The sequence below is a fragment of the Frondihabitans cladoniiphilus genome, assembly GCF_039544345.1.
GTDB classification, from domain to species: Bacteria; Actinomycetota; Actinomycetes; order Actinomycetales; family Microbacteriaceae; genus Frondihabitans; species Frondihabitans cladoniiphilus.
On record NZ_BAABLM010000005.1, the window covers coordinates 52,168 to 109,838 of the forward strand.

Genomic DNA, 57,671 nt, shown 5'->3' on the forward strand with positions numbered 1-57,671 from the left:
ATCTTCAGCACCACCATCTTCAGCAGCAAGACGAAAGGCGGGGCCTCTTGGCAAGCCAGGACTGGTTCGACAAAGACTTCTACGCCGTGCTCGGCGTCTCGAAAGACGTCACCCCTGCCGAACTCAAGAAGGTCTACCGCAAGCTCGCTCGCAAGTACCACCCCGACTCCAACCCGGGCGACGCGGCCTCCGAGGCGAAGTTCAAGGAGATCAGCGAGGCCAACTCGGTCCTCTCCGACCCGGCGCAGCGCAAGGAGTACGACCAGGTCCGCGCGATGGGCAACGGGGCCCGCTTCACTGCCGGCGCAGGCGGCCAGGGCGGCGGCGGCTTCGAGGACGTCTTCGGCGGCATGTTCAACCAGGGCGGCGGCGGCCGCCGCACCACGGGCTTCCAGTCCGGCGGCGGCTTCGAGGACATCTTCGGCGGCATGTTCGGCGGCGGCGGCTTCGGCCAGACCAACGGCGGCTTCCGCGGCAACGGCGGCCCGACCAAGGGGCGCGACATCGTCGCCTCCACGACCCTCGACTTCCAGACCGCCGTGGTCGGCGACACCATCACGCTGACGCAGTCCGAGGGCAAGCCGATCAAGGTCCGCATCCCCGCCGGCGTCCACGACGGCCAGAAGATCCGCCTCCGAGGTCGCGGCGAGCAGAGCATGGACGGCGGCGAGTCCGGCGACATCGTCCTGACCATCGCCGTGCGACCGCACCCGGTCTTCGAGCGCGACGGGCTGAACCTCCGTCTCGACGTGCCCGTCACGTTCGCCGAGGCCGCACTCGGCGCGACCATCGAGGTCCCCACGCTCGGTGGCGAGCCGGTCCGGCTCCGCGTCGCTCCCGGTACTCCGTCGGGCCGTGTCCTCCGCGTCAAAGGTCGCGGAGTCGCGACCAAGGAGGGCACCGGCGACCTGCTCGCGTCGGTTCAGATCGCCGTCCCGTCGCACCTGAGCGACAAGGCCCGCGAGGCCGTCGAGGCCCTCGCCGCGGCCCTGCCCGCCGAGAACCCGCGGGCCGACCTGCTCGACCGCGCCCGCCAGTAGCGGTAACTTCCCCTCACGAGCCGGTTAGGAGGCCGACATGGACGAATTCTCACCGATCTTCGCAATCGCGGTCGCTGCCGAGCTCGCGGGCATGCATCCCCAGACCCTGCGCCAGTACGACCGTCTCGAACTGGTCGTCCCCACCCGGACGGCCGGCAAGTCCCGCCGCTACTCGATGCGCGACGTCAATCAACTCCGCGAGATCGCTCGGCTGAGCGGCGAAGGCGTCTCCCTCGAGGGCATCCGGCGCATCCTCGAACTCGAGAACCACGTCACCGAGCTGTCGAGCCGGGTCCGCGAACTCGAGTCGGCGCTGGCCGACGAGCTGCTCAACCGCCCGGGCTCCCGCGTGTTCGCCGCCGGTTCGTCCGGGGGAGTGGTGCCGCTCCGCCACGGCACGCGTCCGCAGCGGCAGACGAGCATCGTGCTCTGGCGGCCGAGCAAGTAGACGGCGGCCAGAGGGCAGCGGGTCTCCCGCTCAGCGTCGGGCGCCGCTCCGGAGCAGACGGCACCTAGGCTTGCCTGATGGCTTCCGCTGCTGACCACCCGTCCGAACCCGGTTCCACCGACGGTGCCGTGGTGCCCGAACCGCGGCCCTCCGACGGCTTCGACTTCGCGCGGCTGCGCCGCCGCCCCGACCTCGAGGCTCCGAACCTGCTCGCGGTGGATGCGGCTGACCGCTTGATCCTCGACGAGGCCGCCCCCGCACTGGCCGAGGTGCTCTCGGGTGACCTCGTCGTGATCGGCGACCACTACGGCGCGCTGACGTTGGCCGCTGCATCCCTCTTCGATCTCAGCAAGATCCGAGTGCACCAGGATGCCCTGACCGGCGAGCAGGCGCTGGCGCAGAACGCCGTCGAACTCGACCTCGCGGGGCGCTTCACGTCCCATGCGCTCGAGCCGGCCCTCGTCTCCGGTGCCCGCGTGGTGCTGCTGCAGTTGCCGCGAAGCCTGGACGCGCTCGACGAGATCGCCGCCCTCATCGCCGAGCACGCGCATCCCGACGTCGTGGTCTTCGCCGGCGGGCGCCTCAAATACATGAGTCTCGGCATGAACGAGATCCTCGCCGACCACTTCGGCGCGGTCTACGCCGGGTTGTCGCGGCAGAAGTCGCGGGTCCTCACCGCCTCCGAGCCGCACGCCGCCGCCGCGCCTCGCGAGTTCCCGCAAAGCGAGCACCACGACGACTTCGACCTGACCGTCGTCGCCCACGGGGGTGCCTTCGCGGGCACGAAGGTAGACATCGGCACGCGGATGCTGCTCGGTCTCGTCGCAGAAGCCGTGCCTGGTGCATCCACCATCGTCGATCTCGGCTGCGGCACCGGCGTCATCGCCGCCGTCCTCGCCCGTTCGCGGCCCGAGGCCCGCGTCATCGCGTCCGACAGGTCGGCGGCCGCAGTGGCCTCGGCGACTGCGACGATGCAGGCCAACGGTCTCGCGGAGCGGGTCGAGGTCGTGCGGGACAATGCGCTGTCAACCGTGCCGGACGCCTCGGTCGACCTCGTGCTTCTCAACCCGCCGTTCCACGCCGACGCCGCGGTCGCGCCTGAGGTGGCCATCGCCCTGTTCGAGGCCGCCGCGCGCGTGCTGCGTCCGGGCGGCGAGCTGTGGTGCGTCTTCAACTCGCACCTGCACCACCGCGCCGTGCTCGAGCGCGTCGTCGGGCCGACCACTCAGGTCGCGCGGTCGCCGAAGTTCATCGTCACCTCGTCGGTCCGGGCCTGAGCCGGGGTCAGGCTCCCGCTTCTGCCTCGGTCTCAACTCCGTCGAGCCGCAGCGCCGACTCGATGTAGGCCAGCAGAGCCCGGCCGTAGGCGTTCTCGGCGTCACGGTCTTCGAAGCCGCGCTCATCACCGTCGATCGTGACGACGACATGGAAGTGCCCCTCGCCCCGCCTGGTCAGAGCCTTGAAAGAGCGGGCGAGGAGGATGCGCAGCTGATCTTCTCGAGGAAGCCAGAGCGAGTCGTCGGCCGACACCGAGTCGAGCGCCCACTCGGTCGTGCCGTTGAAGCCCAGTTCGGTGCCCGTCGGGTAGTGGTGCGCCTCGATCGTCATCTCGCTGATCGTGAAGACCTCGGGCTCGCCCTCGAACGTCGGCGACTCGATGATGAAGCGGTCGCCCGGCTCGGGGCGCCAGCGGAGGCCGGCGGCATGCAGTTGGCGGGCGAGAGCGACGTCGATCATTCGTCGATCTTGCCCCAGGCTCGCCCGCCGCGCGCACCGACTAGTCGTCGCGAGCCGTCGAACTCGTCCAGACGAACCCGGTGATGCGATCCACATATCGAATCGAACGGCGGTCATGCACTCATCGCCGCGCACGAAAGCGGGGCGCCTCTCGTGAAGACGCCCCGCTCGGGGTGGGGGATGCTCGGTCTCGAGCTATTTCGCTGTGACCGTGTTCTCGGTGCCCTGGTCGTCGACCGTGGGCGCCGCGCCCGTGTGGGTGAGGGCGTTCTTGTTGCCGGCGAAGAACGTGTTCGTGACGGCGCCGGCGGTGACCTTGTTGGAGTCGCCCTCGAAGTAGAGGTTGGTGACGTCGCCCAGGGTGATGGTCGCGTCGGCACCCACGATGCTGACGGTCTCGCAAGGGTCGGTGACGGTTGCGGCCTTCTTCGTGCCGATCTCGGAGGCGTCGAGCAGCATGAACCCGTCGACGCACGTGCCGGTGACGGCCTTGGGTGCCGAGGAGGCGGACTTGGAGGGCTTGGGCTTGGCGTCGTCGTCGCTGCTGTTGCTGCTGCAAGCGGCGAGGCCGGAGACGAGGGTCGCGCCGAGGAGGGCGGCGGCGAGGATCGGGGTCTTTTTCATGGTCGGTCTTTCGAATCGTGTTCTGGTTGTCGTTGGAGGGGGCGGTGGGATGCTGTGCGCACCCCACCGCCGGGTGGTGCTGGTGTCGCTAGGTGCTACTCGTGTCGGTGACTAGTCGGTCGCGCTGGCGGTCGTCCAGGTGAAGTCGGTGATCTCGTCGTCGCCGGCGGGCGCGACGGACTCCACGATCAGGACGTACCGGTGGTCGGTGCCCCAGCGGCGGTCGAACTTCCAGACGCCGTTCTTGTCGGCCTCGACGGTCTTGTAGACCGCCGACGTCTGGGCCGAGCGGACCGTGACGGTGGCGAACGGGGTCGTCGTGCCCTCGAAGTGGGCGGCCACGCCGTTCTCGTACATGTCGCCGACGGCGGGGCTCGTCATGACGAGCGGCTGGAATCGCGGCGCCAGGACGGTGAGCAGCTCTTCCGACGTGGTCTTGTCGGGGTTGGTCTGCGTCACCTTGATGTAGTAGTCGTTAGACGGTCCCCAGTTGCGGGCAGGCACCTGCCAGGCTCCGGTCTTGTCGTCGACGGTGGCGCTGCCCAGGTCGTTGTCCCAGGTGCCCTGCGGCCCGACGTCCGTGACCTTGATGGTCGCGCCCTTGGTGCCAGTGCCCTTCAGCACGTTCTGACCCGGACGGTAGGTCTCCTGGTCGGCGATGCTGGTCACGGCGACCGGAACGTTGGTGACGATGGGTGCCGAGGTGAAACGTTCTTCGGTCGTCGAGCCATCGGCACGGGTCTGGGTCACGACCACGTAGTAGGTGTTGGTCGGGCCCCAGTTGCGGGCCGGGAGGCTCCAGGCGCCGTCTTTAACGGTGGCGGTTCCCATTCCGACGTTCCAGTTGCCGTTCGGGCCGACGTTCTTCGCCGTGATGGTGGCGCCTTCGGTCGCGGTGCCGGACAGGGTGTTGGTTCCCGGGGTGTAGGTGCCGTCCTGCTGGCCGCTCGTGACGGCGATCGGCTGGTTGGTGATGGCCGGTGCCGAGGTGAAGCGCTCCTCCGTCGTCGAGCCATCGGCACGGGTCTGGGTCACGACCACGTAGTAGGTGTTGGTCGGGCCCCAGTTGCGGGCCGGGAGGCTCCAGGCGCCGTCTTTAACGGTGGCGGTTCCCATTCCGACGTTCCAGTTGCCGTTCGGGCCCACGTTCTTCGCGCTGATGGTCGCGCCTTCGGTCGCGGTGCCGGACAGGGTGTTGGTTCCGGGCGTGTAGGTGCCGGCCTGCTGACCGCTGTTCACCACGATCGGCTCGGGCGTCACGACCTCCTGCGATTCGAATCGGACCGTCGAGGAGCCGGTCGCGCTCGAGCTGATGAAACCTGCAGGCGGGGTGAACGTCGTGCTCACGGTCGCGCCGTCGGTCAGGGTGGCCTCGGCTTCGACCTCGAACCGGTTGTTGTCGCCGGGGTTCGTCACGTCGATGGCGTTGGCGGTCAGATTGGTCATCGTGTGAGTGACCGTCGCGACACCGCCGGTGGTGGTGGCCGTATAGGTGTGGCGCCAAGTGGCCGTCGCGTTGTCCTCGGGCAGGGTGCCGGGCTTGAGGCCCGTCGGCAGGGTCGTCGCCCAGCTGATGGAGCCGTTGCCGGGGATGGTGATCTTCGTCCTGTTCGCCGCGGGCTGCGGGTCGAAGTTCACGTGACCTTTCGTGCCGGGCTTGAACGTGGTGCCACCCACAGGGGTCACGGTGTGGTTGTGGACACCCAGGGTGGTGTTCTGGGTGGTGTCGACCTGCACGGTCGAGGTCCGGCTGACGTTCGAGCTGGCGAAGCCGGCCGGCGGGGTGAACGTGGTGGTCACGGCCGCACCGTCGGTGAGGTTCGCCTCGGCGACGACCTCGAAGCGGTTGGCGAAGTTCCGTTCGGTCACGTTCAGGCCGGCACCGGTCCGGGTGATGGTGTGAGTGACGGAGGTGACGCCGTTCTCGGTGGAGGAGGCCCAGGTGTGGTTGAAGCCGCCTCCGCTGGACGCGGCCGGCAGCGTGCCGGGACGGAGGCCGGACGGGAGGACCGTCGTGTAGGTGAGGGTCTCGCCGGTGGTCATCCAGACGCCGGTGGCGTCGGAGGAAGCATTGCTCTTCATGTCGACATGGCCGACGGTGCCGGGGCTGAAGACGGTGCCCTGGTCGGGCTTGACGCTGTGGTCGTGGATACCCAGCGTAGCGGTGAAGGTCTCCGCCGACTTGACCGTCGAGGAGCCGTTCGGGCTCGCGCTGGCATAGCCGGCGGGGAGCGTCACGGACGTGGAGACGCGGGCGTTGTCGGCAAGGCCTGCCTCGCCGACGACCTTGAACTCGTTGTCCCAGTTCGCGACACTGTTGTCCTCGCCGGACAGACGCGTCACGGTGTGGGTGACCGTCGTGGCTCCGGCGGTCGTGGTCTCGGACCAGACGTGACGCCAGTAGGTGTTGGACGAGCTCTTCGGCAGGTCGATCGGCTTGAGGCCGACGGGCAGGGTCGTCGTCCAGGTGATGCTCTCGTTGACGCGAAGCTTAACGGGGGTCGCGTTCGCGGTGGGCTGCGAGTCGAACTTGACCTTGCCGGTGCGGCCCGGGCGGTACTTCCCCTCCGCATCTGGCTCAGCGTAGTGGTTGTAGACGCCCATGGTCGTGCTCTGCGTGGTGTCGACGCGGACGTTCGAGGTGCTGGTCGAGCTCGAGCTCGAGTAACCGGCCGGCGGGGAGAAGGTCGCGGAGACCTGCGCGTTGTTGGCGAGGCCGGCCTTGGCAACCACGGGGAACTCTACGGCGTGGCGCGAGACCGCCGAGTCCGTGCTGCCGAGACGCGTCATGGTCAGGGTCACGGTGTTCTTGCCGCCGGCGGTGCCCCGGGAGTATTCGCGCTTCCACGAGGAGTCGGCGCGATCGGCGGGCAGGTTGTCGACTTCGAGGCCGGCGGGAAGGGTGACGGTCCAGCTGTACTTCTCGTTGGCCTTGAGGGGGAGAACGGTGGCGCCGGTGGTGGGCTGAGAGACGAACGACACTTTGCCGGTCGTGCCCGTGGCGAACGTCGAACCCTGGTCGGGCACGGAGGTCATGTTGTAGACGCCCTGCGTGGTTGACACCACGGGCGGCACGTAGTCTTCGAGGTACTCGGGGGCGGGCTTCAGCGTGCCGGTCCGAGTCCAATTCATGACCGTCGACCCGCCAGATGAAGGCGTGCCCCAGTGAGACATCCTGTAGCCCGACCATGCTGCGTTGGTGAGGTTTCCCTGTCCGTCCCATCCGAATAAGGCTTCCGTTAGGTTGCAGCGCTCGTTGGCGCGGAGGTACGGGCTCGTTGTCGGGCCGTCGGTACTGAAGTTGTCGACGCCAAGGCAGAGCCCATCAGCCGTCGGAATGGACCCCGTCGAGCCCTTCGCAGGCAGTGTGAGCGTTGCGGCCTCGCGAACGGCGTCGCTGAGCGTGCCGACTTTCTGAGCGGTCACGCTGGAATACCCACCAATGATGTAGTGGTAGCGACCATCGCCGAGGGGCGTGATCAGCTTGCCGCGCATAGTGGCGTTGGGGGTGGCGACCTTCGACGACTTGGCCTTGGGGTCCTTGGCGGAGGCGGCATTCGCCATCTCTCCGATACTGAGCGACGACGCGAGCGTCAGCGCGGCGAGGCCGAACGCGGCCCCGGTCTTTGCGATGTTCATGGGTAGGGTTCTGTGCTTTCTGGTCAGCCCGCGACACGCGGACGATCGAGTAGATACGTAAATATTAGCCGCAAAATATCAGTATCACAACCCGTATCCCCAATCGAGACGGACAGCCACGAATTCGCTGGCGCGGCGCCGCTTGCGGAGCTAAACTTGAGTCAGGACGGCTCAAGTTTTGAAAGGCACATCATGGCGAACATGCAGGGCGCACCCGCTTCCGACGAGAAGCAGAAGAGCGCCCTCGAGCAGTACGGCGTCGACCTCACGGCGATCGCGGCGAGCGGCAAGCTCGATCCGGTCATCGGGCGCGACACGGAGATCCGACGCGTCAGTCAGGTGCTCACGCGCCGCACGAAGAACAACCCGGTGCTCATCGGCGAGCCCGGTGTCGGCAAGACAGCCGTCATCGAGGGCCTCGCCCAGCGGATCGTTGCGGGCGATGTCGCCGACTCCCTCAAGGGCAAGCGCGTCATCTCCCTCGACATGGCGGCGCTCGTCGCCGGCGCGATGTATCGCGGGCAGTTCGAGGAGCGTCTCAAGGCCGTTCTGAAAGAGATCACCGAGTCCGACGGCCAGGTCATCACCTTCATCGACGAGCTGCACACGCTCATGGGCGCGGGAGGCGGCGAGGGGTCGGTCGCAGCGGCCAACATGCTCAAGCCGATGCTCGCCCGCGGCGAGCTCCGCCTCATCGGCGCGACCACCCTCGACGAGTACCGCCAGTTCATCGAGAAGGACGCCGCCCTTGAGCGTCGATTCCAGCAGGTCTACGTCGGCGAGCCGAGCGTCGAAGACACCATCGCCATCCTCCGCGGGCTCAAAGAGCGCTACGAGGCCCACCACGGGGTGACGATCGCCGACAGCGCACTCGTGGCCGCCGCATCCCTCTCCAATCGCTACATCTCGGGTCGGCAACTGCCCGACAAGGCGATCGACCTCGTCGACGAGGCCGGCTCCCGGCTCAAGATGGAGATCGACTCGTCGCCGGTCGAACTCGACGAGCTCTACCGCGGCCTCGCTCGTATGCAGGTCGAGGAGCTCGCTCTGCAGCGCGAGAAAGACCCGGCGTCGCAGGCTCGGTTGGAGAAGCTCCGCGAGGAGATGACCATCCGCCAACAGCAGTTCGCCGACCTCAATCGCCGGTGGCAGGCCGAGAAGGCGGCACTCCAGGGAGTCGGCGAGCTCAAGGGCCGACTGAACGAGGCCCGCATCGACCTCGACAAAGCCATGCGGGAAGGGCGTTATCAAGACGCGTCGAAGATCAACTACGAGACGATCCCCGACATCGAGAAGAGCCTCGCCGAAGCCGAGCGGATCGAGGAGACCGGCGACCGGCTGGTCAACGACCAGGTCACCGACGCCGACATCGCGGAGGTCGTCGCTGCCTGGACGGGCATTCCCGTCGGTCGTCTGATGGCGGGCGAGACCGAGAAGCTGCTGAATCTCGAAGGGGAGTTGGGTCGGCGACTGATCGGCCAGAAAGACGCGGTGCGGGCGGTGTCGGAGGCCGTGCGGCGCACCCGGGCGGGCATCTCGGATCCCGACCGCCCCACGGGCTCGTTCCTGTTCCTCGGGCCGACCGGTGTCGGCAAGACCGAACTCGCCCGAGCGTTGGCCGAGTTCCTCTTCGACGACGAGAAGGCGATGATCCGCATCGACATGTCCGAGTATGGCGAGAAGCACACGGTCTCGCGGCTCGTGGGCGCCCCTCCCGGTTATGTGGGCTACGAGTCGGGCGGTCAGCTGACAGAGGCGGTTCGTCGTCGGCCGTACAGCGTCGTGCTTCTCGACGAGGTCGAGAAGGCGCATCCCGAAGTCTTCGACATTCTCTTGCAGGTGCTGGACGACGGGCGTCTCACCGACGGCCAGGGGCGGACGGTCGACTTCCGCAACACGATCCTCGTGCTCACGTCGAACATCGGCTCGCAGTTCTTGGTCGATCAGAACCTGACGCAGGCCCAGCGTGAGGAGGCCGTTCAGACGCTTCTCCGCCAGGCGTTCAAGCCTGAGTTCCTGAACCGGCTCGACGACATCGTGCTGTTCTCGACCCTGTCGCAGGACGACCTCAGCCAGATCGTCTCGCTCTACGTCGACCGGTTGGCGAAACGTCTCGGCGACCGCCGTCTCGAACTGGCAGTCACGCCGGATGCACGGGCCTGGCTCGCCGAGAGGGGCTACGACCCGATCTACGGCGCTCGTCCCCTTCGGCGGCTGATGCAGCGCCAGATCGACGACAACCTCGCCCGCGCCCTGCTCGGTGGTGAGATCGAGGACGGCGACACGGTGCTGGTCGACGTCGCCGACGACGGGCAGGCGCTCGTCGTCACGAAGTCGGAGTTGACGCCGGCGGTCTAGGTCGAACGCCGAAGACCCGGCCGGGAGAAGACACTTGGTGCTTCTTCCGCCGGGTCTTCGAGCGGGAACGACCCCGGCCGGCCCCGTCGCGAACGACGGCGGATCCGACCGGGGTCGTGTTCTGTCCGAAGAATTACTTCGACGGAGCCCAGACGAAGTTCTCGATCTTGTCGCTACCGGCCGGCGACGACTGCTCGATGATCAACTTGTAGGTGTTCGTCGGACCCCACTGACGGCTCTTCGACCATTCTCCCTTGTCGTCGGCCTTGACCGTGAAGTAGACGGCCGTCGAGAGCGCCGAGCGAACGGTGACACTGGCGCCCGGAGTCGCCTTCCCCTCGAAGGTGTATGCGGTTCCGGCGGTGTACTTGTCGCCGACCGCCGGGCTCGTGAGTTCGAGCGCCTGGAAGATGCCGGGGATGATGTGAACCGTCTGCTCGGACGTCGTCTGGTCGGGGTTGACCTGCGTCACCTTGATCCAGTACTCGTTCGACGGGCCCCAGTTGCGGGAGGGGAGCGACCAGTTGCCGTCGGTGTCGACCTTGGCCGAGCCCATGTTGACGGCCCAGGTGCCGTTCGGGCCGACGTTCTTGGCCGAGATGCTGGCGCCCTTGGTGCCAGTGCCCTTGAGCACGTTCTGGCCGGGGCTGTAGGCGTCGCCGTCGGAGATGCTGGTGACCGCGACGGGCACATTGGCCTCGGCGTTGTCAGGGGCTGCGGTGAAGGTGGCAGTGTCGGTGGAGCCGTCCGCGTGGGTCTGGGTCACGACGACGTAGTACGTGTTGGCCGGGCCCCAGTTGCGGGAGGGGAGCGACCAGTTGCCGTCGGTGTCGACCTTGGCCGAGCCCATGTTGACGGCCCAGGTGCCGTTCGGGCCGACGTTCTTGGCCGAGACGGTGTCGCCGGCGGTGCCGGTGCCCGTGAGCACGTTCTGCCCGGGGGTGTAGGTGCCGTCCTTCTGCGAACTGGTGACCGCCACCGGGGTGATCACGGGCGGCGTCACGTTGTCAGGGGCGGAGGTGAAGGAGGCAGTGTCGGTGGAGCCGTCCGCGTGGGTCTGGGTCACGACGACGTAGTACGTGTTGGCCGGGCCCCAGTTGCGGGAGGGGAGCGACCAGTTGCCGTCGGTGTCGACCTTGGCCGAGCCCATGTTGACGGCCCAGGTGCCGTTCGGGCCGACGTTCTTGGCCGAGACGGTGTCGCCGGCGGTGCCGGTGCCCGTGAGCACGTTCTGCCCGGGGGTGTAGGTGCCGTCCTTCTGTGCGCTGGTCACGGCCACCGGGGTGATGGTCTCTTCTTCACCGTCGTCCTCGCCAAGGCTGACCTCGTGCTCGTCGACCTTGTCGCCATCGACCTCCTGCTCGACGGTCAACGACTTCGTGCCCTTCGTGATACCCGAGACTCGCATCGACCACGTGCCGTCGAGCTCCACGGCGGCGGAGGTGAGGCCCACCTTGATCTGCGAATCGAACAGGGCACCGGGAGTGGCAGTCCCCGAAAGTTCGGCGGTTCCGGCCTCTTCGTCGTATTCGTCGAGAGAGGCGACGAGGCTGACCGTGTCGGAGAGGGCGCTCCCGGCGAACTTGTAGCGAGCCGTGTCGGTCGCGGCGAGCTTGCCCGACGCGTCGTCGAAGCCGACGAACTTGCCGGTGGAGGTCTTCACCGTTCCGTCGGCCTCGACTTCGAAGTTGAACTCGTCCTCGGCGATGCTGCCCTCGGCGTAGCCGAGACCGCCGGGGAGACCGGCATCGGCCTTGATGTTCTCACCAGACCCGTTGTTGGCGATGTAGTTGGTGTTGCCGGCCTTGGGCATGTCGAAGAAGTCGGCTTCGGACTCGGCGTCGTACAGGTCGGTCTCGCGCTCTCCGTGCAGGTCGTCGTCGATGGCGACGTAGGAGTTGTCGGTCGTGTCGATGAGGACGAGCCGACCCCAGTGGTTGAGCGTGAGGTCGTCTCCGGGGGCGGCGAAGGCGCTGGATGAGACGACGAGGGGGGCGGCGATGCAGGTAGCTAGCACGACGGCCAAGCTTCTGTGGCGGAGTTTCATTCTCTTCTTTTCTCTGGTCGGCCCCTGCGGCGGTGATATTCTACATTACATTCTCCGTCCGACCGAAAAGAGAAAACCGCCCTGGCTTGGCCAGGGCGGTTCGGGGGTTGCGGCACGCTCAGTCGCGCGCGAGGACGATCTCATCGAGAGCGAGGCGGGTGCGGGGGAGCGTCTCCCGCTCGGCGAGCTTCTCCGGAAGCTTGTCGGCCTCGTCGACGATGCCGATGGCGGTCACGGTGACGGGCAGGAAGCGCTCGGGCAGATCGAAGGCGGCGCGGAGGCCGTCGACCTCGATGCCGGCCATCTGGTGCGTGTGCAGGCCCTCGGCATGCGCCTGGACGGTGACGGCCGAGACGGCGAGGCCGAGGTCGTACTGCGCCCAGTTGCGGGGTTCGCCGGCTTCGGTGGCCGTCTCGGCGACGGCGAGCAGGAGTGCGGAGGCGTTGCCGGCCCAGAGGGTGTTGAAGCCCATCAGGTTGGCGAGGATGGTGTCGAAGGTCGCGGTGCCCCGGCGGCCGACGATGAAACGACGCGGCTGCATGTTGGAGGCGGAGGGTGCCCAACGGGCCGCCTCGAGCAGCGCCGTGAGCGCTTCATCGGAGATCTCGGCGGTGGCGTCGTAGGAGCGGGGGCTCCAGCGCTCGTCGAGGAGCGGCACGAGCGGCACGGCGGTGTCGGAGGTACGCAAGGTCGAAGGGGTCTGCTCGGTCGTGGTCATGAATGCCTGCTTTCGAAAGGGGGCGGGGCCGTGTTCGGGGAACGGGCATGGCGTGGAGGTCGAGAACCGGCACGCACGAAGGACGGTGCGGAGGCCGGGATCGGCGTCGGCGTCGCACCCTGAGAGAGAACGGCGACACGGCGGGATGCACGAACCGATCTCTCCGACCATGCTAACGCCGGGCTTCCGAATCTGTTTCTGCGTATCGATCTCCCCGGTTCTCGCCCGGCCCGCAGTTCTCGACTCCGTCAGTGGAAGGTCTTGAGCACTGCCGTCTCGAGCAGCTGCTGGGTGACCTGGTACAGCGCGACGATCAGGATGCCCGCGAAGACCGGCAGCCAGAATGCGATCACCCGTCGGCGGATGAAGAGGATCGAGAACACGGTCGAGAAGACTGCGAGGACGATAGGCGCGGCCACGGCCAGGATGGTCGAGAGCTGGACGCCGTCGAGGAGTGCAGACGCCTGCTGGTCTCGAGTGACGGCCAGATCGACGTACCGGAAGGCCAGCAAGTAGAGCACTACGGTCAGGATGACGGTGAGCACGAGGTCGCCGCGGCGTGGGCCGGGGCCGGTCTTCCGGCTGGCGGCGGGGTCGGCCAAGGCGAAGACCTCCGCGGGCAGCCCAACCGGGTGCCCTTCCGGGGCTGCGGGTGTCGACTCGGGCCGGGCGTTTCGGGGACTCTCCGCGGGTGTTGCTCCGCGGTCGTCGTCGTTGCTCACGCTGCCACCTCGATCTGGTCGCGGATGGACGCAACCAGGGCGTCGACGTCGGCCTCGGTCGTGTCGAAGGAGCACATGAGGCGGACCTCACCGGTCGCGCGGTTCCAGTCGTAGAACCGGTGTCGGGCTCGCACCGGCTCGATGACGCGCTGGGGGAGGATGGCGAACACGGCGTTCGCCTGAACCTCCTGGGTGATCGTGACGCCGGGCAGAGCGACGAGCTGCGACCGGAGACGCTCCGCCATGGCATTGGAGTGGGTGGCCGATCGAAGCCACAGGCCGTCTTCGAGGAGCGCGACGAACTGGGCGGAGACGAAGCGGAGCTTGGAGCCGAGCTGGGCGTCCATCTTGCGGATGTAGGTGATGCCGGGCAGTTCGTTCTCGGTCAGGCTGACGACCGACTCGCCGAGGAGGAGCCCGTTCTTCGTGCCACCGAACGAGACCACGTCGACGCCGGCATCGCGGGTGAGCTGTCGGAGGGTGGCGCCGGTACTGGCAGCGGCATTGGCGATGCGAGCGCCGTCGAGATGCACCCGCATGCCGAGGGAGTGGGCGTGCTCGGTGATCGCGGTGATCTCGGCGACGGAGTAGGCCGTTCCCATCTCGGTCGTCTGCGTGATCGAGACGGCGAGGGGCTGGGGCCGTTGCTGGTCGCCCCACCCGTAGGCCTGCCGGTCGATCGATTCCGGCGTGAGCTTGCCGTCCGGCGTCGGAACGGTCAGGAGCTTGAGTCCGCCGAGGCGCTCGGGTGCCCCGCCCTCGTCGGTGTAGATGTGAGCCGTGGCCGCGCACACCACGGCGCCCCATCGCGGGACGAGCGCCTGAAGGGCGACCACGTTCGCGCCGGTGCCCGTCAGCACCGGATGCACGGTCGACCCCTCGCCGAAGTGCTCGACGACCAGTTCGCCGAAGCGCGCCGTGTAGGGGTCAGCCCCGTAGGAGCCGACGTGCCCGCCGTTCGCGTCGACGAGAGCAGCGAGGATCTCGGGGTGCGCGCCGGAGTAGTTGTCGGAGGCGAACGAATGCAGGCTCGGATCGTGCAGGGTGGTCACCCCTCCAGTGTCGCTCATCGACGCGTCGCTCACCGACGTGTCGCCCGTCGTTGCATCATTCGTCGGCGCGAGCCGAGTCATCGTGCCCAGGGGAGCGGTGAGGGGTGGACGTCGGTGTCGGCGCTGGCGTCGAGGTCGGGGTGGCTTCGACGGTGGGGGAGCCGCCGCCGCTGGAGCTGCCTCCGGACGTGCTGCCTCCCGACGCCCGGGGCGCCGCTGCGAACGCCCCGCCGCCATAGGTCTTGTTCGCGGCCTGCATCACGTGCTTCCAGATCGTGAGGCGCTGCTGGTTCATCGCCCCGTGACTCCCCCGGATCTTGTACTGGTCTTGGTGCCCGCTGATGTTGCCGACCCAGGCGGCGGTGGCGAGCTTGGTCGTGCTCCCGACGAGCCAGGTCTGTTCTGCGTGGTCGGTGGTGCCGGTCTTGCCCATGACGGGCACGCCGTCGCCGGGGTTCGCAGCCGTGGCCGTTCCGCTTGCGAAGACCGTCTTGAGCGCGGACACCGTGGTGGCGGCGACGGCAGGGTCGATGGCCTGCGTGCAGCTCTTCACCTGCCCGGGCAGGACCCTCTTTTCGGAATCGACGACCGAGTCGATGAACGTCGGCTCGCAGAAGACCCCTCCGTTGGCGATACCGGAGAAGGCCGCAGCCATGGTCAGGGGAGCGATTTCGTTGCCCGAACCGATCACGGAGGACGGGAACGTGCTCAACTCTTTGCCCGTGGCGGAGTGCACGCCGAGCGATTTGGCCGCATCTCGGATGTCGCACAGGTCGAGCTTCTGGGCCATGGCGGCGTAGCCCGTGTTGATGGATTGCGTCGTGGCGCGCAGGGCCGTCACCGTGCCCGGGTTGCCCCCGTTGTCGTTCTTCGGGTGGAAGTCGGGAGTGCGCGACCTCGAGCCGCACGTGGTCATCGGTGTGAAGGTGCGCGGGGTCGCGTCGACGGTGTCGGTGAGGCGATGGCCCTTCTCGAGCCAGTCGATCAGAGTGAACGGCTTGTAGGTCGAGCCCGGCTGGAACCCGGTGGACTCGCCGAGGCTCTGGTCGACCGCGTAGTTCACCGAGGTAGTCGTCCGGCCGCCGCCCTCCTTCGTGTTGTCGAAGTCCTTGTTCTGTGTCAGGACCCGGACGCGGCCGGTGCCCGGCTCGAGGGAGGTGACCACGCCGCCCAGGTCGTAGCGGGTCTCGGTGTTGGGGGCGTAGATCTCGAGTTCGCTCTTCGCTTTCGCGTTCAGGTCGAGGTCGAGGGAGGTGTGGATCTCGTAGCCGCCGGCCTTCCAGTTGGCCCGCCGCTCGGCGTCGTTCCGCCCCAGGGCGGGGAGGGAGACGACGGACCGGGTGATGAGGTCGCACCAGTGGCCCGCTCCGGGCTCGGTGACGGCCAGGCAGCCCTGGACAGCCGGGGTCAGGCGCACGTAGTCACCGACGGGAGTGGCGACCGCCTGATCGAAGGCGGCCTGATCGAGCTTGCCTTCGGCACGCATCGCATCGAGGATGACGTCGCGACGAGCCTTGTTGGCCTGGTAGTTGGCCGGTGTCGAAAGGTTGCGGCTCGTCGGATACTGCACGGTCGCGATGAGACTCGCTGCCTCAGCGGGAGTGAGGTGCTCGGCGCTCTTGCCGAGGAAGTGCTGCGACGCGGCCTCGATTCCGTACGCCTGATCGCCAAAGTAGGCGATGTTGAGGTAGGCGAGCAGGATCTGGTCTTTCGAGTAGTGCTTCTCGAGGCCGAGGGCGTACTTCATCTCGGCGAGTTTGCGACCGAGGTTCTCCTCCGTGGCCTTCTTGTAAGCGGCCTGGCGTTCCGACGAGTCGGGGATGGCCTCGGCTTCGGCCACCAGGATGTTGCGGACCAACTGCATCGTGAGGGTGGAGGCGCCGCCGGCGTCGTGTCCGGTGATCTGACCCACGACAGCACGCGCCGTCGAGGTGGCGTCGATGCCGTTGTGCTCGAAGAACCGGCGGTCTTCGCCTGAGACGAGAGCGTCTTTCGCTGTCTGATCGACTCCGGCGTCGCTGACCGAGACGCGGTTCTGGTGATAGATCGTGGCGAACGGGACCTGCTGCCCACCCTTGTCGGCGAACAGGACGTTGCGCTGGGGCAGCTTGCCGATCTCCAAGTAGTCGGGCAGCGTCTCGAAGATCGCGGCGGCGTTCTTCGTGGTCGCCCCGGCCACGGCGAGCCCGGGAGTCACGGCGAGGGCGACGAGGAGCCCGGCCACCGCGCTCAGCGCGACGAAAGAAACGAGGGCCCCGAGGCGGACAGAGTTTCTCTTCATGTCGAGGATGATAGGTGGTACATCTGACATTCTGACGGGTGTCGCCCCAAACTCGTCCCGCGGGATGACCCCGGCGCCGGATCAGAAGATCATCGGGCGATCGTCGTCGTCTTCCGACTCGACGTCCAGGTCGACGACGACGGGGACGTGGTCGCTCGGGGCGTCGCCCTTGCGCTCGTTGCGATCGATGCGCACGCTCGAGACGAGGTCGGCGAAACTCGAGGATCCGAGAACGAAGTCGATGCGCATCCCCTCGTTTCGCGGGAATCGGAGCTGCTTGTAGTCCCAATAGGTGTAGCCCTCCGGGAGGCGGGGGCGGACGACGTCGGAGAGCAGGCCGGGTTGCAGGAAAGCGTCGAAGGCGGCGCGCTCGGGCGGGCTGGTGTGGGTGTGGCCCTCGAAGACCGCGGGATCCCACACGTCGGTGTCGAGCGGGGCGACGTTCCAGTCGCCCATCAGAGCCAGGGGGATGCCCGGGTCGTCAGCCAGCCAGGCCTCGGTCTCGTCGCGCAGCCGCGCCAGCCAGTCGAGCTTGTAGGTGTAGTGGGGGTCGTCCAGTTCGCGACCGTTCGGGACGTAGAGGCTCCAGAGGCGGATGCCGTCGACGGTGACGCCGATCGCACGGGCCTCTTTGGGGGCATCCCCCGATTCGACGCCCTTGGCGAAGCCCGGCTGGGAGGGGAAGGTGATCGTGACGTCGCTCATGGGGAGGCGGCTGGCGAAGGCGACGCCGTTCCACTGGCTCAGGCCGTGCAACTCGATGTCGTAGCCGGCCTCGTGGAAGAGGTCGTACGGGAATTGCTCGGGCTTGCACTTGATCTCCTGCATGCCCAAGACGTCGACGTCTTCGCGGACGAGCCAGTCGACGACGCGGCTTGCTCGGGCACGGATGGAGTTGACGTTCCAGGTGGCGACACGCATGGTTTCACGCTACCGGTTGTCCACAGGTCGCGCCCTTCTCGCCGGGCGCTCCGGGGGCGTTGGGTACTATGTGCGCGTGACCGACGCGCGCCAGGAACTCATCCAGTACATCAGCGATCTCGCCGTCTTCCACGGCGACTTCACGCTCACCAGCGGCAAGAAGGCGTCGTACTACGTCGATCTGCGCAAGGTCAGCCTCGACCACCGGGTCGGGCCGCTGATCGGTCGGGTCATGGTCGACCTCATCGCCGAGGTGCCCAATGTGTTCGCCGTCGGCGGGCTCACGATGGGCGCCGACCCGATCGCGACCGCGATCCTGCACCAGGGCGCCGCCGCCGGCAAGTCGTACGACGCGTTCGTCGTGCGCAAGGAGCCGAAAGACCACGGTCGCGGCCGCCAGGTCGAGGGCCCTGAGCTCGAGGGCAAGCGCGTCATCGTCGTCGAGGACACTTCGACGACCGGAGGGTCCCCACTCAAAGCGATCGAGGCGCTCCAGAAGGTCGGGGCCGTCGTGGTCGGCGTCGCTGTCGTGGTCGACCGTTCGACCGGGGCCCGCGAAGTCATCGAAGCCGCCGGTTATCCGTACTACGCGGCGATCAGCCTGGAAGACCTCGGACTCGAGCCGTGAGCGACGAGCGCCCGGAACCGCCTTCGGACGAGGATGCCCTGCCCGCATCCCACCCGGACGGCCCCGCTGCGTCTGAACCCTCGTCCGACCCGGCCCCCGCCGAGTTCGCGCCTGAGGAGACACTACCGATCGTTCCGCGCCGTCTGCCGAGCGCCGAATCGTTCTTCGGGGCGCCGCGGCCTCCTCGGCACTCGACGCGTGCAGAGGCATCGCCTGTCGAGCCCGGACTTGCGGTCGGCGAACGTGCATCGGTCGAGGAGCCGGTGATCGAGGAGCCGGTGATCGAGGAGCCGGTGAGCGAAGAGCCGGTGATCGAGGAGCCGGCCGTCGAATCGGAATCGCAGGCGGCGCCGGAGAACGCGGCGCACCCGCAGGCACTCGATCTGTCCGGACTCGTCGGTGTATCACCTGAGGTCGAAGCGCCACCGGTCGAGCCGGTTGCAAGCGAGCCAGCCGACATCGAGTCTCGCCGAGCCGATTCGCCCGAGGCCGATTCGGGGCTGGAGTCGGTCGCACCGCCGTCCGCCGAAGTCGCGCCAAGGGAGCCGTCGTTCACTGAATTGATCTCCGTGCCTCCTGCGAATGCGGCACCGGGCGAGGCTCCGGCTGCATTCGACTGGCGATCGACCGCACCGGACAGTGGCGTGGGCCAGCAGCCAGCCGAACCAGGGTCTGCACCAGAGCCAGAGCCAGAGCCGTTCGTGGAGCCGGAGCCGGCGCCGTTCATGGAGTCGGAGCCGTTCGTGGAGCCGGAGCCGGCGCCGCAGCCGTACGCGGAAACGCACGGGGAGCCGGAATCCGTCGTGGTTCTCGAGCCGGCCGAAGAGCTCGCCGGGCCGACAGCCGCGTCGACAGAGCCCTCCGACGAAGACCACCTCCGTAACGCGACGTTCACCGAACTCCTGGGCATAGTGCCGGCCGAAGTCGAGCCCGAAGCTCCCCAGCGAACCGGCATCGGGTCTGACCTGCAGCAGGACGCCGTGACGGCCCCTGTCGTCCAACCCCTCCATGTCGCCCCGGTCGCCGCTGAGTCAGGTGCGCGCGACGAGGTCGCCACTCCTGCAGAACCGGCTTCAGCAGCGCTGCACGAACCCTTCGAGGCCCCTGACGCAGAGGTCGAGGACACCGCAAGGGTCGAGGACGACGCGGAGGTCGAGGACGATCCGTTCGCCCTGCTCTTCGGCGACATCGTCGACGACGAGGCTGATGTCGAGCCCGAGACGCACGAGGGGTTCCCGGCCGAGCATGTCGACGTCCTCGAGCCCGACGACGAGCGGCTCGAGCGCACCGAGGACGATCCGAGCGCCTGGGCCGACGTTCCGGTGACGCCGCTCCCGCCCGTCGTGGTCGATCCCTCAGCAGACGACGAGGGCGAGCAGATGCCGCCGGTCGGCGCCCAGGCACCGCCGGTCGGCTCGGAAAAGACGCCCGTCGACGCGCCCACCGCGCTCTTGCCGACCGCAGGCCCCTCGATATCCGAGCTGGCGGAGCCCGATGCCCCGAAGGCGGTCGTGCCCGCGGCGACGCCGTCCCCCTTCGCCCCGGGGTCGTTCCTCAGCGCCGAGTCCCGCCTCGGCCGGAACACCCCCGTCGATCCCGTCGACCCGAATCGAGTGCCCGAATCCTGGGTCGCAGCGCAGACCCCAGCCGCAGAGGGCCCGACCAAGGGTGACGGGGGTGACGACACTTCGGGAGGCGATCGGCGCATCCTCGTTCTGATCGGCGTGGTCGTGGCGTTCCTCGTCGTGCTCGTCCTGCTGTTCTTCCTGGGCCGAGCGATCTCCACGCACGGAGCAGGTGCGGCCTCGCCGTCTTCCCCCAGCGCAGTGAGCACAACGGTTCCGACCCCGAGCTCCGCGGCGAGCGCGGCTCCCTCGGCTTCGTCAGCACCGCCCGAGGCCTCGCCGACAGTTTCCGCGCCGGCGGCGGTGGCGACCGGGCCCGCGTCGCCCGGCACGCATCAGTGGACGGATCTCAACGGAGGCGAGTGCGTCTCCGAGTTCCAGTCCGCCTGGCAGCAGACGTATTCCGTCGTCGACTGCGCCACCCCGCACGCGGCCCAACTCGTGGCGAAGGCTGCTCTGCCCGACGCCGCCGGAACGGCCTACCCGGGAGATGCGGCACTTCAGGGCCGCATGACGCTCTTGTGCTCGTCCTCCTCCGTGATCAACCTGGGTGCGGCGAAGGCCTACTCCGACATCCAGGTCTCGGGAAGCTACCCCAGCCGAGCCAGCGAGTGGACCGCGGGGGACCGCACCTACTACTGCTTCGTGAGCCGGGCCAACGGGGCCACCCTCACCAGCAGCCTCGCCGCCGGGGCCTGAGCGCGAGCTTCGCTCAGAAGTTCCCCTCGGCGTCGCCGAGGTCGGCTTCGACGGGCGCGCTGCGGACCAGCTCGTGGACGCCCTGCAGGATCTCGCTCGGACGGAACGGGTAGCGGTCGATCTCGGCCTGGTCGCTGATGCCGGTAAGGACCAGGATCGTGTGCAGGCCGGCCTCGATCCCGGCAATGATGTCGGTGTCCATCCGGTCGCCGATCATGGCCGTGTTCTCAGAGTGGGCGCCGATCCGGTTCATGGCCGAGCGGAACATCATCGGGTTCGGCTTGCCGACGACGTAGGGCTCTTTGCCGGTCACCTTCGTGATCATGGCGGCGATGGCGCCGGTGGCCGGAAGGATTCCCTCGGAACTCGGCCCCGTGGCATCCGGATTCGTCACGATGAACCGGGCGCCGGCCATGATCAGTCGAGCCGCCTTCGTGATCGCCTCGAACGAGTAGTTGCGGGTCTCACCGACGACGACGTAGTCGGGGGCCGTCTCGGTCATGATGAATCCGGCCTCGTGCAGTGCCGTCGTTATGCCGGCCTCGCCGATGACGAAGGCCGACCCGCCGGGAATCTGCGAGCGGCAGAAGTCGGCGGTCGCCAGAGCCGAGGTCCAGATGCGGTCTTCGGGGACGTTCAGACCGGACGCCTTGAGGCGGGCAGCGAGGTCGCGGGGCGTGAAGATCGAGTTGTTGGTGAGGACGAGATAGGGGGTGCCTGCGTCCTGCCACTGCTGGATGAGCTCGGCGGCTCCGGGAAGCGCCTGGTTCTCGTGAACGAGCACGCCGTCCATGTCGGTGAGCCAGCATTCGACGTCGTTGCGGGAGTTGATGGCCATGGCGACACCCTACTTGGCCGCGGCCACCTCGATTCGACGACCGGGGCTCGGACACGGGCCGCTCGGAACAGCCCGCTCCGACTGCCCCGGTGACGGGGCAGCGGTCTGCCACGGCGTGCACAGGCAGAGGAAGCACAGGGTGCCGATCGAGGCCCATGCGACGAAGTCGAAGCTGAACACCATGACCACCAGGAGGACGAGAAGGGCCCGACGGGTTCGATCGCCGGCGACGAACGATGTCAGGAACAGGAGGGTGAGGAGCCCCGCGCCGACGACGCCCGTCGTGGCCAACGTCGTCACGAACTGATTGTCGACGATGGTGAAGCCGTTCTGTGGCAGAAGGCCTCGTGCGTAGAGGTCGAGTTCGCTTCCCCATCCGGAGCCCAGGAGGGCCTCGCGGAACGGCCTGGCCACGAGGCCGGGAACGGAATCGAGTGCGCTCGAACGATTCGTGTAGGAGCCCGTCTCGATCGTCCGGGCCACGATGTCGCGGACGTCGTTCCAGAACAGGGCCGTAGCGCCCGCGAGCGTGCACGTGACCGTCACGACGCGGAGTCCGCGTCCGGTCGAACGGGACGTGAGGATCAGAAGCAGGAAGCAGAGGCCGAGCCCGAGCACACCGGTCCGGGAGCCGGACAGCACCAACCCGGCGACGCACAGCGACATCGCGATCCATCGGAGGTGAGGGCCCCGGACGCTCCATGTTCTGACCAGCAGGCACGCGGCGACGGTGAGGAGGGTGGCGAACGGGATCGCGTGGCCGAGCGTGCCCTCGACTCGCTGGAAACCGTTGCCGAGAAGCACATTGGCATTCGTGTACATCTCCCGCCCCTCGACTACGCGCCTGCCCCACGGGAACGGTTGGTGCAGGACAAGGGCCTCGAGGATGCCCAGCACGGCCTCCACGCAGGCCAGGCCGATGAGCGCCGAGGTGAGGCGGGCCACGTCGTGCGACCGGAACTGTGAGACGGCAACCGCGGTGAGGGCCTCGAGCCCTCCGATTCGGACGGCCAGACCGAGAGCGGCGGGTTCGAAGGCAGCGGTCGTCACCACCGACAGCACCAGGAACGCCAGAGCAGCGCCGGTCAGTGGCGATCGGAGTCGCTTTGATTCGAACGGGCCCACCACCAGACTGAGACTGAGAAGGAGTGCAGCGAAGCCCTGAGCGGCCAGTGATACGGACGTCGGTGCGTCGACCGAGGTCGCGGCTACGACGGCCACGACGGCGAGCACCACGAGAGCACTGCGTCGGGCTTCGCGGGGGAGGACGAGCACGACGACGACGAGGAGGGTGAGAACCATGAGGGCGAGCAAGAGGAGCGTGGCGGTCACGAGGGCGATCCCATCGGTGCTCCGTCTCGTTCACGGACGGCGGGCGACCGGGAACCGGTGCGCGACGAACGCGCCCAGAGGAACGCTTGCGCGAGAACGCCGACGAGTTCGGCCGCGAGGACGCCGAGCAAGAGCCCTGTAGCCCCGTCGAGAACCGCGCCGAGAGGGAGGCACACGACAGCCGTTCCCGCGGCCCAGAAGGCGGCGACGGCGGTGGCGTTCGCGCGTCGGTCCACGACCAGTGCGAAGCCGAAGCCGCGCGACAGGCATGCGGCGGCCACGACAGCGGCACCGAGCCAGGTCAGCTCGGCGTCGACCGTCACGACGCCGCGGAACAGAACGGCTGTGACGAGCGGTATCCCCGCGGCGAACACGAGTCCGCCCGCGAGGCCCAGGGCGGCATTGACGACGAGTGAGACCCGCACGCGTCGTGAACGGAGCCGACCGTCCGCCACGCCCGCCCAGGACTGGAGGCGGTTGGGGACGGCGATGAGGATGCCGAGGCCCATGCGCAGCGGCCGGTCGAGGGCCGAGTACGCGGCTACCGCGCCCGGGGAGATCGCCGAGAGGACCACGACGGGAAGGGCCTTGTACACGGTGGTGACGCCACGGCCGAGCACGAGCATCCCCTGCTCCTTCAGTCTTCGAGGGACGGCCGCGAAGGAATGGCGTCGCGGACACAGCGGCACCCCGAGCATTCGCGAGGCGGCTACCAGGCCGACGACCGCGGTGCCGAGGAGTGCGAGGCCGTAGACCTCGAGCGGACCGCCGGCCGTGATGACGAGTGCCGACAGGAGGCACAATGCGACTCGCGGCAGGGTGTCGGCGACGAGGATGCTCGTGGGGCGGCCCAGGCCGGTGAAGAGCCAGGCGGGGTTCACCGCGGCCGATGTGACGCCGGCTGTGATGAGGCAGGCGGCGATCAAGTGGTGTTCGGTCGTGAGGACGGTCACGACGAGACCGATCGGGAGGACGAAGGCGAGGGCCACCAAGCGCGAGGCGAGGGCTTCTTCGTACAGTCGTGCCGTCTCACCGGACGCCCGTGCCACGAGCTGGGGGCCGACGATGGTCCAACCGAGTTCGGCGATGACCGACGCCGCCGAGCCGACGGCCAGGGAGACCGCGACGACGGACCAGCCCTCGGCACCGAATCGGCCCGTGACGGCGGGGATGACGGCCAGGGGAGCCAATCCGGCCGCGACGGGGGCCAAGGTGTAGAGCCCCATCACGCGGAAGTGTCGGCGAAGACGGCCCAGGAGATCGATGCGGGACGTCATGATGCGACTTCCCCAGCTGCATCGCTCACGAGCCAGTCCGCCAAGCGGTCGTACGACCGAGCTACGACCGCCTCGAGACGCGCGGCGACCTCGGCGTCGACAGGGGGGCGGGGCGCGAGCGCGAGCGCGGCCAGCGTCTCGGCGAGCGATTCCGCTGAGCCCGGAATCGTCCGGTGCAGCAACGGGCCGGCCGCGGACGCGATCTCGTCCAGGGCGGAACTGTCGCGCGTGACGACGGCGCGACCGCAGGCGAGTCCCTGCCACACCTTGTTGGCGACCACGCCGCCGGCCTTCTCGGATTCGCCGAAGACACCGAGAACGACATCGGCTCGGTGGATTGCTTCGGCGAGAGCTCCTTCCGGGATCGGATCCGAGAAGTGATAGCGCCGCGGGTCAACTGCTTCTCGGGCTCGCTGCTCGAGTGCGGGTCGTGCCGACCCCGAGCCGACGAGGTCGATCTCGAACTCGTGCGAGACGGCCAGCAGATCGAGGGCGTCCATGACGAGGTCGAGGCCGTGGAGGGGGATGTAGTTGCCGTAGTAGAGGATGCGAAGCGGGCCGGTCGCCGTGGATCGGGTTGGACGGGCCCAGGCGGGAGCTCCGACCGGAAGCGAGAGCACCGCGGCGCCCGAGCGCTCGCTTCGGATCGATTCGGCGCGCATCTCCGTGTCGATCAGGTACAGGTCGGCGACGCGGACGGCGAGCGCGTCCAGGAGGCGCAGGCGACGGGCACGAAGAGAACCCCGTCGGAGGTGCTGCCAATCGCCCACGGCGGTCTCGTGCAGGCCGATGAAGCCGTCGACGATCAGGCGAGCGCCGAAGAGGCGGGCCGCGCAGGAGGCCGGCAGGGCCTGCGTCAGGCGCATCTCCGAGAGGAGGATCACATCGGAGCGGCGACCGGAGACGAACAGGGCGGTGAGGTCCTCGCGGATGCGGCGGGCCCTGCTGCGGCTCCGACTCCGCTCATGCGTCGCGACCACGACTTCCGGCAACGCGCTGAGGAACTCGCGAACTCTGCGGTTGCGCGGGTACTCGGGATCATGGACGGCGTACTGGAGCACGCGTAGCCGGGCGTTCGTCGGCATGGAGCGAGGGAGGCGTCGGGTACGCACGGGTCTTCTCTCTGACGGTGGGGCAGCGGAGGGGGTCAGCGGACGGCGCCGGCGAGGACTTGGAGGAGGACCTCGGCGACAGGATCGAGCGCCGCGTCGATCTGGTGGCTCATCTCGCGGTATCGGTCGTTGGGCAGCCCGTAGGGATCGACGACGGTCTCTTTCTCGGGGGACGTCAGGGGCAGGGTGCCTCGACGAGAGGCCAGGAGCCGGACCAGTTCAGCGAGGCGTTCCGCAGGTGGCGCGGAGAAGTCGATCCGCGACTCGAACAGGTGCGGCTCGGCCAGATCGTCGCAGAGCGCCGCGAACTCGATCAGAGTGAAGGTGCGGCGGCTGGCACGCGGCGAGAGGGAGACGGTCTCGGCACGATGCCTGCGGGACATGGTCAGGACGAGGTCGGCTCCGGTCACGACGGTCTCTGTGAGGAGCGCCGCCCGGTGGTCGGCCAGGTCGAGCCCTTGGCGGACGCCTTCGTCGATGGTGGGGCGGGCGGCCCCGGCCCCGGGCACGGCGGAGGTCCCAGCGCTTCGACACTGGACCGACGGATGCTCGGAGAGGCGCCGTCGAAGTGCCGCCTCGGCATACGGGGAACGGCACAGGTTGCCCGTACAGACGAGGAGCACCGTGAAGTCGTCCTGGCTCATCGCGCCCACTCCTGGAGGCGTGAACGCCGGGCGGTCCGGCGGGCCACGGGCGCCTCCTCCGGTTCGGGCACGCGGCCGTAGTACGCCGCGTACTGCCCGTAGCCGTACCGGCTGGACCCCGTCGTCGGAACTTTGGTCAGGATGATGCCCAGCGTCTTCGCGCCGATCTTGTCGAGCAGGTCGAGGGCCTCGCGCATCTGGCCCCGTCGGGACGACCGGGCGGCGGCGACGACCATGGCACCGTTGGTCAGCTTGCTGAGGACGGCTGCATCGGTCACCGGCAGGAGGGGCGGTGCGTCCATCAGGACGTAGTCGAATCGTGCGGTGAGCTCTTCGAGGAGTGCGTGCATCGACCGCGAGCCGAGGAGTTCGGACGGGTTCGGTGGGATGCGCCCGGCGGCCAGAACGGACATCTCGCCCTGACCCCACGGCTGCAGGACGTCTTCGAGCTCGACGCGGCCGATGAGCAGGTCGCTGAGACCCACGGCGCCCTCGATGCCCATGATCTCCGCTGTTCGGGGACGGCGCAGGTCGGCGTCGACGAGGGCCACGCTCGCGCCGCTCTCGGCGATGGCGATGGCGAGATTAGCGGCGGTCGTCGATTTGCCCTCGGAGGGCAGGGCCGACGTGATCACGTAGCTCCGGCTCCGCGCACCCGGGTCGAGGAACTGCAGGTTCGTGCGGAGGGTTCGGAAGGACTCGGCGCGAGGACTCCGAGGATCGTGTTGGACGATTAGCGGGGAGGTGGCAGCGTCGGGCGCATAGCCGATGCTCCCGAGGAGGGGAGAGTCCGTCACGCTCGCGACATCGTGGTTGCCGTGGATGCGCGTGTCGAGGCTGTTCCGGAGCAGAGTCGCCGCGACGCCGGCGAGGAGGCCCGCGAGGAGCCCCAGCGTGAGGTTCAGGGGAACGATCGGGCTCGAGGGGGAACCAGGCGCCTGCGCGTCTTGGAGCGAGGTCACTTTGACGAGGCCGGGTTGCCCGTCGGGCAGCTTCTCGAGGTCTTCGACGACCGCGCGGAAGCTTGAAGTGATGGCGTTCGCCGTCTTCGCGGCCGTCACCGGATCGGTCCCCGTGACGGAGACGTCGAGGAGGGCCGTGCCCGTGGGGGAGGAGACGGACAGCAGGGCCGCGAGGGCGGCGGGCGAGGCCGACAGGTGCAAGTCGTCGATGACGGGCTGCAGATCGCTCGCGCTGGGAACCACCTTGATGTACGAACGCACCTTCGCCTGTGCCGCACTGCTGCCCTGGACGGCCTCCCCGGCACTCGACTCGTCGGCGCCCTGAACCGTCACGTAGAGCCGGGTCGAGGCCTTGTAGAGCTTCGTCGTGGACAGGGAAGCGACCCCGGCTACGAGGGTGCCGAGGAGAGCGAGAAGGATGAGCGTCGTCGCGCTCCGCCGCATGAGGCGAAGGAAATCGCTGAGAGTCATAGGTGTTCCCTGCTTGATGGATGAGGGCTCGATTGCTCGGGTCGCAATCACGCCTGACAAATTACAATGTGAAATACAAAATTCATAGCGGTATCGGTGAAGTATTCACGAGAGGACGCGTTCCGCCGACTGGTGGAGGCGCTCGAGGGCGAGATCCACCGATCCGTGGATGGAAAGGGAGGAGGCGTTCGCGACCACGTGATCGGAGAGTCGTCTTCGCAGACGGCGATCGGACAGGAGCCCTTCGATCGCGGTGCCCCAGAGGTGCGGTCGTGCCAGAGGGAGAAGAAATCGTCTGCGGAGGTCGGGATCGGTGATGAGTTGGGGTCCGACACCGACCTGATCACTGAGCACGAGGGGGACGCCGGCTTGAGCCGCCTCCACTGCGCAGCGTCCGTACGCCTCTCGTCGGGAGGTCGAGACGTAGACGGCGGCGTCGTGCCAGAGCGAATCGGGTGCGCCCCATCCCGCGATCTCGAGCGAGGAAGGTGCCGTGCGGCGGACGAGACCGTCGAGGGGCCCGGCTCCCTGCAGCCGTGCCGGATGATCGATGGTGCGCGCGAGTTCGAGGAACTCCGAGACGCCCTTGTCTGCAGTGAGTCGCCCGGCCCACACGATCGGCCCCTCTGCCGACTCGCCCGTGGAGAGTCGTGGTCGACTGGGCACGCCGGCCGGGACGAGGCAGGGGAGACGCACTTCGGCCACGGATCGGGCGAGGATGGAGCTCGTCGCCCACACGTCGTCTGCGCGCCTGAGTGCCCGTGCCTCGAGCCGGCGGAGGAGAAGGCGCCGCGGAAAAGTCTGCTCGCCACGGTCGGGCCAGGGGAGCCCACGGACCCAGGCCACATGCTTCGCGGCGAGATCTCGGCACGACGCCATTGCCATGTCGGACTGGGAGATGAGAGTGATGACCACATCGGCTCCACGAACGGCAGGTGACGCTCGGAGGAGGCCGCGGATCGCGGGGACGACAGCACGCCCGTGCTCGGACAGCTGCGTCTCTCGGACGCCCTCCGCTTCGACGGACGCGCCGGCGGCGCCTGGGCGCACGGCGATCTCGCCCGTCCAATCGAGACCGCGGCTGCGGGCCGATGCGACCAGGTCGACGCACGACCGGTACACGCCACTGCGCGCGGTCACGGGCGCAGCGACGAGGCAGACCTTCACGGGGTGGTCCGGTCGCCGGGTTCCGGCCACGTTGTGAGCACGCCGAGGTTGTTGAGGACAGCGCGAGTCTTGTGCTGCCAGCTTGCGGCGGCCGGCAGCGCACTGGGGACTCGGCGTACTCGCGGCCCCCGGGCGGCGAGGCGACGAAGATGCTCGGCATGCGCGGGGGCGGGCAGGACCGTGACCTGGTCGAGACCCTGATCGGACACCCCTTCGAAGGGGGTGGCCAGGACGGGGAGCCCGGCGGCTCGGTACTCGTAGGTCTTGATGACGTCGCCGCCGACTTCGCCGCCGCCGACACGGTGAGGCACCCAGCCGACGTCGAAGGTCTCGAGCAGGGCGGGCACCGAGTCGTAGTGCACGTCGAGGAGGAGGCGGACGTTCGGCAGGGCTTCGAGGGCTTCTCGATAGCCGGCGTCGAGGAACGGGCCGGCGAAGACGAAGTCGAGCTCGGGCAGTCTCGAGATGGTCGTCACGACTTCGGTCAGGTCGAGCCGCCGACCGATCTTGCCCACGTAGCCCACGGTCAGCGGACCGGTCGCGCGGCTGTGGCGGCTGAAGCGCTCGGCGTCGCAGCCATTGGGCACGAGTGTGACGTCGTCACGGCCGAACCGACGTGCCAGTGCCTCGGTGCCGGCGCCGTTCGCCGTGACGAACGAGGCGCGGCGGAAGGACTCCCGGTAGGCGGCCTCGACCTCGTCGCGGATGCCCTGGAAGGCGAAGTGCGTGGTCCAATCGTCGAGAAGATCGAGAGTGACGGCTCGGCCGCCGCCGAAGGGGGACCGCTCGGTCGGTGCCAGGGCGCAGAAGGGGTTCCAGACAATGGCGGGCACGTCGGGTGCGGTCGCGAGCTTCGGATAGGCGGAGAGGGAGCGAACCCACCATCGACGTCGGTCGCGCGGATCGGGAAGCCTCCACGTCGTCGTGTCGATGCTTCGCGTGCCGAAGGCGGGCTCACGACCGGTAGCTCGCCGGAAGTACGCCTTCGGCTCCGGGCGGGAGACGACGGTGACGCCTCCTCGGCCAGCGGTCAGGCGCCCCGCCCACTCGATGAGGTGGCCGTCTCGAGTCCGGTAGCCCTCGGAGAGCAGCTTGTACTGACCGTGCATCGGATAGGCGAGGAGGGCCGGGGTGGGCCGCGCAATTCGGGAGAGTGGCACGGGTGTCTTTCGCTCGAGAGTTATTAGCAACATAAGTGTAATATGTCGAATTCGTATTCGTCAACGAATCGAGCTCCGATTCCAATGGCCGTAGTGTGGCCGCGTGTCAGATGACCGGAATTCGAGCCATGAGACGACGACCCATGGAGTGGGCCCGTGGCCAGGGGGAGATGAGAGCTGGCCGACCGACGGTCGCTACGACCGCGAACTCCTGGCTCGGGGAGACACCCGAAACGTCATCGACCGGTTCCGCTACTGGACCATGGAGGCGATCGTCGCCGACCTCGATCGAAGCCGCCACCCGTTCCACGTCGCCATCGAGAACTGGCAGCACGACATGAACATCGGCTCCATCGTGCGAAGCGCCAACGCGTTCGCGGCCGAGACGGTCCACATCGTCGGGCGCCGCCGCTGGAACAAACGGGGAGCCATGGTCACCGACCGCTACCAGCATGTCCTGCACCACCCGGACATCGCCTCCTTCGTCGAATGGGCGCGGGATGCGGGGCTTCCCGTCATCGCCATCGACAACGTCCCCGGGTCGGTCCCGATCGAGACGGTCGACCTGCCGGAGCGCTGCGTCTTCCTGTTCGGGCAGGAGGGCCCGGGGCTCTCCTCCGAGGCGATCGAGGCGGCCGACTCCGTGCTCGAGATCGTCCAGTTCGGATCGACGCGCAGCATCAACGCCTCGGCCGCAGCCGCAGTCGTCATGCACTCGTGGATCCTTCAGCACGCGCGCCTTCGGTGAGTGGCACCTCGGGTAGCGTGGTCCGCATGTCTTCCGCGAATCTGCTCGGCGTTCCTGCAACACTCCTGCCCGTCGATGCGGCCGCGAGTGCCCTCGAAGCGCGACCCGTCGTCGAGGTCGTGGTCGAGCATCCCGAGTCGTCCCTCGCATGGGCGTTGCTCGCCGATGAGGCGGCCGATCGAGGTGCGGTCGTCGAGGCCTACGCCTATGCGCGCGTCGGCTACCATCGCGGCCTGGACTCGCTGCGGAAGGCCGGCTGGCGGGGTCAGGGGCCGGTGCCGTGGTCGCACGAACCGAATCGGGGTGTCTTGCGTTCGCTCTACGCGCTCCGTCGGGGGGCGGAGGCCATCGGCGAGACCCAGGAGGTCGACCGCCTGACGACGTTCTTGAACGACGCGGACCCGTCCGCCGTGGCGGCGATCGAAGGCGTCTGACGCGTCAGCGGCACACGGTTCTGGGGCAGGGGCGTCGGGTCATCCGGCAAGGAGCCAGGGACGAAGGGCATCCCCCAGCGATTCCGACATCGCGTTCGTCAGATGGCTGTCGTCGCCCCGGGTGAGGTACTCGCCAACTCGGATCGGGCAGGCTCCGTCCAGACAGAACCAGGGGGCACTGTCGACGTAGGCGGCTCGGCGACCGTCGGCGACGATCTCTCGGACGGCTCCGCTCTCGGCTGCAGCCTTGCGCAGGCTTCGTTCCGAGAGCCGGCTCTCGCATTTCCGCGGGGTGGTGAGTCGAGTCGCGCACGCTTGGACTCGCAGGCCCAGGGGCGGTGCACCCAGGACGACTGCGCGGCCGGCGACGGCGGTGAATTCGTCGAGGGTGCGGCGGGTCGCTTCGCGCCACTCGTCTCGGGCCGCAGAGCCCCGCCGGCCGGTGGCCAGCGCGTCGAGGGATCGCTCGGAACTCGAGGTGACCACGAGGTCGGGTTTCGTCGTCTCGACGAATCGTGCCGTGTTGCGGCGGGCTTCCGTGCACGCGGTCGTGAAGGAGGGGGCGGCGCCGGCCTTGACGACGGTCGTGTCGATGGCCGGGCATCCGCTGAAGCCGAATCCGATCACACGCCAGCCGAGGGGCACCAGGGCCTCGGCAACGGCCGGAATCCAGCTCACGGCCACCGAATCGCCGACGACCAGGGCTGTCTTCGTCGCACTGCTTGGCCCCTCGCGACAGGTGCGAAGGGGAGACGTCGTCTCGAGCGGATCGAAGAGGCACCCCGTCTCTGCCGCGAGCCCGGGTGCCAACTGCGATTCGAAGGCCTGGTCGAGGGCCGGGACCATGCCGGCCCAGGTGGAGGATCGGAGGCCGGCTGCGACAGCGGCCTGCGCCTCGGCTTCGGAGGCGAAGGGTCGACCTGCCGAAGCAGTGGAGAGGTCGAGGCCGAGACGGCCGGCGGCGGCCGTCGTCTGGGTCAGTTCTCGCGGCCCGGAATTCTGTGCCACCGACGAAGCGATGACGAGAACGACGACTCCGCTTCCGCACAGCAGCGACGACCGGATCGACCGGACGGTCCGACTGGGCGCTGTCGCTGGGGGGAACGTCGCCGGGGCCGTCCCGTGCATCCGGAAACGATTCTCGATCAAGCAATAGCAGGCGGCCCCGAGGATGAGGGTCAGTGTCGCTCCCAGAGCGACCTGTGCGACTGACTGACCGAGGACCGCCCCGGTCATGACGACGACGGGGAAGTGGACCAGGTAGAGGGAGTAGGAGAGCCTGCCCAGGAGTCGGAGGGGGCGAGCCTCGAGGATCCGGGACGCGACGCTGTCGGAGCCCGGTGCTCCGGCGATGACGCAGGCAGCACTCAGGGCGGCCATTGCGAGGGCCGCGGCCGGCAACGGGCCGGGAGCCGAGGCCAGCGGGAGGAGGAACGCACCCGCCATTCCGAGGACACCTCCCGTCGCCAGGCGGCGGTGCGCGCCGCGTGTCCAGATCGCGACGCGGGGGGACAGAGCGGAGACGAGCGCCCCGAGGCAGAGTTCCCAGGCACGGGCGAAGGAGTCGAAGTAGGCCTCGGACGGGTTCGAGGACACGAGGAGGGCGGCGGCGACCAAAGACGCGGCGCCGATGACGACGACGACCGCCGCGCAGGCACGCCTTTGTGAGCGACGCAGCCGGGCGGCGACGAGCCCCGTCGCGAGAAGGATCACCGGCCAGAAAGCGTAGAACTGTTCTTCGACGGCCAACGACCAGAAGTGTTCGAGAGGGGAGTCGTTGCCACCGCCTTCGAGATACCGCGCGCCGACGGCGACGAGGTGCCAGTTCTCGGCCGAGGTCACGGCCCCGATGCCGTCGAGCGTCACGCCGAGCGCCCTGGGCACGGGCCAGAGGAGCCATGCCGCAGCCAGCGTCGCAGCGACCACGGCGATGGCGGCCGGGAGAAGGCGGCGACCCCGACGGACGATGAACGTCATCACGTCGATCGACCCTGTTCGCCCGAGCTCGACGAGCAACCCGTTCGTGATCAAGTAGCCGGACAGGACGAAGAAGACGTCGACTCCGAGATACCCGCCGGTCGGCGCGCCGGTCAGATGGTTGGCGACGACAGCGACCACGGCAAGCCCGCGCAGCCCTTCCAATTCTGGTCGAAATCGAGACACGTAGGAATATTACAATAGAAAACGTAATGTATCAATTAAAAGCCGAAGTCCGACTCGCCCGCTACGCTGGCTGACATCGGTTCGATCGGGAGGGGCGACGCGTGACCAAGTCCGTCGCCATCATCGGCACCCGCGGCTACCCGAGCTACTATGGCGGCTTCGAGACGGCCGTGCGCAAGATCGCGCCGCACCTGGCCGAGAGCGGCTGGCAGGTCACGGTGTACGGCCGCGACGGCGCCACGCGCGACGACGACCCGGCGCGGGATGCCCGGGTCGTCAGCACGACCACCGGCGGCATCGAGTCGCGCTCCCTCAGCACGTTGAGCTACGGGTTCACGGCCGTGCTCGACGCACTCGTCCACAAGCCGGACGTCGCTCTCGTGATGAACGTCGCGAACGGCTTCTGGCTGCCGCTGCTGCGCCTCCGGGGTATCCCCACGCTGGTCAACGTCGACGGCATCGAGTGGGAGCGGGCGAAGTGGGGGAGGCTCGCCAAGTTCGTCTTCCGATCCGGCGCTCGTACGACGGCCTGGTTCGGTACGCGCCTGGTGGGGGACGCCCGCGAGATCGTCCGCCGCTGGCAGGCGGACTTCGGTCGGCGGGCCGTGTTCATTCCCTACGGGGGTGAGGAACCGGGCATCCTGCCGCTCGAATCGGGGTTGACGCACCGCGGCTATGCGCTGGTCGTCGCCCGCTTCGTTCCGGAGAACACCGTGGCGGAGTTCGTCGAGGCCGCCCGCACGATCGCCCGATCGCACGACGTCGTGATCGTCGGGTCGAGCGGTTACGGGGACGAGCTCGACGAGGCCGTGGCGGAATTGGCAGCGACTTCGCCGCGGGTGACCTGGCTCGGCCACCTCAGCGACGACCGGCGACTTCTCGCCCTGTGGCAGCACGCCGGAGCCTACTTTCATGGTCACAGTGTGGGCGGCACGAATCCGGCGCTCGTCCAGGCGATGCTCTGCGGGGCGCCGACGGTCGCTCGCGACACCGTCTACAACCGCGAGGTGCTCGGCGATTCGGGCGTCTTCGTGGCTCCCACGCCGGCCGCGATCTCCGAGGCGGTGGTCGACCTGCTGGGCGACCCGGTGCGGCAGGAGGCCCTCGCGGACGCGGCCCAGGCTCGGGCCCGCGAGCACTACACCTGGGCCGACATCTGCAGACGCTACGAGGCCGAGCTGACGGCGCTCGTCGCGCGCGGGGTCCGGCGCCGGCGCTAGACGATCGCCCGGCCGTGAACCCCGGCCGTGAACCCCGGCCGTGAACCCGGCCGTGAGCCTCGGCGCTAGCCGATCAACGACGGTCGCAGGTCGCGCATCGTCCGGCTCTTGGTCATGCGCCGTGCGGCGAGGGCGGACAGGAGCAGTGCGCCGACCAGCCAGCAGGCGAGCACTCCGGCGTCGCTCCACGCGGCCGAGGTGCTGCCGCCGTACATGACCTGCCGGATGCCGTCCACGGCGTAGCTCATCGGCAACGCGTGGTGGAGCGCCGCCAGCGGGCCGGGCAGGGTCTGCCAGGGGAAGGTGCCGCCGGCGGTGACGAGCTGGATCAGCATCAGCACGAGGCCGAGGAACTGCCCCACGCTTCCGAGATACACGTTCAGCGTCATGATGATGGCTGCGAACGTGACCGAGGCGAGCACCATCAGGCCGATCATCGGCGCGGGATGCACGACGTCGAAGCCGAGGGCGAACTTGACGATCGCGAACAGCGCGAGCATCTGCACCAGGCCGAGGACGGCGGGGGTGAGCCAGCCGGCCAGCGTGATCCGGCCGGGGGCCTTCACTGCGGTGAGGGCGCGTTTAGAGATCGGCTTGATGATGAGGAAGAGCGCGTACATGCCGATCCACGCGGCCAGGCTGATGAAGAAGGGGGCGAGACCGGCGCCGTAGCTGCCCGCGCTGGCGACCGACGCATCCTTGATGCTGACGGGGTTCGCGATCGCTGCCGCCTGCTTGTCGCGGGTCGCCGCGGTCGTCGCAGGGATCTGCTTCACGCCGTCGTCGAGGCCGGACTGCAGCTTCGTGGCCCCGGCCGTGAGCTGCGAGGCGCCCGAGCTCAAGGACGACAGGCCGGAAGCGAGGGATGCTGCTCCCGAATTCGCCGAGGCGGCCCCGGTCGACAGCGAGGCCGCTCCGGTCGCGGCGGAGGCGATTCCGGAGGTGAGCTTGGGCGCTGCCGTCGCCACCTGCCCGGCGCCCGTCGACACCTGGGCGCTGCCGGTGGCGAGCTGACTCGTGGCCGCCTTGAGCTGCTGGAGCTGGTTGTTCGTGGCCTGGGTCGCGGCCGTCACGGAGGCTGCGGTCTGGTTTCCGGCCTGGGAGACGACGGCCGCGATGGCGCTCTTCTGCGCGTCGGTGAGACCGGCCTGGTCCATGACCTGGGCGAGGGCGGCGCTGGTCTGAGCCGCTGCTGTCGCCTGCTGCGCAGGCAGGGCGGAGAGCGCTTCGGCGCTCGCGTTGGCAGCGCTGGACACGGAGGTGTTGAGGGAGGCTGCTCCGGACGCCACCGATGCGGCTCCGTTCGACAGCGTCTTCGTCTGGGTGGGGAGCGACGCCGTCGACGACTCGAGTGTCTGCAGGCCGGAGTTCAGGTTCGAGGCGCCGCTCGCGAGCTGTGCAGTGCCCGAGGCCAGGGTGGCGGCACCGGAGTTCGCGGTGGCGAGGCCGGATTCGAGCTGCTGCGAGCCGCTGACGAGCTGGCCGGTGCTGGACGCCGCCGAGGAGAGGTTGGTGCGGACCTCGTCGAGCCCGACGAGGAGGGTCGAGGCGGCCTGCTTCGAGACCTCCTCGGTCACGGTCGCGCGAATGGTCTTGCCCGCCTGGTCGGCGATGGTCGACGAGAGGTAGCTGGTCGTGTCGTTGGTCGTCAGGGTGATCTTCGCGGCCTGCGGGTCGTCACTGCTCGTCGACGTCAGGTCTCTCGAGAAGCCCTTGGGGATCGTGAAGACGAAGTTGTAGGTCTCGTCGTTGATGCCGGCCTTCGCCTGCGCGGGGCTCACGACGTGCCAGTCGAAGTCCTTGCCGTCGACGAGCTGTTTGGTGACCTTGTCGCCGTAGTTGACCGCGTCGCCGTTGGCATCCTTCGCCCCGGTGTCGGTGTTGACGATGGCCGCGGGGATCGCGTTCAGCTTCGCGTAGGGGTTCTGGTTCGCCCAGAGGTACATGCCGCCGTAGAGCAGCGGCACGACCATCAGCGCGACGAGCGCCAGACGGGCGAGCGAGGTCGCGGTGAGGCGCTTCAGCTCGGAACGGATGAGGGTGACGATCTTCACGACTCGCGGCTTTCTGTGGTCTGGGGGCTCTCGACGCCCGCGGGGACGAGGCTCCGGAGGTGGGTCGCAGCGGCGACGCCGGTGACGACGAGCACGGTGAAGCCGCGCTCGGAAAGGTCTTGAACGACACGGAACCATTCGACGGTGTCGCCGCCGTGGCGCTCGGGGGAGGTCAGCACGAGGCCTTCGACACCCGGGCGGAGGATCGCCAGTTCGGACAGGAGTCGCACGCGTGCGGCCGTGGGCAGCGCCTTGATCCGCGTCTCCTCGTGCTCCGCCAGCCCGATGGTCTCGAGGAACGTGCGGGCGGCGGCCTTGCTGCCGTGCCGGTCGGCCAGCACGAGCTCTTCGCGCACGACGGTCAGCACGGTGAGGTCGGCGAACGGCTCGGCGACCGTCGGGGTGTCGACGAGAGCGAAGGATGCCCGGATCCGGTCCGCGTCCGCCTCGCCGTCGATCAGCACCCGGCCGGTCTCGGGGTGCATCCGTCCGCCCGCGATCAGCGAGGCGAGCGTGGGTGCCCCCTCGGTCTCGACCGCAGCGATGCCGGGCGTCTCGGTCGTCGCTTCCGCGCTGACCTGCGGCAGCGGGGCCCCGGGGCCTTCGCCGATGCCGATCGCTTCGAGGGTGAGTCTCATCGTGCCGCTTTCGTGAGGGTTCGGGTCAGGATGTCGTGCGCTTCGCGGTGGCCGAAGCCGGCGATGCCGAGGACGGAGAGGACGACGAGGCGTCGCCCCTCCGCGCTCGACAGGCCGTGGCGGGTGCCTTCGTCGAGGACGGAGATGGCGGCGCTCTCGATGAGGCGGGAGAGGCGGGCGACGGGGACGTCGTCGCGGAAGGCGCCCGCGTCGACACCTCGTTGGACCAGACGCCGCACCCGGTGGCGGAGGGGGGCCAGGGCATCCCCCAGCAGGGTCGACTGCGGGCCGCGCAGGGTGAGCAGGGCCATGACGCGGACATGGTCGACCTCGTCCCACAGGCGGGCGCCGAGGAGGGCGAGCTCGCTGCCCGGGTCGCCGCTGCCCTCGTCGTCGTCGCTCTCGTGGCCGTCGAGGGTCGCGTTGATGCGAGCCGCACCGTGGAGGGCGAGTTCGCGCAACAGGTCGTCGCGGGTGGCGAAGTGGCCGTAGAAGGCTCGGCGGGACAGTCCGGCCTCGACGGCGATGGCCTCGAGCGAGGCTGTCGGGTCGCTGTTGAGGATGCTCGCGGCGGCCAGGAGGATCGCCTCGCGGTTCTCGGCGGCGTCGCGACGGGGCGCGCGGGTTCGCGGAGTCGTGCTGTCGGAGGGCATGGTCACATCCTACGCCTAAGTTGCACAGTTCAGTGCAAGTTAGTTCGTTGCCCTTGCGGCTGGACGGCGTCGCATCGATAAACTCTCAACTCCGTGCCGCCTCGGCACGGCCCCGCCCGCGAAAGGATTGCCATGAGTCGCTATCAGCGCCACGGCATGCAGCGCTTCGAGCTCGAGCTCGATCAGCGCGCCAATCGCGAACCCATGACCGCCTGAGACTTCCGCGCACAGCGTGCGACGAAGCCCCGGGCACCTCATGAGGCCCGGGGCTTCTCTCATCTTTTCGACCACTGCAGGGTCGAGCCGGATGCGCCTCCCCGGGTGCACTCCGCTCCACCGACAGAATCGAAAGGACCATGAAGAAGATCACCGACCGGCTGTTCAGCTGGGCGAGCATCCTCGACCACAAGGCCGAAGAGCAGGCTCGCACCACGTCGACCATGCCGTTCATATTCCCCCACCTGGCTCTGATGCCCGACGCCCACCTCGGGCTCGGCGCGACGGTCGGGTCGGTCATCCCGACGCTCGGGGCCGTGATGCCCGCGGCCGTCGGGGTCGACATCGGCTGCGGCATGATCGCCGTCAAGACGCAGTTCACGAGGACCGACCTGCCGGAGGACCGCAAGGCCCTGCGCGAGTCGATCGAGCGGGCCGTGCCGACGTCGGCGGGCGCCTACAACCGCAAGATCGTCTCGACGGCCGAGCCGCGCATCCTCGAGCTCCGGGAACTCGCCGAGCAGGCGGGCTTCGACCCGAAGCAGTACACCGGGTCGTGGGAGCTGCAGCTCGGAACGCTCGGCTCCGGCAACCACTTCATCGAGGTCAGCCTCGACGAGACGGACGCGGTCTGGCTCTTCCTGCACTCGGGGAGCCGGGGCGTCGGCAACAAGATCGCCCAGGCCCACATCAAGGTCGCCAAGGCCCTGATGAAGAAGTGGTGGATCAGCCTGCCCGACGACGACCTCGCGTACCTCGTCGAAGGCACGAAGGAGTTCCACCGCTACATCGAGGAGCTCCGGTGGGCCCAGCGGTTCGCGCTGCTGAACCGCGAGGAGATGATGGACCGGGTGGTCCGGCAGGTCTCGGAATGGGTGGGAACGCCCGTGATCGAGCAGGAGCGGATCAACTGCCACCACAACTTCACGCAGCGGGAGCAGCACTTCGGCCGCGACGTCTGGCTGTCGCGGAAGGGCGCCATCAGCGCTTCGGCGGGGCAGCCCGGGCTCATCCCCGGGTCGATGGGCACGGCGTCGTACGTGGTCGAGGGCCTCGGCAACAAGGTCGCGCTCGAGTCGTCGCCGCACGGCGCCGGGCGGAACTACTCCCGGACCGCCGCGCGCAAGACCTTCACGCACGACCACCTCCGGGAGGCGATGGTCGGGATCGAGTTCCGTGACACCGACGCGTTCCTCGACGAGATCCCGCAGGCGTACAAGGACATCGACCAGGTGATGGCGGACGCGTCCGATCTGGTGTCGATCCGGCACACGCTGCGGCAGATCGTCAACGTGAAGGGCGACTAGCGGTCGGAGGCCCCCTGCGGCCCGGGTTCTTGGGGACCCGGGCCGTTCGCCGCCCTCGCACCGGCGCCGTGCATCCCACTACTCTCGGGGCATGGATCCCGTGACAGCGATCGCCTGGGTCGTCGCGTTCGTCGTCGTGACGGTCGCGGTGACCGGCCTCAGCGGACGGATCGGCTGGTCCACCCCGGTGACCCTCGTGGCGGTCGGCGCCATCGCCTCCTTCGTGCCGGGGGTGCCCCGCGTGGGCCTCGAGCCGGACCTCGTGCTGTATGCGATCCTCCCGCCGCTGCTCTTCGCCGCCGCTATCCGCACCTCTCTGATCGACGTCCGGGCCCGCAACGACAGCCTGCTGGTCATGTCCGTCGGCCTGGTCGCCTTCACGGTCGTCGTCGTCGGCTTCGTCTCCTGGTGGATCGTGCCGGGCGTCAGCCTGGCGGCGGCCTTCGCCTTCGGGGCGGTCGTCGCGCCGACCGACGCCGTCGCGGTGACGGCGGTCACCGGCAAGGTGGGTCTGCCCCGCCGAGTCGTCACGATCCTGGAGGGTGAGAGCCTGCTCAACGACGCCACCGCGCTGGTGGCTCTGAACGCGGCCATCGCGGCCATCGTGTCGGTGGTGACGCCGGGCGAGATCGCGCTCGACTTCGGGCTCGCGGTCGTGGTCGGCGGCGGCGTCGGCCTCCTGATCGGGCTCATCATCTCGGCCATCCGCCGGCAGCTGCACTCTCCGGTCCTCGACACGAGCCTCTCCCTCGTCACGCCGTTCCTCGCCTTCCTCCCGGCGCAGGCGCTCCACGGGTCGGGCGCGCTCGCCGTCGTGACCGCCGGCCTCTACCTCGGCTACCGGTCGCCCGTCGTCCTCTCGGCGGAGGCCCGAGTCGCCGAGCGGCTCAACTGGAAAACCGTGCAGTTCCTGCTCGAGAACGCGGTCTTCCTCTTCATCGGCCTCAACCTCGCCGGGGTGCTCGAGGGCGTCGTCCGCACGGGACCGGGGCTCTGGGCCACCATCGGCCTCAGCTTCGCGGTCCTCGCGGTCGTGATCGGATCGCGGTTCGCCTGGGTCTTCTTCGCCGCCTTCGTCTACCGGCACGGGCCGGAGCGGGTCCGCGAGCGTGCCTGGAGTCATCCCGCGAGCACGGTCGTCGCGTCGTCGGGAATCCGCGGCGTGGTCACCCTCGCCGCCGTGTTCCTCCTGCCGAAGGGCACTCCCGAGCGCGAGCTGCTGCAGTTCCTCGCCTTCGTGGTCGTGCTCGGCACCCTTCTCCAGGCCCTTCCGCTTCCGGCGATCATCCGTCGCGTGCACCTTCCGCCGCCCAACCTCGACCAGGAGCAGACCGAACGGCAGCTCCTGACGGTGGAGGCGCGGGCGGCGGGGATCGCGCGGCTCGACGAGAGGCGTTCCGACGACGACGAGGAGCGGGTCGTGGGCCAGCTGCGGGCGGCCGCGAGCTTCCTGTCGGAGGCGCTCGAGCATCCCTCGCCCCCGGATCACGAACCGGCGTCGAGTCAGTTCGCCCGGCTTCGGAACGCGATGATCGAGGCCGAGCGCGAGGCGGTCCTGACCGCGCGGCACGACGGCCGGTATCAAGAGGACGCGGTCCAGGCGGTGCTGGCCGCGATCGACGCCGAGGAGACGGCGCTGCGAGCACGCCACCCGAAGCCGCTCGGCGACTAGACGCGAGGTCTCTCGGCGCCGAGAGGGGGATGCCCGGGCCTGTGGACAACGGACGGGGACGCGCATCCCCGTTCCGTATCATTACCGGGTAGCCGCAACACCGGCACATCCCTCCCCGAGAGACGTCTCCTTGTCCGAAACCACCAAGACGAACCCGTCGTCCGATTCGAATCCGTCGACGCCGCGCATCGACGACCTCGATTTCGAGCCGCAGACGCTGACCGTGCCGCGCCCGTCGCTCGGGCGGATCAAGCCGGTCACGCTCGTGCTGCTGCTGTGCATCCCCCTCGGCGTCGCGCTGGCGTTCCTCGCGATGGTCTTCACGGGAGCGATCGGCGGGCACCTGATCGTTCAGCCGGGGGCCGTCGTCACCGACGGGATCCCGATGGTCACCGCCGTGTTCGACGGGGCTGCGGCGGTCACGATCGGTCTGCTCGTGATCTCGGTGCTGGCGCTGCCGGGGCAGAAGAAGGATCCCTCGTCGGCCAGCTTCAGCCAGTGGTACGCCACGCGCTGGGCCGTCTGGTCGGGCGTGGTGTGGCTCCTCTCGGGCATCGCCGCCATGATGCTGAACATCGCCAGCGTGCTCGGGGTGCCGCTCACCTCGTCGACGTTCCGCACGCAGTTCCTCTTCGTGGCGTTCCAGTTGCCGGTCGGGCAGACCTGGGTGGTCTCGATCATCGCCACGCTGATCGCGCTCCTGATTCTGGTGTCGACGAAGAACGTCTCGTGGATCGCCACCGCGCTGGTCTTCTCGCTCTTCGCTCTGATGCCGCTCGCGCTCTCCGGCCACTCCTCCGGCACCGACGAGCACGTCAACGCGGTCAACAGCCTGGCCATGCACCTCGTCGGCGTCACCGTCTGGATGGGCGGGCTCATCGCGGTCGTCCTGCTGCGCAACAAGGTCGGCAAGAATCTGGCCACGGTCGTCTCGCGCTACTCGACCCTCGCGATCTGGGCCTTCGCGTTCGTGGCCTTCTCGGGCGTCATCAACGCGAGCCTGCGTCTGACCGGCCCGCTCGACCTGGTCACCACCAGCTACGGCGCGCTCATCCTCGTCAAGTCGATCATCCTCATCGGCCTCGGCGTCGCAGGTTTCTTCCAGCGCCGCCGCATCATCCCGCAGCTCGTCCGCGAACCGACCCGGTCGCGCGCCTTCCTGCGCCTCGCCGTCTCCGAGGTCGTCTTCATGGCCGTCGCCATGGGGCTGTCGGTCGCGCTCTCGAAGAGCGCGCCGCCGGTTCCGCAGGTCGCCGACACCGACACGCGGTCCGGCCTCATCGGGTTCCCGTATCCGAAGCCGATCACGCTGCCCCGCTTCCTCTTCGGGTTCCACCCCGACTACCTCTTCATCGCCGTGGCGATCGTGATGGCGGGGCTGTACGTCCTCGCCGTCGTCAAGCTGCGCCGTCGCGGCGACTCCTGGTCGTGGGGCCGGACGGTGCCGTGGCTGGTCGGCTGCTTCGGCCTCGTCTTCGCCACGAGCGGCGGGCCCTCGGTCTACGGGGCGGTCAACTTCTCGACGCACATGATCCAGCACATGGTGCTGATGATGTACGTCCCGCCGCTGCTCGTGCTGGGAGCGCCGATCCTCCTCGCCCTCCGCACCCTGCCCAAGCGACGCGACAGCAGCCGGGGGGCGCGCGAGTGGCTCCTGCTCATCACGCACTCCCGCTACGCCGGCTTCATCACGCACCCCGTCGTCGCCGCGATCGTCTTCGCCGGCAGCCTCGTCGCGTTCTACTGGACCGGCTGGTTCCAGCTCTCCCTGCAGACCCACCCCGGCCACCTGATCATGGAGATCCACTTCCTGCTGGCCGGCTACGTCTTCTTCTTCGTCGTGATCGGCGTCGACCCCGGGCCGAAGCGCCCGCCGTACCCGCTGCGCCTCATGCTGCTCATGGCGACCCTGGCCTTCCACGCCTTCTTCGGCCTCGCGCTCATGTCGGGCACCGACATCCTCGCGGCCGACTGGTGGCACGCCCTCGGCAAGACGAACTACCAGGAGCTCTTGAACGACCAGCACACCGGCGGCGCGATCGCCTGGGGTGCGGGCGAGTTCCCGACCGTCCTGGTCGCGCTGATGGTCGTGCGGCAGTGGGTGCGAAGCGACGAGCGCGTCGCCAAACGCTACGACCGCCGCGCCGAGGTCGACGGCGACGCCGAGCTCCGTCAGTACAACGAGCGTCTCGCCGAGATCGCGGCAGGCACGAGGCACGGGCTCGACGAGTGACTCTGACGTCGAGGGGCTGGCGCATCGCGCGAGGAGGGTTCGTCGCGACGAGCTCCGTGCTGATCGCGGCCCTCTCGCACCTGGCCGGGGGTGGTTCGAACCCGGGCGTGCTCGGCGTCGTGCTCAGCCTCGCCTTCGCGTTCCTCGCGAGCGCGGCCCTGGCCGGGCGGAGGCTGTCGACCCTGCGGCTGTCGATCGCGGTCGGCCTCAGCCAGTTCGTCTTCCACGTACTCTTCAGCCTCGGTGCGGCGCTGCCGCGCGTCTCGGCCTCCCCTGCCGGGGCCGGGTCGCCCAGCATGCTGGGCATGGTCATGTCCGGCGGCCGGCGGACGACGCTGCCGACCCTGACCGGCGGTTCTCCGATCGACACCATGGCGGGTATGAGCGACGCGTCGATGTGGGCCGGACACGCCCTCGCGGCCGTCGTTACGATCGCTCTCCTGCTCCACGGCGGCCGCTCCTTCACCACCCTCGTGCGGCTCGCACGCGAACGCCTGCGGCTCGTGGTGGCCGTCGTGCTGGATCTGCCCGAGGCCGCGGCCGAGCGGCGCCACGTGGTGATGCGTGTCCTGGCGGACCGCCGCGGGGTGCGACCCACGAGCATTCTCCTCACAGCGAGGCCCCACCGTGGTCCGCCCGTGGCGGCCTGACCCCCACCCCACATCACTCCGGCCGCCGAGCGGCCGCCGTTCCGTCTGCCCTCGTGCAGACCGGCGTGCCCGCGGCCTCATAGAAGGACTCCTCCCATGAACACCAGAACACTCGTGCGCGTCTCGGCCGTGGCTTCCGCCTCCGCCCTGCTCGTGCTCGCCGCGCCTCTCGCGGCGTCCGCCCATGTCCACGTCGTCCCGGAGTCCGCTCCGGCGGGCGACTACGCGACGCTCGCCTTCAAGGTGCCGACCGAGTCGGCCACCGCTTCGACCGTGAAGCTCGAAGTCGACTTCCCGACCGATCACCCGTTCACCTCCGTCAGCTATCAGCCGATCACCGGCTGGACCGCCGTCGTGACCACGGCCACGCTGCCCGCCCCTGTGAAGACGTCGAGCGGAACCATCACCGAGGGCGTCACCAAGGTCGTGTGGACCGCCGACGCCGGCGCGGGTATCGTGCCCGGCGCGTTCCAGCAGTTCTTCGTCTCCGCCGGTGCCGTGCCCGACACCGGCAAGGTCGAGCTGCCCGCGATCCAGACCTACTCCGACGGCACGGTCGTGAGGTGGGACGAGGCGACGCCGTCGTCGGGGGACGAGCCCGAGCATCCCGCGCCCACTCTCTACATCAACGACACCCCGCCGGCCGACGCCGACCAGGGCATCGTGGCGGCGACGTCGACGGCGGCTCCGGTCGCGGCTTCGTCGTCCTCGTCGAACGGTGACGACGGGCTCGGGCTGGGCTTCGGCATCGGCGGTCTCGGGTTGGGCGTGATCGCGCTGATCGTGGCGCTGCTCGCCTACGTCCGGGCGAGCCGGTCGGGCGGTGCTGCGCGTCGGACGGCGACTAGCGCGCCTTCCGCCGGCGCAGCTCCCGCAGCTCCCGCAGCTCCCGCCGCTCCCGCCGCTCCCGCCGACAGCGGGTCGCAGGAATGAGGACGGGACTGCGTCGAGTCGCCGTCGCCGCCTCGGTGGTGGTCGGCGCCGGACTCCTGGCGCTCGCACCCGCGCTGTCGGCCAGCGCACACGACTACCTCGTCTCGTCGACCCCGGCCGCGGGCTCGACGCAGTCCAGCGCCCTGTCGAAGGTCGTCCTGACGTTCGACGACCGCGTTCTCGATCTCTCCGGCGACGGCTCGTCGAACGTCGTCGAGGTCACGAACGCCGCTGGCAAGCATTTCGAGGCGGGATGCGCGGCCATCGCCGACACGCACGTCACGACACCGGTCGACCTCGGAGGCTCGGGGAAGTACACCGTCACGTGGCAGATCGTGTCCGCCGACGGCCACACCGTGTCGAGCTCCATCGCGTTCACGTACGAGAAGCCCGCTGCGGTCGCGGCCGCCGTCGGGAAGGCCTCGCGACCGGCCTGTGGCAGCTCGGGCGGATCGTCGGGCTCGTCGGGATCGTCCGGCTCGTCGTCGGCGGCGGGCGTCTCCAGCGACGCGGGCGGCTCCGGTTCGAGTACGGGATCCGGCTCGTCGAACGGCACCTCCGCCCTCGGCCCGGCGCTCGGGATCGGCGGTGGGGTCGTCGTCGTGGCGATCGTCGCGGTCGTGATCGTCCTGGTGCGCAACCGTCGCCCGTCGGCCGGTCCGCCCGAGGACTGAGAGCCGCCCTGCGTCGAGTGGTCGGTTTCGGGGCTCCCTGAGCAGAAGGGAGCCCTGAAACCGACCTTTCGGCGATGGCGTCGGAGAGAGGGGGCAGCACAGGCCGCGGCTCAGGGGAAGGAAACGCTCCACAGCACGACCACGGCGACGGGCTGCAGCACCAGCCCGGCCGCCAGGACGAGGCGGCGGTGGCGCAGGATCAGCGGGTCGGCTGCGAGTGGCGCGAGGGGCAGCAGGATCAGCCGGCACAGGCTCTGCTGCGGCAGGAACACGGCGACGAGGTACAGGCACCAGCTCGCGCCGTACGCCAGCAGTTCGGCCCCGAGCATCCTCGCCCCTCGCCTCGTGAACCACACGACGCCGGCCGCCAGCGCGAGCAGCACCACGAGCGGCCCGGCCCAGCCGAGGTACGCGGAACCCATCACGAACCAGGGCGTGAGCGGGACGAACCGGATCCGCCCGACGGAGGCCGTCCACCAGGCCATCTCCGTCTGGAGGTAGGCGTCGGGGACACCCGTGAGGGCGCCGACGATCGGCGACCACGCGAGGCCCGCGGCTGCGGTGCCGAGGCCGGCGACGAGGGCTGCGGCGAGGGTGCGGGCGGGCATCCCGCCCTCTTCGCCCCGGTGGGCGCGGACGAGACGGACGATCAGGTGGACGCCCAGCGCCACGGCGAGAGCGAGGGCCCCGCCCGGCCGGGTGAACGCTGCGGCCACGCCGAAGGCGAGCACGAGGAGATAGTGCCGTCGGAGGACCGCGAGCAGGCCGGCGAAGACGAAGAAGAGGGAGAGGCCCTCGGCGTAGCCGACCTGCAGCAGGAACGCCAGCGGGCCGAAGCAGAACAGGGCCGTGGTCCAGAGCGCCGTTGAGGTCGCCGCCACGGCGCCCGGGGTCCGGCGCCGGACCTCCCGCACGAGGTGGAACAACGCCACGGTCGCAGCCCCGCCCGCCAGCAGCGCCACGATCACCGCCGCGTCGGCGAGGGGCGCCCCCGTGAGCGTCGCGAGCCCGCGCGTCAGCCAGGGGAACACCGGCAGGAACGCCCACGCCCCGCCGAGCACGTGCCCCTCGCCGTCGACCGGCAGGGGCACCGGGTAGCCCTGGCGCGCGATGCGGAGATAGAACTCGGAGTCCCACGAGTTCAGATACGCAGCGGGGGATGCACCCCGCCCGGCATTGCCGAGCCGCCACACGTTCGCGTGCGCCAGTCCGTACCAGCCGCCGAGCAGCAGCGTGCTCCAGAGGCGCGACAGCCCGTACAGCGCCACCACCGCGACGATCGGATGCCTCGTCGCCCAGAGGCGGGCCCGAGTCGTCGCGGCGCGCCCGGCCGGGGTCACGACGGTCGACGACATGCGACCACCGTAGCGGCGCACCGGGTCGCCGATAGCTGCCCGGCGCCCGCCCGAGCCGACCCGGGCCGTGCATCCACCCCTCCGATACACTGGGGTGCACCTGCCCACGGTGCGATTCCCCACCGCGAGGAGACGCAATGCCCGCAATCGTGATCATCGGAGCCCAGTGGGGCGACGAGGGCAAAGGCAAGGCCACCGACCTGCTCGGTGAGCGCATCGACTACGTCGTCAAGTTCAACGGCGGCAACAACGCCGGTCACACGGTCGTGATCGGCAACCAGAAGTACGCCCTGCACCTGCTGCCGTCCGGCATCCTGACCCCCGGCGTCACCCCGGTCATCGGCAACGGCGTCGTCATCGACATCGAGGTGCTCTTCGACGAGCTCGACGCGCTGATCGCCCGCGGAGTCGACGTCTCGAAGCTGCGCGTGAGCGCCAACGCGCACCTCATCACGCACTACCACCGCACTCTCGACAAGGTCACCGAGCGCTTTCTCGGCAGCCGCTCGATCGGCACCACCGGTCGCGGCATCGGCCCGGCCTACGCCGACAAGATCAACCGCGTCGGCCTTCGCGTGCAAGACCTCTTCGACGAGAACATCCTGCGCCAGAAGGTCGAGGCCGCTCTCGACCAGAAGAACCACCTGCTGGTGAAGATCTACAACCGTCGCGCGATCAGCGCCGACGAGATCGTCGACACCCTGCTCAGCTACGCCGAGCGCCTCCGGCCGATGGTGGCCGACACCGCCCTCGAGCTGTACCAGGCACTGGAGGACGACAAGAACGTCCTGTTCGAAGCCGGCCAGGCCACCATGCTCGACGTCGACCACGGCACCTACCCGTTCGTGACTTCGTCGTCGGCCACCGCCGGCGGAGCGGCCACGGGCTCGGGTATCGGTCCGGGCCGTATCTCGCGGGTCATCGGCATCGTCAAGGCGTACACGACGCGTGTCGGCGCGGGCCCGTTCCCGACCGAGCTGTTCGACGCGTCGGGCGAGTTCCTTCGCGCGAACGGCTTCGAGTTCGGCACCACGACCGGTCGGCCGCGCCGTTGCGGCTGGTACGACGCCCCCATCGCCCGCTACTCGGCACGGATCAACGGGGTGACCGACTTCGTGCTGACGAAGCTCGACGTCCTGACCGGCCTTACGACCATCCCGGTCTGCGTCGCCTATGACGTCAACGGCGTGCGCTTCGACGAGATGCCCGTGTCGCAGTCCGACTTCCACCACGCGAAGCCGATCTACGAGGAGTTCCCCGGCTGGTCCGAAGACATCACCGGCGCCCGCACCTTCGAGGACCTGCCGCAGAACGCCCAGGACTACGTGCTCGCGGTCGAGAAGATCTCGGGCGCGCGCATCTCGGTGATCGGCGTCGGCCCCGGCCGCGACGAGATCATCGTGCGGCACGACCTGCTGGGCTGACGGCCTCGCGGCGTCACGACGTCGAAAACCGCGAAGGGCGCGGGATCCGAGGATCCCGCGCCCTTCGTCGTCGTTTCGTCTGCTCAGTTCGCCGGCGGCACGTCGATCTCGACGCTCTCGGAGACGTCGTCGCCGAACTCCTGCGTGACGACGTAGTGGCCGGCCGGAGGGTTCAGGATGGGGAACCCGCCCCCGGCTTTGATGAGGCCGGAGTGCTCCCAGCCGCCGTTGTCGAAGCCGCCGTCTACGGTGGCGTGGACGGTGGCTCCCGGAATGCCCTTGACGTTGAGGAAGTCCGGGGAGAAGTTCGTGACGTACGAGACGTCGGGCTTCTCGAGGTGGCTGCCGGCGGCCGGCACCTCGATCGTCAGCGGCTTTCCCGTGCCCCAGCTGTTGGAGCGGGTCAGGGTGTATTTCGTCGCCTTGCCGGGAGTCACGGGGACCATTGCCCGGGCCCCGTCCTGGCTGTGGAACATGGGCTTGTTCCAGACGACGGCGCCGTCCTCGGCCGTGATGACGAGTTGGCCGTCCGCGAAGGCCTTGACGCTCAGCAGGGCGTGCGTGAGGCCCGTGTAGGTGACGTCGGCGCCGCGGAAGTCGACCAGCGACCAGAAGTCCTCGTCCTCGCTCTCGATGGCGCCGACGGTCTGGCTCACTGACAGGGCCGTATCGTCGTCCGCGGCGACAGGGACGGAGACGGTGGCGTGCCCTCGGGCGTCGGCGAGGCGGAGGCCGAGGACCTCACCGTCGTCGTTCTTGACTTTGACAACGGCGCGGGGTGCGGCGGTGACGTCGACGACGGCGCGGGTGCCGGTGGTGTCGACGTCGTCGACGGTGGGTTTGTCGGTGGGGGTGACGATGTCGTCGCGGAGGGTGAACGCGGCGGAGGCGTGGGGGGTGCCGTCGACGTCGACCGTGTAGGCCTGTTTCGTGGTGGGGGCGGTGAAAGTGAGGGTGGTGGTGGGTGTGGTGAGGGTGGTGCCGGCGATGGCGCGTTGTCCGGCATCCCGGATCACGATCTTCTGGCCTTTCTGGCCGGTGATGGTGATGACGGCGCGGGTGCCGTCGATGGTGGGGGTGGTGGTGACGTCGGTGGTGGGGGTGGGAGGGGTGGATGCGCGGGCCGGGGTGGGTGCGGGTGCGGCGGTGGCTGCGACGCCGCTGCCGAGGGCGCCGGCGGTGAGGCAGGCGCCGAGGCACACGGTCGCGAGGGTCTTACGAGGGAACATCTGTGGCTCTTTCTGATGGGGAGGGAGGCGGCCTAGGTGGCAGGAACGGTGACGGAGAAGCTCGGCGAGACCTCGGTTCCGATCTCCTGGGTGACCGCGTAGGTGGCGCCGGGCGTCGTGTCGGCGAAGACGGCGGTCCCCGTCTCGAGGGAGCCGACGTGGACGTCGCGGCCACCACCCACGACGTGGAATCGTGCGCCGGGAACCCCTCGGAGGACGAGGGGTGCCGTCGAGTTCGCGACCGTGGCGCTGGGCGCCGACAGTGCCGCGGCATCGCCGGGCACGGTGAGCCGAACAGGTTTGGAGCTGCCGAGGGAGTTGGTGCGCACCACGTCGAAGACGTTGGTTCGTCCGGCGACCAAGGGGACCGTGTAGAGGTCGCGCAGTCCGTTCGAGTCGAGAAGGATCGCCTGGACCTCCGTTCCGTCCTCGTCGAAGATCTTGACCTCGCCCAGGGCGAGGAGCTCGACCTTGACGGTGGCGGCTGCCCTCCCGGCATAGAGCACCGAAGCATCCTTGATCTCTATGAGCGAGGCGGCGTCGGCCTCGTCGCTTTCGGTGGCGCCAACGGTCTGGCTGACCTTCAGCGGGGTGTCGGTGTCGGTGGCGACGGGGATGGGGATGCTGACGTGTCCAGTCGCGTCGGCGAGGCGGAGGCCGAGGATGTCGCCGTCGTCGTTCTTGACTTTGACGATGGCGCGGGGTGCTGCGGTGACGTCGACGATGGCGCGGGTGCCGGTGGTGTCGACGTCGTCGACGGTGGGTTTGTCGGTGGGGGTGACGATGTCGTCGCGGAGGGTGAACGCGGCGGAGGTCTGGGGGGTGCCGTCGATGTCGACCGTGTAGGCCGGCTTCGAGGTCGGGGCGGTGAAAGTGAGGGTGGTGGTGGGTGCGGTGAGGGTGGTGCCGGCGATGGCGCGTTGTCCGGCATCCCGGATCACGATCTTCTGGCCTTTCTGGCCGGTGATGGTGATGACGGCGCGGGTGCCGTCGATGGTGGGGGTGGTGGTGACGTCGGTGGCCGGTGCGGTGGATGCGCGGGCCGGGGTGGGTGCGGGTGCGGCGGTGGCTGCGGCGCTGGTGCCGAATGCGGCGGCGGTGAGTGCGGTGCCGAGGCACACGGTCGCGAGGGTCTTACGAGGGAACATGGGGGCTCTTTCTGCAGGAGAGGGGGAGGTGGCTCATTTGCCGAGGGTGAAAGCGGTGGGCGTGGAGTCGGCGTTGCCGTTGTTCTGGTAGACGAGGTACTCGCCGCCGGTTCGGGCCGTGACCGGTACGAGCAGCTGCACCGCGGTGGAGCTCGCTCCGACGAGACGCTTGGCGACGACGGCACCGTTCTCGTCGCGAATGGTCACGAGTCCGCCGGGTTCGGCAGCGACGGTGACGGTGGTCCGTGCATCCCCCGTCTCGGTCTTCTCGATGCTCGGAGCGTCGGGAACCTGGGTGCCGACACCGGCGTTGATGACGACGGGGGTGGCTGCGGACTCGTATTCCTGGGGGTCCTCTGCCGTCGCCAGGACTTCGACGGACGCATAGAGCTGCACCTCGCTGCCGCGCTTGACGAACTCGACAACGGCCTTGCCATCGCTCACGAGTCCGGCCGCGAGTCGCTTGCGGTTCATGTCCTTGACCACGACGAGGCTGTCGTCGGGGGCGTTGGTCGCGTCGAAGGACAGAGTCGTGAGACCCCAGTCGTTCGTCTCCTGGCTCGTCAGGGTCGGCGCGATGAGATCGCCCTCCGGGGGAAGTGTGTAATCGAAGCGGCTGAACGGAACCGGCGTGGAGGTGGCGCCGCCGAACTTCTGGACCACGGTGTACTGAGGGCTGACGGCGAGATCTTCGCCTCGTTCGTCGATCGTGATGAATGAGTCGGCCTTCTCGTCGAGGGTCTGGGTGCCCACGACTCGGCCTCGCGAATTCGTGATCTCGATCCGGGCTCCGAGCCGACCCTCGACCTGGATGATCGGTTTGCCGGTCGGCGTGGCGGTGACACGCAACAGCTTGACGGGGTCGACCGCTGTGACGTCGGCGTCGACGTCGAAGTCTCGTGCCTCGGAGAGCGTGTCGTCGTCTTTGATGCGCAGCCTGAAGTGATTCACGGTGCCGAACCGGATCGGCGTGCGGACGATGGCGCGAGGAGCTGGCTGTCGCGGGGGCTTGACCAGGAGCTTCTCTGCGACGACGCTGCCCTCGCTGTCGAGGAGCTGAGCACGCTGACCCTCGACTCCGCCTTCGACGCGGATCGTGGCGGAGGTCTTCGTGAGGTCGATGACGGTGCCCGCGAGGGGCTCGAACGCGCGTGGCACGGCGGCGTCAGAGGGTGCGCCGGAGCCGGCGGTCACGCCCGCGCCGGATGCCGGCTCGGCGGAGGCCTGCTGGAGGTTGAGCGAGCAGGCGAGGACGACTCCGACGATGCCGGTGGACAAAACGAAAGCAGGCTTCTTCATGAGAACTCTCGGTCGAGGTGGATGCATCGTCGGGTCGACACGGATGCCTGACATGTTACATGTTGCAGAGAGACGTGACCTGCCGGGGTCCTCAGACTTCGCTCAGACGAGGGGTATGTGCTTAGCCGTATGACACTTGAAATCGCCTACACCGCAATCGCTCATGCCACCGGGGGTGGCCGCGATGGTCACGTCCGCAGTGAAGACGACCGCCTCGACTTCGACACCCGGCCGCCCAAGGAGCTGGGCGGATCCGGCGAGGGGACCAACCCGGAGCAACTCTTCGCAGCGGGTTATTCGGCCTGCTTCCTCAGCGCCCTGCATGGCGTCGGCAAGTCGATGCAGCTCGACACGAAGGACGCCTCCGTCTCGGCCAGCGTCGGCATCGGCCCGAACGGCGACGGCGGCTTCGGCCTGGCCGTCGAGCTCGACGTCTACATTCCGAACGTGGCGCCGGAGAAGCGCCAGGAGTTGGCCGACGGCGCGCACCACGTCTGCCCGTACTCCAACGCCACGCGGGGCAACGTCGAGGTGACGGTCACGATCGTCGACTGACGCCGCTGAGGCGCGGGTGTGCATCCCGCGCTCTCCCTTATCTTCGAAGGCCCGGATCCCTCAGGGGATCCGGGCCTTCCGCGTGAAGGGGCGAGGGCCCTGTGGCTCAGGGGGTAAAGACGAGCGCGCTCGACTCGTCGCGCTCGACGGAGAGGCGTGCCTCGTGGGTGACCCCGGCCTCCAGAGCCAGAGGCCCGGTTGCGCCCGCGCTAGTGATTCGGGCAGTCAGCGGTTCGCCCTCGGCTGGGGTGACGGTCACGATCGACCAGGGTTGCCCGTGGAGGGTCACTCGGCCGAAGGCGTCTTCGGTGACGGTCGGAGGGGCGAGGGCGGTGTTCTCGGAGGCGACGTCGAGCGGGAGGGGGGACGCGTCGAAACCGCCGCTGCTGCGGACCGCGGTGAACGATGTCGAGGCTCCCGTGAGCGGCACTGTCACGAGGCTGTCCGTGGGCGACGAGCCCAGGCGGAAGGCCACCTCGGAGCCTTCGGAATCGTAGATGGTGACGTCGCCGGAGCCTCGGGCGATGCGGAGGATCGCGCCCGTCGTGCCGCTCCAGTCGGTGGCGATGACGGGCGCCGGGGCGACGAGGATCTTGCGGGCCGCCGACTCGTGGGCTCCGAGCGTGGCCGTCACCTGGAGACGCGTCTCCTGTCCGGCCGGGACGTCGACGGCGAGTTGGCGTCGGCCGGTGGCCCCCAGCAGGGCGGTCGCGCGGATCGTCTTCTGCGAATCACGAATCTGCACGAAGCTCTGCGGTGCCGCCTCGACGTCGAGGACCACCCGGGTGCCGGACAGCGGCGGCACGGCGACCCGGGGAGGCGAGGGGACCCCGTCGCCCTCTCCTGCGGCCACCGTCACGGTGCGAGCCGGCGAGGATTCGCCGCCCACGTGCTGGGTCACGTCGTACGTGGTCTCGGAGCGAGGCGTCGTGAAGACGAAGGTGTTCTTGCCGTCGAAAAGAGGGCCGCCGACGACAGAACGCCCGGCGGAGTCGATTACGCGGGCGGTGGCCCGGGCATCCCCCGTGATTCGCAGCGCGGTTCGCCCGGTCGAGGGGTCGGACTCGACCTCCACGTCGGGGGCGGCGGGTGCACGGGGTGTTGTCGACGCTGCTGCTGGGGCCGGCGCTGTTGCTGGGGCTGCTGCGGCTGGCGGTGCGATCGCGGGAAGGGGGGTCAGAACGCAGCAAGCGACAAGGCCGGTTGTGACGATGAGGAGTTTCGACAAGTGTCACCCTTTCTGGGATGTGAAACATTAAACACTAGAGCAATCTCCGAGGATGCCGACGACCCGATAAAGTCGAGTCATGGAACCGCAACCGACAGCTGTCGAACGACTTCTGAGCATCCGCGAGAGCATCGACAACATCGACGCCGCCCTCGTGCATCTGCTAGCCGAGCGCTTCAAGTTCACGCAGACCGTCGGGTATCTCAAGGCCGACGCGGGGATGCCCCCGAGCGACCCCGACCGCGAGGTCCAGCAGATCAAGCGGCTTCGCACGATCGCCGCCGAGTCCCACCTCGACCCCGACTTCACCGAGAAGTTCTTGAACTTCATCGTCGCGGAGGTCATCCAGCACCACGTCCGGATCGCCTCGGGGGACGACCCCACCGGGCCGATCTCGACGTCCGGGCTGAGCGACTCTGCCGCGAGTGATTCTGCTGCGAGCGATTCCGGCGCGCGCGACTCCGACGGTTCGCCCGAGTGACCTCCTCCACCGCTCCGGCCTCATCGCCCCTTCGACTCTTTCTGGGCGCCTACACGCCGACCAGCGGCGGCCACGGCACGGGCATCAGTGTCCTCGACCGGGCCACCCCCGACGCGCCCTGGCACGCGACCCAGATCGTCGCCGTCGACGATCCGTCGTTCCTCGCCCTGACCGAGGGCGCCCTCCACGCCGTCTCCGAATCGACCGAGGGGCGCGTCGTCTCGTACACGATCTCCGCCGGATCGCTCGTCGCCTCGAGCGTGGCGGCGTCGGGGGGAGCGGCCCCGTGCCACGTCGTGATCGACCCGGCTTCGGGCGCGCTCGTCGTGGCCGACTACACCGCCGGCACCATCGGAGTGCTCAGCGCCGATGCCTCCGATCCAGCGCGCGTGACCCGTACCCTTGCCCTTCCGGTCGGACGCGGCCCGGTGGTCGACCGCCAGGACCACGCGCACGCTCACAGCACCGTGCCGACGCCGTGGGGCACCATGCTCGTCAGCGACCTCGGCACCGATCGTGTCTTCGAGGTGCGGATCGATCCGGTCACCCTTGACCCGTCTTTCGTCGCGACCCATCCTCTCCCCGCCGGCTCGGGGCCGCGTCACTTCGCGTGGCTCGGCTCGCAGCTGCTGGTGACGGGCGAGTTGGATGCACGGCTCCATGTCCTCTCGTACGCCGACGGCCGATTCACCGTCGACTACTCCGTGGCTGCCTACGATCCGGCGCTCGCGCCGTCCGCAGTGGGGTTCGCCGGAGCGACCGACGCGGGAGGCACGGGGCCGCTCCCGAGTCATGTCGAGGTGTTCGACGGCCGGGTCTACGTCGCAGTCCGAGGTCGCGACACGATCACCGTGCTGGCGCCCGGCGGGTCGGGTGGTTCGCCCGGTTCGGGTGGCTCGGCTGACGGTGCTGTGGGGAGTTCGAGTAGCGGTGCCTCGGGGGAGCACCCGGAGCGCCCGGAGCGTCTCGCGGTCGTCGCAGAGGTACCGTGCGGCGGGCGGTGGCCGCGCCACTTCGCTGCTGCGCCCGGAGCCCTGTATGTGGCGAACCAGCTGTCGGACACCGTGGCGATCCTGCCGCTCGACCCGGCCACGGGCATCCCTGGTGCGCCCTCGGTTTTGATCGAGACCGGCAGCCCGACCTGCGTCGTCTTCGGCTGAGCCGTCGCGCGGGCGCTGCCTCCAGGGCGCGCCGCTCACGTGTTGCTGACTTCGCCGATTGTGGGGTCGGGGGCGGCGGTTCGGGGCGGTGACTCCAGAACACGCCGCTCATGTTCCAATGAACTCGTCAATTCTGGAGTCGGGTGTCGCGGCTCGGGGCGGTGACTCCAGAACACGCCGCTCATGTTCTGGTGAGCCCGTCAATGCTGGAGTCGCACGCCGACATGTCGTGTGATCCTCGCGACGAGATCGGCCGGTTGCCGCAGATGCGCGGCCGTGACCCGGACGGTGCGCCAGCCGGCCTCGGCGAATCTCTCCCGGCGGTCGATGTCGGCATAATACGTCTCGGTTTGTGTGAAATGGCGCTCGCCCTCGTACTCCACGACCACGCGCGGGGCTCGGAAGACCATGTCGCCGTGTCCGAGGACGCGGCCGTCGCGAGCATCGACGGGCGCATTGAGTTCGGGCTCTTCGATTCCGTGCCTGGCGAGGAGGAGGCGCAGTCTCGTCTCCGCCGGCGATCGGGAGCCGACCCGGATCCAAGTGAGTGCTTGTCGGAGGCGCTCCCGCCTGTCGGGCACCGCAGCTACCGTCGATTCGAGGTCGGCGATGCTCGGGCGCAGGTTTTCGGGCACCGGAGACCAGGGGCTGACGAGTGCGTCGCCAAGGATGACGAGCTCATCGACGGTCAACAGCTCGCGGCACTCGGCCCAGGCGTCACCGGGGGCCGATGCCGGTAGGCCATTCACGGTGAGTGGAGCCGGCCTGCGCGGAAAGCGGTGCCCGATGATCTGCTTCCTCCGAGGCTCCCGGCGGGAACGCGAGGTGACGTGCAAGGGAGCGTCCGCCCTCTCGTGAGTGGCGGGAAGCGGAAGATTCCACAGCGCCAGGCTGGTCGTGTGGCTGAAGAACTGGTCGGATGCGAGCACCGTGGCCAGGGCCCGGCAGCGAGCGGGGATGCTCGTGGCCGCTTCCGCCGAGCGAACCCCGCGAAAAGGGCGTTCGAGATCGACGCGCCGGAGTCTCTGTGGCGCGACTCCCAGGTCGCGGGCCTCTCGGACGGAGAAGGGGCGGGCGGTCAGGGCGGAGGGGAGATCGAGAGTCATGCAGCGATGGTGTTCGAGCGCCGGTGTCGTTCGGGCCGGGCGGCGAAGAGCTGTGGAGAGATGCTGCGCGTCGGCGATTGGGGGTAAGAGGTGGGTGGGGCGGGGCGCCGGGCTGACTCCAGAAGGTGCGGGCGTGGCGGAAGGTGAGCGGCGTGTTCTGGAGTTGCCCGGAGGTGGGGTGCGCGGAGGCGGTGGCTGGCTCCAGAAGGTGCGGGCGTGGCGGAAGGTGAGCGGCGTGTTCTGGAGTCGCGGGTGGGTGCGTGTGGGGAGGCCGCGCGACGCACAGTCGCGCAACGGCGAAGGCGCCCACACCGAGGGGCGGGCGCCTTCGGCGTGAACGGGACGGGCTACTCGGAGATGGTGGCACCGAAGCGCGCGGGGAGAGTCGCACGGTGCGTCTGGCGGAGCTCGTCGAGCGCGACCGTGAAGACGCCCTGGACTTCGAGGCCCGGGTTCTCCTTGTCGGTGACGCCGATGCGGGCGACGGGGTAGCCACGCCCTTCGCAGAGCCCGCGGAACTTGACGTCGTCTTCGCGGGGGACGGACACGATCACGCGACCGGTGGACTCGCTGAACAGCGCAGTCGCGATGTCGACCTCGTCGCGCTCGAGGATCTCGTCGAGCCAGACCCGGGCGCCCACGCCGAAGCGCATGATGCACTCCGCAAGGGCCTGGGCGAGGCCGCCGTCGGAGAGGTCGTGGGCGCTGCCGATGAGCGACTGGTCGCCGCCCGCGGAGATCAGGGCCGCGAGCTCGCGCTCGCCGTCGAGCGACACCGACGGCGGACGGCCACCGAGGTGGTCGTGGATCACGCCGGCCCAGGCCGAGCCGTCGAGCTCGAGCCGGGTGGTGCCGAGCAGGTAGATGTTGTCGCCCTCGTCCTGCCAGCCGGAGGGGATCCGCTTGGCGACGTCGTCGATCACACCCAGCACGCCGATGACCGGTGTGGGGTGGATCGGCTGGGTGCCCGTCTGGTTGTAGAACGAGACGTTGCCGCCGGTGACCGGGATCTCCATCTCGAGGCAGGCGTCGGAGAGGGCCTCGACGGTCTGCGAGAACTGCCACATGACCTCGGGGTTCTCGGGGGATCCGAAGTTCAGGCAGTCGGTGACCGCGACGGGGGTCGCGCCGGTGGCGGCGACGTTGCGGTACGCCTCGGCGAGTGCGAGGCGTGCACCCTGCGCCGGATCGAGCTGACAGAACCGACCGTTGGCGTCGGTCGCGATGGCGAAGCCGAGACCGCTCTCTTCGTCGACGCGGATCATCCCGCCGTCGTCGGGGAACGACAGGGCAGTGTTGCCGAGCACGTAGGTGTCGTACTGGTTGGTGATCCAGCTCGGGTCCGCCAGGTTGGCCGAACCGAGGAGCTGGAGGAACTGGCCACGGACGTCGTCGCCCGACTCAGGTCGGGGCAGGCCTGCAGCCGTGTCGGCCTGCAGTGCGTCGATCCAGGTCGGGTAGGCGACCGGGCGCTCGTAGACGGGGCCGTCCACGGCGACCGTGCGGGGCTCGACGTTGACGATCTCTTCGCCGTGCCAGTTGATGATCAGGCGGCCGGTGTCGGTGACCTCGCCGAGCACGCTGGTCTC

Annotated in this window: 47 protein-coding genes (1 of these 47 running past the window's edge); 19 read left to right on the top strand and 28 right to left on the bottom strand. The window is 68.9% G+C overall.

Annotated features, from left to right (window positions below; translation table 11 throughout):
• Positions 1–47: 47 nt before the first annotated feature.
• From ABEA39_RS12290 to ABEA39_RS12300, 3 genes are all read left to right on the top strand, one after another.
• Positions 48–1,040, top strand: coding sequence for a DnaJ C-terminal domain-containing protein (locus ABEA39_RS12290; RefSeq protein ID WP_345376585.1), 993 nt, complete (start codon positions 48–50; stop codon positions 1,038–1,040).
• Positions 1,041–1,077: 37 nt separating this feature from the next.
• Positions 1,078–1,488: a heat shock protein transcriptional repressor HspR gene (locus ABEA39_RS12295; RefSeq protein WP_345376185.1), complete on the top strand. Its 411-nt coding sequence runs from the start codon at positions 1,078–1,080 to the stop codon at positions 1,486–1,488.
• 77 nt (positions 1,489–1,565) lie between these two features.
• On the top strand, positions 1,566–2,765 hold the full coding sequence (locus ABEA39_RS12300) for a class I SAM-dependent methyltransferase (protein WP_345376186.1): 1,200 nt from the start codon (positions 1,566–1,568) through the stop codon (positions 2,763–2,765).
• Positions 2,766–2,772: 7 nt separating this feature from the next.
• On the opposite strand, the gene ABEA39_RS12305 is transcribed toward ABEA39_RS12300, so the two are convergent.
• From ABEA39_RS12305 to ABEA39_RS12315, 3 genes are all read right to left on the bottom strand, one after another.
• The gene (locus tag ABEA39_RS12305) at positions 2,773–3,225 is read right to left on the bottom strand and encodes a pilus assembly protein CpaE (protein WP_345376187.1); all 453 of its coding nucleotides are present in this window, start codon (positions 3,223–3,225) and stop codon (positions 2,773–2,775) included.
• Between the two features lie 195 nt (positions 3,226–3,420).
• Complete coding sequence (locus ABEA39_RS12310; protein WP_345376188.1) at positions 3,421–3,849, bottom strand: DUF3060 domain-containing protein; 429 nt, start codon at positions 3,847–3,849, stop codon at positions 3,421–3,423.
• Positions 3,850–3,960: 111 nt separating this feature from the next.
• Complete coding sequence (locus ABEA39_RS12315; RefSeq protein WP_345376189.1) at positions 3,961–7,488, bottom strand: hypothetical protein; 3,528 nt, start codon at positions 7,486–7,488, stop codon at positions 3,961–3,963.
• 192 nt (positions 7,489–7,680) lie between these two features.
• Between ABEA39_RS12315 and ABEA39_RS12320 the strand changes: the two genes are divergently transcribed.
• Positions 7,681–9,846: an ATP-dependent Clp protease ATP-binding subunit gene (locus tag ABEA39_RS12320; RefSeq protein ID WP_345376190.1), complete on the top strand. Its 2,166-nt coding sequence runs from the start codon at positions 7,681–7,683 to the stop codon at positions 9,844–9,846.
• Between the two features lie 133 nt (positions 9,847–9,979).
• On the opposite strand, the gene ABEA39_RS12325 is transcribed toward ABEA39_RS12320, so the two are convergent.
• The 6 genes from ABEA39_RS12325 to ABEA39_RS12350 all read right to left on the bottom strand — a co-directional run bounded on the left by ABEA39_RS12325 (position 9,980) and on the right by ABEA39_RS12350 (position 17,587).
• Positions 9,980–11,893 (bottom strand): hypothetical protein, encoded by a 1,914-nt coding sequence (locus ABEA39_RS12325; protein WP_345376191.1) that lies wholly within the window; start codon positions 11,891–11,893, stop codon positions 9,980–9,982.
• A 118-nt stretch (positions 11,894–12,011) separates the two neighbouring features.
• The gene (locus ABEA39_RS12330; RefSeq protein ID WP_345376193.1) at positions 12,012–12,611 is read right to left on the bottom strand and encodes a nitroreductase family protein; all 600 of its coding nucleotides are present in this window, start codon (positions 12,609–12,611) and stop codon (positions 12,012–12,014) included.
• A 248-nt stretch (positions 12,612–12,859) separates the two neighbouring features.
• Entirely contained in the window at positions 12,860–13,213 is a 354-nt protein-coding gene (locus tag ABEA39_RS12335; RefSeq protein ID WP_345376194.1) for a hypothetical protein, read from the bottom strand.
• Between the two features lie 116 nt (positions 13,214–13,329).
• Positions 13,330–14,403: a threonine aldolase family protein gene (locus ABEA39_RS12340; RefSeq protein WP_345376195.1), complete on the bottom strand. Its 1,074-nt coding sequence runs from the start codon at positions 14,401–14,403 to the stop codon at positions 13,330–13,332.
• Positions 14,404–14,440: 37 nt separating this feature from the next.
• Positions 14,441–16,666, bottom strand: coding sequence for a transglycosylase domain-containing protein (locus tag ABEA39_RS12345; RefSeq protein WP_345376196.1), 2,226 nt, complete (start codon positions 16,664–16,666; stop codon positions 14,441–14,443).
• Positions 16,667–16,747: 81 nt separating this feature from the next.
• Positions 16,748–17,587, bottom strand: a complete 840-nt coding sequence (locus ABEA39_RS12350) for an exodeoxyribonuclease III (RefSeq protein ID WP_345376197.1) — start codon at positions 17,585–17,587, stop codon at positions 16,748–16,750.
• Between the two features lie 76 nt (positions 17,588–17,663).
• Between ABEA39_RS12350 and pyrE the strand changes: the two genes are divergently transcribed.
• Both pyrE and ABEA39_RS12360 read left to right on the top strand, forming a co-directional pair.
• On the top strand, positions 17,664–18,215 hold the full coding sequence (gene pyrE / locus ABEA39_RS12355) for an orotate phosphoribosyltransferase (RefSeq protein WP_345376198.1): 552 nt from the start codon (positions 17,664–17,666) through the stop codon (positions 18,213–18,215).
• Positions 18,216–19,018: 803 nt separating this feature from the next.
• Positions 19,019–20,539 carry a septum formation family protein gene (locus ABEA39_RS12360; protein ID WP_345376199.1) on the top strand — a complete coding sequence of 507 codons (1,521 nt, stop codon included), beginning with the start codon at positions 19,019–19,021 and terminating at the stop codon, positions 20,537–20,539.
• Positions 20,540–20,552: 13 nt separating this feature from the next.
• Here the strand turns inward: ABEA39_RS12360 and ABEA39_RS12365 are convergent, their stop codons facing one another.
• From ABEA39_RS12365 to ABEA39_RS12400, 8 genes are all read right to left on the bottom strand, one after another.
• The gene (locus tag ABEA39_RS12365; protein ID WP_425556976.1) at positions 20,553–21,377 is read right to left on the bottom strand and encodes an HAD-IIA family hydrolase; all 825 of its coding nucleotides are present in this window, start codon (positions 21,375–21,377) and stop codon (positions 20,553–20,555) included.
• A gap of 9 nt (positions 21,378–21,386) precedes the next feature.
• A complete protein-coding gene (locus ABEA39_RS12370; RefSeq protein ID WP_345376200.1) occupies positions 21,387–22,709 on the bottom strand; it encodes an O-antigen ligase family protein in 1,323 nt (440 codons plus the stop codon).
• Positions 22,706–23,986: an oligosaccharide flippase family protein gene (locus ABEA39_RS12375; RefSeq protein WP_345376201.1), complete on the bottom strand. Its 1,281-nt coding sequence runs from the start codon at positions 23,984–23,986 to the stop codon at positions 22,706–22,708. Before ABEA39_RS12375 ends, ABEA39_RS12370 begins: the two co-directional genes overlap by 4 nt.
• On the bottom strand, positions 23,983–25,071 hold the full coding sequence (locus ABEA39_RS12380) for a glycosyltransferase (RefSeq protein WP_345376202.1): 1,089 nt from the start codon (positions 25,069–25,071) through the stop codon (positions 23,983–23,985). The genes ABEA39_RS12375 and ABEA39_RS12380 overlap by 4 nt, the downstream gene beginning before the upstream one ends.
• A gap of 62 nt (positions 25,072–25,133) precedes the next feature.
• Positions 25,134–25,742, bottom strand: coding sequence for an arsenate reductase/protein-tyrosine-phosphatase family protein (locus tag ABEA39_RS12385; RefSeq protein ID WP_345376203.1), 609 nt, complete (start codon positions 25,740–25,742; stop codon positions 25,134–25,136).
• The gene (locus tag ABEA39_RS12390) at positions 25,739–27,175 is read right to left on the bottom strand and encodes a tyrosine-protein kinase domain-containing protein (protein ID WP_345376204.1); all 1,437 of its coding nucleotides are present in this window, start codon (positions 27,173–27,175) and stop codon (positions 25,739–25,741) included. The genes ABEA39_RS12385 and ABEA39_RS12390 overlap by 4 nt, the downstream gene beginning before the upstream one ends.
• Before the next feature lie 105 nt (positions 27,176–27,280).
• Positions 27,281–28,315, bottom strand: coding sequence for a glycosyltransferase (locus tag ABEA39_RS12395; protein WP_345376205.1), 1,035 nt, complete (start codon positions 28,313–28,315; stop codon positions 27,281–27,283).
• Between the two features lie 23 nt (positions 28,316–28,338).
• Positions 28,339–29,502: a glycosyltransferase family protein gene (locus tag ABEA39_RS12400; protein WP_345376207.1), complete on the bottom strand. Its 1,164-nt coding sequence runs from the start codon at positions 29,500–29,502 to the stop codon at positions 28,339–28,341.
• Between the two features lie 103 nt (positions 29,503–29,605).
• On the opposite strand from ABEA39_RS12400, the gene ABEA39_RS12405 reads away from it, so the two are divergent.
• Positions 29,606–30,250, top strand: coding sequence for a TrmH family RNA methyltransferase (locus ABEA39_RS12405; RefSeq protein WP_345376208.1), 645 nt, complete (start codon positions 29,606–29,608; stop codon positions 30,248–30,250).
• 26 nt (positions 30,251–30,276) lie between these two features.
• Entirely contained in the window at positions 30,277–30,684 is a 408-nt protein-coding gene (locus ABEA39_RS12410; protein WP_345376209.1) for a DUF3151 domain-containing protein, read from the top strand.
• Positions 30,685–30,723: 39 nt separating this feature from the next.
• On the opposite strand, the gene ABEA39_RS12415 is transcribed toward ABEA39_RS12410, so the two are convergent.
• The gene (locus ABEA39_RS12415; protein WP_345376211.1) at positions 30,724–32,847 is read right to left on the bottom strand and encodes an acyltransferase family protein; all 2,124 of its coding nucleotides are present in this window, start codon (positions 32,845–32,847) and stop codon (positions 30,724–30,726) included.
• A gap of 101 nt (positions 32,848–32,948) precedes the next feature.
• On the opposite strand from ABEA39_RS12415, the gene ABEA39_RS12420 reads away from it, so the two are divergent.
• Complete coding sequence (locus ABEA39_RS12420) at positions 32,949–34,067, top strand: glycosyltransferase (RefSeq protein ID WP_345376212.1); 1,119 nt, start codon at positions 32,949–32,951, stop codon at positions 34,065–34,067.
• Positions 34,068–34,132: 65 nt separating this feature from the next.
• On the opposite strand, the gene ABEA39_RS12425 is transcribed toward ABEA39_RS12420, so the two are convergent.
• Genes ABEA39_RS12425 through ABEA39_RS12435 form a run of 3 tightly spaced genes read right to left on the bottom strand, consistent with a single transcriptional unit; the run spans position 34,133 to position 37,412 of the window.
• On the bottom strand, positions 34,133–36,121 hold the full coding sequence (locus ABEA39_RS12425; protein WP_345376213.1) for a YhgE/Pip domain-containing protein: 1,989 nt from the start codon (positions 36,119–36,121) through the stop codon (positions 34,133–34,135).
• The gene (locus ABEA39_RS12430; protein ID WP_345376214.1) at positions 36,118–36,759 is read right to left on the bottom strand and encodes a hypothetical protein; all 642 of its coding nucleotides are present in this window, start codon (positions 36,757–36,759) and stop codon (positions 36,118–36,120) included. Before ABEA39_RS12430 ends, ABEA39_RS12425 begins: the two co-directional genes overlap by 4 nt.
• Positions 36,756–37,412 (bottom strand): TetR/AcrR family transcriptional regulator, encoded by a 657-nt coding sequence (locus tag ABEA39_RS12435; protein WP_345376215.1) that lies wholly within the window; start codon positions 37,410–37,412, stop codon positions 36,756–36,758. The genes ABEA39_RS12430 and ABEA39_RS12435 overlap by 4 nt, the downstream gene beginning before the upstream one ends.
• A 356-nt stretch (positions 37,413–37,768) precedes the next feature.
• On the opposite strand from ABEA39_RS12435, the gene ABEA39_RS12440 reads away from it, so the two are divergent.
• The 6 genes from ABEA39_RS12440 to ABEA39_RS12465 all read left to right on the top strand — a co-directional run bounded on the left by ABEA39_RS12440 (position 37,769) and on the right by ABEA39_RS12465 (position 45,097).
• Positions 37,769–38,935: an RtcB family protein gene (locus ABEA39_RS12440; protein ID WP_345376217.1), complete on the top strand. Its 1,167-nt coding sequence runs from the start codon at positions 37,769–37,771 to the stop codon at positions 38,933–38,935.
• Between the two features lie 91 nt (positions 38,936–39,026).
• Positions 39,027–40,607, top strand: a complete 1,581-nt coding sequence (locus tag ABEA39_RS12445) for a Na+/H+ antiporter (RefSeq protein WP_345376218.1) — start codon at positions 39,027–39,029, stop codon at positions 40,605–40,607.
• A 130-nt stretch (positions 40,608–40,737) separates the two neighbouring features.
• Positions 40,738–42,840, top strand: a complete 2,103-nt coding sequence (locus ABEA39_RS12450) for a cytochrome c oxidase assembly protein (RefSeq protein WP_345376219.1) — start codon at positions 40,738–40,740, stop codon at positions 42,838–42,840.
• Positions 42,837–43,490: a hypothetical protein gene (locus ABEA39_RS12455; protein ID WP_345376220.1), complete on the top strand. Its 654-nt coding sequence runs from the start codon at positions 42,837–42,839 to the stop codon at positions 43,488–43,490. The genes ABEA39_RS12450 and ABEA39_RS12455 overlap by 4 nt, the downstream gene beginning before the upstream one ends.
• Positions 43,491–43,586: 96 nt before the next feature.
• The gene (locus ABEA39_RS12460) at positions 43,587–44,423 is read left to right on the top strand and encodes a YcnI family copper-binding membrane protein (protein ID WP_345376221.1); all 837 of its coding nucleotides are present in this window, start codon (positions 43,587–43,589) and stop codon (positions 44,421–44,423) included.
• Complete coding sequence (locus ABEA39_RS12465; protein ID WP_345376222.1) at positions 44,420–45,097, top strand: copper resistance CopC family protein; 678 nt, start codon at positions 44,420–44,422, stop codon at positions 45,095–45,097. Before ABEA39_RS12460 ends, ABEA39_RS12465 begins: the two co-directional genes overlap by 4 nt.
• A 110-nt stretch (positions 45,098–45,207) precedes the next feature.
• On the opposite strand, the gene ABEA39_RS12470 is transcribed toward ABEA39_RS12465, so the two are convergent.
• Complete coding sequence (locus ABEA39_RS12470) at positions 45,208–46,452, bottom strand: mannosyltransferase family protein (RefSeq protein WP_345376223.1); 1,245 nt, start codon at positions 46,450–46,452, stop codon at positions 45,208–45,210.
• Between the two features lie 137 nt (positions 46,453–46,589).
• On the opposite strand from ABEA39_RS12470, the gene ABEA39_RS12475 reads away from it, so the two are divergent.
• On the top strand, positions 46,590–47,876 hold the full coding sequence (locus ABEA39_RS12475) for an adenylosuccinate synthase (protein ID WP_345376224.1): 1,287 nt from the start codon (positions 46,590–46,592) through the stop codon (positions 47,874–47,876).
• Positions 47,877–47,959: 83 nt separating this feature from the next.
• Here the strand turns inward: ABEA39_RS12475 and ABEA39_RS12480 are convergent, their stop codons facing one another.
• Genes ABEA39_RS12480 through ABEA39_RS12490 form a run of 3 tightly spaced genes read right to left on the bottom strand, consistent with a single transcriptional unit; the run spans position 47,960 to position 51,552 of the window.
• Positions 47,960–49,105 (bottom strand): Ig-like domain-containing protein, encoded by a 1,146-nt coding sequence (locus tag ABEA39_RS12480; protein WP_345376225.1) that lies wholly within the window; start codon positions 49,103–49,105, stop codon positions 47,960–47,962.
• Between the two features lie 32 nt (positions 49,106–49,137).
• The gene (locus tag ABEA39_RS12485; RefSeq protein ID WP_345376227.1) at positions 49,138–50,253 is read right to left on the bottom strand and encodes a hypothetical protein; all 1,116 of its coding nucleotides are present in this window, start codon (positions 50,251–50,253) and stop codon (positions 49,138–49,140) included.
• A gap of 33 nt (positions 50,254–50,286) precedes the next feature.
• The gene (locus ABEA39_RS12490; protein ID WP_345376228.1) at positions 50,287–51,552 is read right to left on the bottom strand and encodes a hypothetical protein; all 1,266 of its coding nucleotides are present in this window, start codon (positions 51,550–51,552) and stop codon (positions 50,287–50,289) included.
• A 129-nt stretch (positions 51,553–51,681) separates the two neighbouring features.
• On the opposite strand from ABEA39_RS12490, the gene ABEA39_RS12495 reads away from it, so the two are divergent.
• Entirely contained in the window at positions 51,682–52,107 is a 426-nt protein-coding gene (locus ABEA39_RS12495; protein ID WP_345376229.1) for an organic hydroperoxide resistance protein, read from the top strand.
• A gap of 106 nt (positions 52,108–52,213) precedes the next feature.
• Here ABEA39_RS12495 and ABEA39_RS12500 read toward each other — a convergent pair whose 3' ends face one another.
• The gene (locus ABEA39_RS12500) at positions 52,214–53,182 is read right to left on the bottom strand and encodes a hypothetical protein (protein WP_345376230.1); all 969 of its coding nucleotides are present in this window, start codon (positions 53,180–53,182) and stop codon (positions 52,214–52,216) included.
• 232 nt (positions 53,183–53,414) lie between these two features.
• On the opposite strand from ABEA39_RS12500, the gene ABEA39_RS12505 reads away from it, so the two are divergent.
• Positions 53,415–53,816, top strand: a complete 402-nt coding sequence (locus tag ABEA39_RS12505; RefSeq protein WP_345376231.1) for a chorismate mutase — start codon at positions 53,415–53,417, stop codon at positions 53,814–53,816.
• Positions 53,813–54,976 carry a lactonase family protein gene (locus tag ABEA39_RS12510; protein WP_345376232.1) on the top strand — a complete coding sequence of 388 codons (1,164 nt, stop codon included), beginning with the start codon at positions 53,813–53,815 and terminating at the stop codon, positions 54,974–54,976. The genes ABEA39_RS12505 and ABEA39_RS12510 overlap by 4 nt, the downstream gene beginning before the upstream one ends.
• 200 nt (positions 54,977–55,176) lie before the next feature.
• Here ABEA39_RS12510 and ABEA39_RS12515 read toward each other — a convergent pair whose 3' ends face one another.
• The gene (locus tag ABEA39_RS12515; protein WP_345376233.1) at positions 55,177–56,082 is read right to left on the bottom strand and encodes a hypothetical protein; all 906 of its coding nucleotides are present in this window, start codon (positions 56,080–56,082) and stop codon (positions 55,177–55,179) included.
• Positions 56,083–56,429: 347 nt separating this feature from the next.
• Positions 56,430–57,671, bottom strand: partial view of a phosphoribosylformylglycinamidine synthase subunit PurL gene (purL, locus tag ABEA39_RS12520; RefSeq protein ID WP_345376234.1) — the 3' portion only. Its footprint extends 1,083 nt past the window's final position; the window shows 1,242 of its 2,325 coding nt (coding positions 1,084–2,325); its start codon lies beyond the right edge, outside the window; the stop codon is at positions 56,430–56,432.

What these genes read in the sequence shown, in the direction of transcription:
- ABEA39_RS12325 (WP_345376191.1), bottom strand. Translation starts at nt 11,893, where the DNA reads ATGAAACTCCGCCACAGAAGCTTGGCCGTCGTGCTAGCTACCTGCATC.
- ABEA39_RS12430 (WP_345376214.1), bottom strand. Translation starts at nt 36,759, where the DNA reads ATGAGACTCACCCTCGAAGCGATCGGCATCGGCGAAGGCCCCGGGGCC.
- ABEA39_RS12320 (WP_345376190.1), top strand. Translation starts at nt 7,681, where the DNA reads ATGGCGAACATGCAGGGCGCACCCGCTTCCGACGAGAAGCAGAAGAGC.
- ABEA39_RS12345 (WP_345376196.1), bottom strand. Translation starts at nt 16,666, where the DNA reads ATGAAGAGAAACTCTGTCCGCCTCGGGGCCCTCGTTTCTTTCGTCGCG.
- ABEA39_RS12305 (WP_345376187.1), bottom strand. Translation starts at nt 3,225, where the DNA reads ATGATCGACGTCGCTCTCGCCCGCCAACTGCATGCCGCCGGCCTCCGC.
- ABEA39_RS12445 (WP_345376218.1), top strand. Translation starts at nt 39,027, where the DNA reads ATGGATCCCGTGACAGCGATCGCCTGGGTCGTCGCGTTCGTCGTCGTG.
- ABEA39_RS12380 (WP_345376202.1), bottom strand. Translation starts at nt 25,071, where the DNA reads ATGCCGACGAACGCCCGGCTACGCGTGCTCCAGTACGCCGTCCATGAT.
- ABEA39_RS12480 (WP_345376225.1), bottom strand. Translation starts at nt 49,105, where the DNA reads ATGTTCCCTCGTAAGACCCTCGCGACCGTGTGCCTCGGCGCCTGCCTC.
- ABEA39_RS12375 (WP_345376201.1), bottom strand. Translation starts at nt 23,986, where the DNA reads ATGACGTCCCGCATCGATCTCCTGGGCCGTCTTCGCCGACACTTCCGC.
- ABEA39_RS12485 (WP_345376227.1), bottom strand. Translation starts at nt 50,253, where the DNA reads ATGTTCCCTCGTAAGACCCTCGCGACCGTGTGCCTCGGCACCGCACTC.
- ABEA39_RS12310 (WP_345376188.1), bottom strand. Translation starts at nt 3,849, where the DNA reads ATGAAAAAGACCCCGATCCTCGCCGCCGCCCTCCTCGGCGCGACCCTC.
- ABEA39_RS12385 (WP_345376203.1), bottom strand. Translation starts at nt 25,742, where the DNA reads ATGAGCCAGGACGACTTCACGGTGCTCCTCGTCTGTACGGGCAACCTG.
- ABEA39_RS12495 (WP_345376229.1), top strand. Translation starts at nt 51,682, where the DNA reads ATGACACTTGAAATCGCCTACACCGCAATCGCTCATGCCACCGGGGGT.
- ABEA39_RS12410 (WP_345376209.1), top strand. Translation starts at nt 30,277, where the DNA reads ATGTCTTCCGCGAATCTGCTCGGCGTTCCTGCAACACTCCTGCCCGTC.
- ABEA39_RS12350 (WP_345376197.1), bottom strand. Translation starts at nt 17,587, where the DNA reads ATGCGTGTCGCCACCTGGAACGTCAACTCCATCCGTGCCCGAGCAAGC.
- ABEA39_RS12340 (WP_345376195.1), bottom strand. Translation starts at nt 14,403, where the DNA reads ATGAGCGACACTGGAGGGGTGACCACCCTGCACGATCCGAGCCTGCAT.
- ABEA39_RS12475 (WP_345376224.1), top strand. Translation starts at nt 46,590, where the DNA reads ATGCCCGCAATCGTGATCATCGGAGCCCAGTGGGGCGACGAGGGCAAA.
- ABEA39_RS12390 (WP_345376204.1), bottom strand. Translation starts at nt 27,175, where the DNA reads ATGACTCTCAGCGATTTCCTTCGCCTCATGCGGCGGAGCGCGACGACG.
- ABEA39_RS12315 (WP_345376189.1), bottom strand. Translation starts at nt 7,488, where the DNA reads ATGAACATCGCAAAGACCGGGGCCGCGTTCGGCCTCGCCGCGCTGACG.
- ABEA39_RS12330 (WP_345376193.1), bottom strand. Translation starts at nt 12,611, where the DNA reads ATGACCACGACCGAGCAGACCCCTTCGACCTTGCGTACCTCCGACACC.
- ABEA39_RS12515 (WP_345376233.1), bottom strand. Translation starts at nt 56,082, where the DNA reads ATGACTCTCGATCTCCCCTCCGCCCTGACCGCCCGCCCCTTCTCCGTC.
- ABEA39_RS12460 (WP_345376221.1), top strand. Translation starts at nt 43,587, where the DNA reads ATGAACACCAGAACACTCGTGCGCGTCTCGGCCGTGGCTTCCGCCTCC.
- ABEA39_RS12295 (WP_345376185.1), top strand. Translation starts at nt 1,078, where the DNA reads ATGGACGAATTCTCACCGATCTTCGCAATCGCGGTCGCTGCCGAGCTC.
- ABEA39_RS12490 (WP_345376228.1), bottom strand. Translation starts at nt 51,552, where the DNA reads ATGAAGAAGCCTGCTTTCGTTTTGTCCACCGGCATCGTCGGAGTCGTC.
- ABEA39_RS12365 (WP_425556976.1), bottom strand. Translation starts at nt 21,377, where the DNA reads ATGGCCATCAACTCCCGCAACGACGTCGAATGCTGGCTCACCGACATG.
- ABEA39_RS12505 (WP_345376231.1), top strand. Translation starts at nt 53,415, where the DNA reads ATGGAACCGCAACCGACAGCTGTCGAACGACTTCTGAGCATCCGCGAG.
- ABEA39_RS12440 (WP_345376217.1), top strand. Translation starts at nt 37,769, where the DNA reads ATGAAGAAGATCACCGACCGGCTGTTCAGCTGGGCGAGCATCCTCGAC.
- ABEA39_RS12300 (WP_345376186.1), top strand. Translation starts at nt 1,566, where the DNA reads ATGGCTTCCGCTGCTGACCACCCGTCCGAACCCGGTTCCACCGACGGT.
- ABEA39_RS12465 (WP_345376222.1), top strand. Translation starts at nt 44,420, where the DNA reads ATGAGGACGGGACTGCGTCGAGTCGCCGTCGCCGCCTCGGTGGTGGTC.
- ABEA39_RS12470 (WP_345376223.1), bottom strand. Translation starts at nt 46,452, where the DNA reads ATGTCGTCGACCGTCGTGACCCCGGCCGGGCGCGCCGCGACGACTCGG.
- ABEA39_RS12435 (WP_345376215.1), bottom strand. Translation starts at nt 37,412, where the DNA reads ATGCCCTCCGACAGCACGACTCCGCGAACCCGCGCGCCCCGTCGCGAC.